This is a genomic window from Caballeronia sp. LZ003 (assembly GCF_031451465.1).
Classification (GTDB): domain Bacteria; phylum Pseudomonadota; class Gammaproteobacteria; order Burkholderiales; family Burkholderiaceae; genus Caballeronia.
Genome location: NZ_JARUXJ010000002.1, coordinates 1 through 56,849, shown reverse-complemented (window position 1 = coordinate 56,849; position 56,849 = coordinate 1). Strand labels below are relative to the sequence as shown.

Annotated in this window: 51 protein-coding genes; 22 read left to right on the top strand and 29 right to left on the bottom strand. The window is 60.1% G+C overall.

Annotated elements, in window-relative coordinates; all coding sequences use genetic code 11:
* Nucleotides 1-155 precede the first annotated feature (155 nt).
* On the bottom strand, nt 156-884 hold the full coding sequence (locus tag QCE79_RS14920) for a Crp/Fnr family transcriptional regulator (RefSeq protein ID WP_309845475.1): 729 nt from the start codon (nt 882-884) through the stop codon (nt 156-158).
* 622 nt (nt 885-1,506) lie between these two features.
* On the opposite strand from QCE79_RS14920, the gene QCE79_RS14915 reads away from it, so the two are divergent.
* Nucleotides 1,507-3,465, top strand: a complete 1,959-nt coding sequence (locus tag QCE79_RS14915) for an alkaline phosphatase PhoX (RefSeq protein ID WP_309845473.1) — start codon at nt 1,507-1,509, stop codon at nt 3,463-3,465.
* Nucleotides 3,466-3,599: 134 nt separating this feature from the next.
* Here QCE79_RS14915 and QCE79_RS14910 read toward each other — a convergent pair whose 3' ends face one another.
* Nucleotides 3,600-3,884 carry a hypothetical protein gene (locus tag QCE79_RS14910; RefSeq protein ID WP_309845472.1) on the bottom strand — a complete coding sequence of 95 codons (285 nt, stop codon included), beginning with the start codon at nt 3,882-3,884 and terminating at the stop codon, nt 3,600-3,602.
* 277 nt (nt 3,885-4,161) lie between these two features.
* Between QCE79_RS14910 and QCE79_RS14905 the strand changes: the two genes are divergently transcribed.
* Nucleotides 4,162-4,911, top strand: coding sequence for an alpha/beta fold hydrolase (locus tag QCE79_RS14905; RefSeq protein ID WP_250468255.1), 750 nt, complete (start codon nt 4,162-4,164; stop codon nt 4,909-4,911).
* 47 nt (nt 4,912-4,958) lie between these two features.
* The gene (locus QCE79_RS14900) at nt 4,959-5,756 is read left to right on the top strand and encodes an SDR family oxidoreductase (protein ID WP_309845470.1); all 798 of its coding nucleotides are present in this window, start codon (nt 4,959-4,961) and stop codon (nt 5,754-5,756) included.
* 40 nt (nt 5,757-5,796) lie between these two features.
* On the opposite strand, the gene QCE79_RS14895 is transcribed toward QCE79_RS14900, so the two are convergent.
* The gene (locus QCE79_RS14895) at nt 5,797-7,278 is read right to left on the bottom strand and encodes an HD domain-containing phosphohydrolase (RefSeq protein WP_309845468.1); all 1,482 of its coding nucleotides are present in this window, start codon (nt 7,276-7,278) and stop codon (nt 5,797-5,799) included.
* Nucleotides 7,279-7,432: 154 nt separating this feature from the next.
* On the opposite strand from QCE79_RS14895, the gene QCE79_RS14890 reads away from it, so the two are divergent.
* Nucleotides 7,433-8,020, top strand: coding sequence for a DUF308 domain-containing protein (locus QCE79_RS14890; protein WP_309845467.1), 588 nt, complete (start codon nt 7,433-7,435; stop codon nt 8,018-8,020).
* A 69-nt stretch (nt 8,021-8,089) separates the two neighbouring features.
* Here QCE79_RS14890 and QCE79_RS14885 read toward each other — a convergent pair whose 3' ends face one another.
* Nucleotides 8,090-9,892, bottom strand: a complete 1,803-nt coding sequence (locus QCE79_RS14885) for an ABC transporter ATP-binding protein (protein ID WP_309845466.1) — start codon at nt 9,890-9,892, stop codon at nt 8,090-8,092.
* 354 nt (nt 9,893-10,246) lie between these two features.
* On the opposite strand from QCE79_RS14885, the gene QCE79_RS14880 reads away from it, so the two are divergent.
* The 5 genes from QCE79_RS14880 to QCE79_RS14860 all read left to right on the top strand — a co-directional run bounded on the left by QCE79_RS14880 (nt 10,247) and on the right by QCE79_RS14860 (nt 15,793).
* A complete protein-coding gene (locus QCE79_RS14880; protein ID WP_250468250.1) occupies nt 10,247-11,479 on the top strand; it encodes an FAD-binding oxidoreductase in 1,233 nt (410 codons plus the stop codon).
* A gap of 163 nt (nt 11,480-11,642) precedes the next feature.
* Nucleotides 11,643-12,848 (top strand): sugar transporter, encoded by a 1,206-nt coding sequence (locus QCE79_RS14875; protein ID WP_309845462.1) that lies wholly within the window; start codon nt 11,643-11,645, stop codon nt 12,846-12,848.
* Nucleotides 12,849-13,101: 253 nt separating this feature from the next.
* The gene (locus QCE79_RS14870; RefSeq protein WP_309845459.1) at nt 13,102-13,602 is read left to right on the top strand and encodes a hypothetical protein; all 501 of its coding nucleotides are present in this window, start codon (nt 13,102-13,104) and stop codon (nt 13,600-13,602) included.
* Nucleotides 13,603-13,874: 272 nt separating this feature from the next.
* On the top strand, nt 13,875-14,759 hold the full coding sequence (locus tag QCE79_RS14865; RefSeq protein WP_309845456.1) for an alpha/beta hydrolase: 885 nt from the start codon (nt 13,875-13,877) through the stop codon (nt 14,757-14,759).
* Between the two features lie 500 nt (nt 14,760-15,259).
* The gene (locus tag QCE79_RS14860; protein WP_309845454.1) at nt 15,260-15,793 is read left to right on the top strand and encodes a 2OG-Fe(II) oxygenase; all 534 of its coding nucleotides are present in this window, start codon (nt 15,260-15,262) and stop codon (nt 15,791-15,793) included.
* Nucleotides 15,794-15,901: 108 nt separating this feature from the next.
* On the opposite strand, the gene QCE79_RS14855 is transcribed toward QCE79_RS14860, so the two are convergent.
* A complete protein-coding gene (locus QCE79_RS14855; protein WP_309845451.1) occupies nt 15,902-17,254 on the bottom strand; it encodes an MFS transporter in 1,353 nt (450 codons plus the stop codon).
* Between the two features lie 298 nt (nt 17,255-17,552).
* On the opposite strand from QCE79_RS14855, the gene QCE79_RS14850 reads away from it, so the two are divergent.
* Both QCE79_RS14850 and QCE79_RS14845 read left to right on the top strand, forming a co-directional pair.
* Complete coding sequence (locus QCE79_RS14850) at nt 17,553-17,837, top strand: type II toxin-antitoxin system Phd/YefM family antitoxin (protein WP_244830477.1); 285 nt, start codon at nt 17,553-17,555, stop codon at nt 17,835-17,837.
* Nucleotides 17,837-18,172 (top strand): type II toxin-antitoxin system RelE/ParE family toxin, encoded by a 336-nt coding sequence (locus QCE79_RS14845; RefSeq protein WP_309845446.1) that lies wholly within the window; start codon nt 17,837-17,839, stop codon nt 18,170-18,172. The genes QCE79_RS14850 and QCE79_RS14845 overlap by 1 nt, the downstream gene beginning before the upstream one ends.
* A gap of 40 nt (nt 18,173-18,212) precedes the next feature.
* Here QCE79_RS14845 and QCE79_RS14840 read toward each other — a convergent pair whose 3' ends face one another.
* The 5 genes from QCE79_RS14840 to QCE79_RS14820 form a co-directional block, all read right to left on the bottom strand.
* A complete protein-coding gene (locus QCE79_RS14840; protein ID WP_244830479.1) occupies nt 18,213-18,386 on the bottom strand; it encodes a hypothetical protein in 174 nt (57 codons plus the stop codon).
* A gap of 215 nt (nt 18,387-18,601) precedes the next feature.
* A complete protein-coding gene (locus tag QCE79_RS14835) occupies nt 18,602-19,972 on the bottom strand; it encodes an MFS transporter (RefSeq protein ID WP_309845443.1) in 1,371 nt (456 codons plus the stop codon).
* Nucleotides 19,973-19,996: 24 nt separating this feature from the next.
* Nucleotides 19,997-20,833, bottom strand: coding sequence for an enoyl-CoA hydratase-related protein (locus QCE79_RS14830; RefSeq protein ID WP_250468243.1), 837 nt, complete (start codon nt 20,831-20,833; stop codon nt 19,997-19,999).
* Between the two features lie 45 nt (nt 20,834-20,878).
* Complete coding sequence (locus tag QCE79_RS14825; protein ID WP_309845440.1) at nt 20,879-22,096, bottom strand: CoA transferase; 1,218 nt, start codon at nt 22,094-22,096, stop codon at nt 20,879-20,881.
* 109 nt (nt 22,097-22,205) lie between these two features.
* Nucleotides 22,206-23,102: a LysR substrate-binding domain-containing protein gene (locus QCE79_RS14820; RefSeq protein WP_309845437.1), complete on the bottom strand. Its 897-nt coding sequence runs from the start codon at nt 23,100-23,102 to the stop codon at nt 22,206-22,208.
* A 376-nt stretch (nt 23,103-23,478) separates the two neighbouring features.
* On the opposite strand from QCE79_RS14820, the gene QCE79_RS14815 reads away from it, so the two are divergent.
* Nucleotides 23,479-23,997, top strand: coding sequence for a DNA starvation/stationary phase protection protein (locus QCE79_RS14815; RefSeq protein ID WP_309846542.1), 519 nt, complete (start codon nt 23,479-23,481; stop codon nt 23,995-23,997).
* An 89-nt stretch (nt 23,998-24,086) separates the two neighbouring features.
* Here QCE79_RS14815 and QCE79_RS14810 read toward each other — a convergent pair whose 3' ends face one another.
* Nucleotides 24,087-24,761: an HAD family hydrolase gene (locus QCE79_RS14810; protein ID WP_250494711.1), complete on the bottom strand. Its 675-nt coding sequence runs from the start codon at nt 24,759-24,761 to the stop codon at nt 24,087-24,089.
* 526 nt (nt 24,762-25,287) lie between these two features.
* Here QCE79_RS14810 and QCE79_RS14805 point away from each other — a divergent pair.
* The 3 genes from QCE79_RS14805 to QCE79_RS14795 all read left to right on the top strand — a co-directional run bounded on the left by QCE79_RS14805 (nt 25,288) and on the right by QCE79_RS14795 (nt 29,733).
* A complete protein-coding gene (locus QCE79_RS14805; protein ID WP_309845435.1) occupies nt 25,288-26,841 on the top strand; it encodes a histidine kinase dimerization/phosphoacceptor domain -containing protein in 1,554 nt (517 codons plus the stop codon).
* Nucleotides 26,842-27,610: 769 nt separating this feature from the next.
* Entirely contained in the window at nt 27,611-28,393 is a 783-nt protein-coding gene (locus QCE79_RS14800) for a GNAT family N-acetyltransferase (RefSeq protein WP_309845432.1), read from the top strand.
* Nucleotides 28,394-28,725: 332 nt separating this feature from the next.
* Nucleotides 28,726-29,733: a GNAT family N-acetyltransferase gene (locus tag QCE79_RS14795; protein WP_309845429.1), complete on the top strand. Its 1,008-nt coding sequence runs from the start codon at nt 28,726-28,728 to the stop codon at nt 29,731-29,733.
* Nucleotides 29,734-29,783: 50 nt separating this feature from the next.
* Here QCE79_RS14795 and QCE79_RS14790 read toward each other — a convergent pair whose 3' ends face one another.
* The 3 genes from QCE79_RS14790 to QCE79_RS14780 form a co-directional block, all read right to left on the bottom strand.
* Complete coding sequence (locus QCE79_RS14790; protein WP_309845427.1) at nt 29,784-30,542, bottom strand: alpha/beta hydrolase; 759 nt, start codon at nt 30,540-30,542, stop codon at nt 29,784-29,786.
* Between the two features lie 179 nt (nt 30,543-30,721).
* Nucleotides 30,722-31,477, bottom strand: coding sequence for an alpha/beta fold hydrolase (locus QCE79_RS14785; protein WP_309845425.1), 756 nt, complete (start codon nt 31,475-31,477; stop codon nt 30,722-30,724).
* Nucleotides 31,478-31,530: 53 nt separating this feature from the next.
* Nucleotides 31,531-32,304: a 3-ketoacyl-ACP reductase gene (locus QCE79_RS14780; RefSeq protein WP_250468234.1), complete on the bottom strand. Its 774-nt coding sequence runs from the start codon at nt 32,302-32,304 to the stop codon at nt 31,531-31,533.
* Nucleotides 32,305-32,398: 94 nt separating this feature from the next.
* Between QCE79_RS14780 and QCE79_RS14775 the strand changes: the two genes are divergently transcribed.
* Complete coding sequence (locus QCE79_RS14775) at nt 32,399-33,307, top strand: LysR family transcriptional regulator (RefSeq protein WP_250468233.1); 909 nt, start codon at nt 32,399-32,401, stop codon at nt 33,305-33,307.
* A 97-nt stretch (nt 33,308-33,404) separates the two neighbouring features.
* Here the strand turns inward: QCE79_RS14775 and QCE79_RS14770 are convergent, their stop codons facing one another.
* Nucleotides 33,405-34,274, bottom strand: coding sequence for an alpha/beta hydrolase (locus tag QCE79_RS14770; protein ID WP_309845418.1), 870 nt, complete (start codon nt 34,272-34,274; stop codon nt 33,405-33,407).
* Nucleotides 34,264-35,097: a sugar phosphate isomerase/epimerase family protein gene (locus QCE79_RS14765; RefSeq protein ID WP_309845416.1), complete on the bottom strand. Its 834-nt coding sequence runs from the start codon at nt 35,095-35,097 to the stop codon at nt 34,264-34,266. Before QCE79_RS14765 ends, QCE79_RS14770 begins: the two co-directional genes overlap by 11 nt.
* A 376-nt stretch (nt 35,098-35,473) precedes the next feature.
* Between QCE79_RS14765 and QCE79_RS14760 the strand changes: the two genes are divergently transcribed.
* Nucleotides 35,474-36,829, top strand: a complete 1,356-nt coding sequence (locus QCE79_RS14760) for an aromatic acid/H+ symport family MFS transporter (RefSeq protein ID WP_309845415.1) — start codon at nt 35,474-35,476, stop codon at nt 36,827-36,829.
* 36 nt (nt 36,830-36,865) lie between these two features.
* Here the strand turns inward: QCE79_RS14760 and QCE79_RS14755 are convergent, their stop codons facing one another.
* A complete protein-coding gene (locus QCE79_RS14755; protein WP_309846540.1) occupies nt 36,866-37,459 on the bottom strand; it encodes a LysE family translocator in 594 nt (197 codons plus the stop codon).
* A gap of 100 nt (nt 37,460-37,559) precedes the next feature.
* Here QCE79_RS14755 and QCE79_RS14750 point away from each other — a divergent pair, with 100 nt between their 5' ends.
* Together QCE79_RS14750 and QCE79_RS14745 are read left to right on the top strand one after the other, a co-directional pair.
* The gene (locus QCE79_RS14750; RefSeq protein WP_250511188.1) at nt 37,560-38,438 is read left to right on the top strand and encodes a LysR substrate-binding domain-containing protein; all 879 of its coding nucleotides are present in this window, start codon (nt 37,560-37,562) and stop codon (nt 38,436-38,438) included.
* Entirely contained in the window at nt 38,432-39,136 is a 705-nt protein-coding gene (locus QCE79_RS14745; protein ID WP_250468228.1) for a hypothetical protein, read from the top strand. Before QCE79_RS14750 ends, QCE79_RS14745 begins: the two co-directional genes overlap by 7 nt.
* Nucleotides 39,137-39,148: 12 nt before the next feature.
* Here QCE79_RS14745 and QCE79_RS14740 read toward each other — a convergent pair whose 3' ends face one another.
* On the bottom strand, nt 39,149-40,132 hold the full coding sequence (locus QCE79_RS14740; protein WP_250511259.1) for an aldo/keto reductase: 984 nt from the start codon (nt 40,130-40,132) through the stop codon (nt 39,149-39,151).
* Nucleotides 40,132-40,557: a cupin domain-containing protein gene (locus QCE79_RS14735; protein WP_309845410.1), complete on the bottom strand. Its 426-nt coding sequence runs from the start codon at nt 40,555-40,557 to the stop codon at nt 40,132-40,134. The genes QCE79_RS14740 and QCE79_RS14735 overlap by 1 nt, the downstream gene beginning before the upstream one ends.
* Before the next feature lie 106 nt (nt 40,558-40,663).
* Here QCE79_RS14735 and QCE79_RS14730 point away from each other — a divergent pair, with 106 nt between their 5' ends.
* A complete protein-coding gene (locus tag QCE79_RS14730) occupies nt 40,664-41,557 on the top strand; it encodes a LysR family transcriptional regulator (RefSeq protein WP_309845405.1) in 894 nt (297 codons plus the stop codon).
* Nucleotides 41,558-41,666: 109 nt separating this feature from the next.
* Here QCE79_RS14730 and QCE79_RS14725 read toward each other — a convergent pair whose 3' ends face one another.
* The 6 genes from QCE79_RS14725 to QCE79_RS14700 form a co-directional block, all read right to left on the bottom strand.
* Nucleotides 41,667-42,920 carry an arsenic transporter gene (locus QCE79_RS14725; RefSeq protein ID WP_309845401.1) on the bottom strand — a complete coding sequence of 418 codons (1,254 nt, stop codon included), beginning with the start codon at nt 42,918-42,920 and terminating at the stop codon, nt 41,667-41,669.
* Nucleotides 42,917-44,149 (bottom strand): MFS transporter, encoded by a 1,233-nt coding sequence (locus QCE79_RS14720; protein WP_309845398.1) that lies wholly within the window; start codon nt 44,147-44,149, stop codon nt 42,917-42,919. Before QCE79_RS14720 ends, QCE79_RS14725 begins: the two co-directional genes overlap by 4 nt.
* 112 nt (nt 44,150-44,261) lie before the next feature.
* On the bottom strand, nt 44,262-44,810 hold the full coding sequence (locus QCE79_RS14715; RefSeq protein ID WP_250494695.1) for a hypothetical protein: 549 nt from the start codon (nt 44,808-44,810) through the stop codon (nt 44,262-44,264).
* Nucleotides 44,811-44,862: 52 nt separating this feature from the next.
* The gene (locus QCE79_RS14710) at nt 44,863-45,666 is read right to left on the bottom strand and encodes a hypothetical protein (protein ID WP_309845393.1); all 804 of its coding nucleotides are present in this window, start codon (nt 45,664-45,666) and stop codon (nt 44,863-44,865) included.
* Nucleotides 45,667-45,816: 150 nt separating this feature from the next.
* On the bottom strand, nt 45,817-47,196 hold the full coding sequence (locus QCE79_RS14705; RefSeq protein WP_309845390.1) for a sigma-54 dependent transcriptional regulator: 1,380 nt from the start codon (nt 47,194-47,196) through the stop codon (nt 45,817-45,819).
* On the bottom strand, nt 47,181-48,665 hold the full coding sequence (locus QCE79_RS14700) for a HAMP domain-containing sensor histidine kinase (protein WP_309846536.1): 1,485 nt from the start codon (nt 48,663-48,665) through the stop codon (nt 47,181-47,183). Before QCE79_RS14700 ends, QCE79_RS14705 begins: the two co-directional genes overlap by 16 nt.
* Before the next feature lie 428 nt (nt 48,666-49,093).
* On the opposite strand from QCE79_RS14700, the gene QCE79_RS14695 reads away from it, so the two are divergent.
* A complete protein-coding gene (locus QCE79_RS14695; RefSeq protein WP_250494692.1) occupies nt 49,094-50,218 on the top strand; it encodes a VIT1/CCC1 transporter family protein in 1,125 nt (374 codons plus the stop codon).
* A 30-nt stretch (nt 50,219-50,248) separates the two neighbouring features.
* On the opposite strand, the gene QCE79_RS14690 is transcribed toward QCE79_RS14695, so the two are convergent.
* The 4 genes from QCE79_RS14690 to QCE79_RS14675 form a co-directional block, all read right to left on the bottom strand.
* Nucleotides 50,249-51,154, bottom strand: a complete 906-nt coding sequence (locus QCE79_RS14690; protein ID WP_309845385.1) for an alpha/beta fold hydrolase — start codon at nt 51,152-51,154, stop codon at nt 50,249-50,251.
* Nucleotides 51,155-51,171: 17 nt separating this feature from the next.
* Entirely contained in the window at nt 51,172-51,912 is a 741-nt protein-coding gene (locus QCE79_RS14685; RefSeq protein WP_309845384.1) for a DUF4118 domain-containing protein, read from the bottom strand.
* Between the two features lie 400 nt (nt 51,913-52,312).
* Nucleotides 52,313-54,112, bottom strand: coding sequence for a serine hydrolase domain-containing protein (locus QCE79_RS14680; protein ID WP_309846532.1), 1,800 nt, complete (start codon nt 54,110-54,112; stop codon nt 52,313-52,315).
* Nucleotides 54,113-54,388: 276 nt separating this feature from the next.
* Nucleotides 54,389-55,624, bottom strand: coding sequence for an MFS transporter (locus tag QCE79_RS14675; RefSeq protein ID WP_309845382.1), 1,236 nt, complete (start codon nt 55,622-55,624; stop codon nt 54,389-54,391).
* A 139-nt stretch (nt 55,625-55,763) separates the two neighbouring features.
* Here QCE79_RS14675 and QCE79_RS14670 point away from each other — a divergent pair, with 139 nt between their 5' ends.
* A complete protein-coding gene (locus QCE79_RS14670) occupies nt 55,764-56,213 on the top strand; it encodes a helix-turn-helix domain-containing protein (protein ID WP_244830522.1) in 450 nt (149 codons plus the stop codon).
* The last annotated feature ends 636 nt before the right edge of the window (nt 56,214-56,849 follow it).

The window sequence follows — 56,849 nt, the reverse complement described above, 5'->3', positions numbered from 1 at the left end:
GTCACGAGCAATCTTTGCGTCTAATTTAGCTAGACCATAGCGTGGCTTCGGACAGCGCCTGCGCGGCTATCAGCCTTCGCCAGAGCGCTCGAAAAAATTGCAAGCCACGCGCTTCTTGCCAGCAACCGTCAATGCAGCCACTAAACCCAATTCGCTCAGGCGAGATCGACTTGTCGCGGTCGCAGAATCTTTTCGAATTCTTTTCTTAAGATGCAATAGCAAGCGCACGCCTGCTTCTCCAAACCAGCGCGATCGAGAATTTCAATGCTGCCTCGGCCGTGCCGAATCAAGCCTGCATCGTGAAGTTTGCCCGTCGCCTCGGTGACGCCTTCTCTTCGCACGCCAAGGCTGTCCGCGACGCCTTGTTGGGTGACGCGCAAAACCATTGACGGCGCCCGGTCCGCTTGCGTCAATAACCATCGGCAAAATTGCTGGCGCAGCGAATGATGTCGGTTGCACGCGGCTGTTTGTGCAACCTGGGTCAGCAACGCCTGCGTGTATAGAAGCATTAAACGGCGCAAGAACGCCGAACGGCCAATGAGTTCACGCAACGCATGAGCCTTGATGCGGTACGCAGATCCGGGAAACTGGACCTGAACACGCGTTGGCATGAACTTGCCGCCCGTTAGCACCGGCAAACCTGTCATGCCCTCGCGCCCGACGGCGGCAATCTCGGTCGATGCACCGTCCTCCACCATGTGAAGAAGCGAGATGATCGACGTAGTCGGAAAATAGACATACTGCATTTGTTGGCCGGGATCATACAGGCGTTGTTCGCTACGCAGTTCGATCAACTCCAGATGGCGTGCGATCTCTTTCCACTCCGGCGCGGGAAGCGAACATAGCAAGGCATTACCATGCAGATCCGATGTCAAATTCAGCATGCTCTTCGCTCGTTTAAGCTATTGCATAACCTTAGCATTTTTTCGTTTGCAGGTTGCTTTTAGCCTTAAGCGGTTGTTGGTCTGGCAGCTGTCCTGTCAAGCGAAAGCTATAAGCGCTTAGCGTCTTAGCAGTCGTCTTGTTAAGGCGCCATCAAGGTCTGATCTTAAGCCTTGAACGGCTTTTGTCGAAGTGGTGACAGCCAGCTAAGAAACTGCTTCTTTAGACGTTAAGGCATTAATGGCTGAATTTCGCTCAAGCGTCTTTGAAGATCGCCACCGCTGACTCTTCTTCTTAGAATCGAACGAATCGCTCTGTCGCCAGCCATCGTCGTGAGTCAAAAATCTGGGCACGACTATCTGTTGTTTTAGGCAAAGTCAGCCACCCGACCTCTGCCGCGCGCCGACTGCATCCTTGCTATCTTGCTGCCGATAGTGACTCTCGCATTTTCCACTAATGCTCGCCAACACGTGCATGAGCACAACCCAATTCTTTCTAAATAATTCTATTTTCCTGTCATATACATTTCATCATCCGGCCTTACATTCCTCTTTCGACGCTGCACGCGGGCCGAGTGCCTAAGCAGCCTGATCCCCCGATCATCGATAAAAACAGGAACTCCCCATGTCCGACCGGACGAATCTTTCCCGCCGCCGCACGCTTAAACTTCTTGCGGGGGCGCCGATGTTACCGCTCGGCGGATTCGCCGCCGCCACGACGCTCGCCGGCTGCGGCGGCAGTGATTCCAATGCGGCCCCGGCTGCCACCGCGACGTTCGCAAGCGCGGCATTCACGTCGATGGCCGCACCCACGCTCAACGACCCCGCGTCGATGGCGACGACCACGGTAAAGTCGTCGCTCAACGTCACGTTCGCGGACGGCACCACGCAAGCGTACAAGCTCGCCTATCAACCGTTCTTCGTCACCGGCGACATGGTGCCGAACGGCAGTGGCGGCAACATCCTTGCAGGCGGTTATTACGATATCAACGGCCAGCCGATCGTCGATACCTCGGTGCCGGGCAAGGAGCGTCAGTTCTATTCCGACTGCCCCGACGGCAGTTCGTTGCTCACGCTTGCCAATGCAACGGTGCCGGGCATCAAGGGCAAGACCGTATTCGCCGTGGTGCAGTTCGAATACACCACGCGGGATCAGAGCCTCGCGTCGCAGTACGGCCAGTTACCCTCGCCTATCGCGGTATTGACGCTCGATCAGAACCCGACGACGGGCCACCTCACGCTGGTGAAATATCACAACGTAGACACCTCGAAAGCGAACGGTCTATGGATCACGTGCGGCGCGAGCCTTTCGCCCTGGAATACGCACTTGTCGAGCGAGGAGTACGAGCCGGACGCGTCGAGCATCGCGAAAAACGCGCAGTTCAAGGCCTTCAGCCTAGCGCTATATGGCGACGCGACGCGCGCCAATCCCTACCACTACGGGCACTTGCCGGAAGTCACGGTGAATCCGGACGGGACGGCATCGATCAAAAAGCATTACTGCCTCGGACGCATTTCACACGAATTGATCCAGGTGATGCCGGACCAACGCACTGTCATGATGGGCGACGACGCGACCAACGGCGGCTTGTTCATGTTCATCGCGGACAAAGCGGCGGACCTCTCGTCAGGCACGCTGTACGTCGCCAAGTGGACGCAGACCTCGTCGGCGGGAGCGGGATCGGCGAACCTCTCGTGGATTCGCATCGGCAATGCCACGAGCGCTGAAATCGAAGCACTCGCCGGATCACTCAAGGCAGCCGACATCATGGACATCGCCACCGCGGACCCGGCGGACGCCAGCTACACGAAGATCAATTTCAACGGCACGTTCAACTGGGTCCGCGTCAAGCCGGGCATGGACAAAGCGGCGGCGTATCTGGAAACGCACCGCTATGCGGCGCTTATTGGCGGCAGCATGGGATTCACGAAGCTCGAAGGCACGACGGTCAACGCGAAGGACAAGATCGTGTACACGGCGATGTCCCGAGTCGAGAAATCGATGGTCAAGGGAAACGCGGCCTCGCGCGATGTCGCGGTCGACAAGACCATCGTCGCAGGCGCCGTGTACGCGCTCAATCTCAAGGCCGGTCAGAAAGACGTGACGGGCGCGGCGATAGACAGCGAATGGGTGCCGGTCGACATGGCCGCGCCCGCCGCGCTCGTCGGCGAGGACCTGGCTGCGCCCGACGCGCTCGGCAACCTCGCGAACCCCGACAAGATCGAAAATCCGGACAACCTGAAGTTCTCGGAGAAGCTGCGCACGTTGTTCATCGGCGAAGATTCCAGCACACACGTGAACAACTTCCTTTGGGCCTATAACGTCGATACCCAAACGCTTGCACGCGTGCTTTCGTGCCCGTCGGCTGCGGAATCCACCGGATTGCACGCGGTCGACGAGATCAACGGCTGGAGCTACATCATGAGCAACTTCCAGCATGCGGGCGACTGGGAGAGTCCGCTGCATGACAAGGTCAAGGCGACCGTCGATCCTTTACTGCGCGCGAATTATAAGGATCGATTCGGCGCGACTGTCGGTTATCTCACTGGCGACGCGAGCAGCATCAGGCTGGCGAAAGCTTGAGAAGCGGCATGCCGGCACTTCGCCGCATCTGCGATAGATGAATCGAACTTGAATCTGCAGCCAGGCCCGCAGTGTCGCTCACGACCGTCGGGCCTGACGATAAAAACCGCTACGACGCGTTCGCCTCAAGCAAACTACTTGACGGCACCCGACGACATGTCCGAACTCTGCGGCATGGCTTGCGACGAGGCTTTGTTGCCCGGCTCATAGGTTCGGTTCACATCTCCCGGATCTCTGTTCCACGGACTCGACACTGGCTCGCTGTGGTAGGTCCTTTCGGACGTAGCCGCGCCATGAGCACCACCGCTGCCGCTCCCGCCGTTACCGTTTCCGCCCGCCAGCGCGGGCATGGACACCAGCGCGGAAACGAGTGAAGCCAACACGCACGAAACCTGGACATACGACGCAGTCTTTGCCATTTCGGAACTCCTTAAGGACCACAAGCCTCGACACCCGTGTTCGATTCGTCGGTCTGATTTTGATAGAGCCGCGACGGGTCAAACATGCCGCTGCAAAATCAAATACGTAGAAGCCTGGGTGTTGGATGCAGCATTTCTTTTATTCGTCAGAGTATGCAGTTGCTTTTCCGCCAACGAACAAAGACGATCCACGGGTACAAATCTGGCTAAAGCGCTCACTTGGAGCGCTGATCGAGGAACGAATTCAGCGCTCGGTCCCGACCATCCAGAGAAACTCATGCTCCCTTACAGCAGACAGGGCCAAGGCGACGTCACCTTCGTGCTCATGCATTTTTTAGGCGGCTCACACCGTACTTGGTTTCCTACCTTGCCTTTTCTCGACCATGAACACCTTTGCGTCGCGCTCGATACCCCCGGCTTCGGCGATGCCGCGCATATCGAAGGCTACAGCGTGAGCGAGATGGCCGATCACATCGACGCTACCATCCGTGCATTGCAACTCGAACGTTGCGTGCTCGTCGGTCATTCGATGACGGGCAAAGTCGCGGTTGTGCTCGCGGCCCGCAAGCCGGACTATCTGGCAGGCTTGATCCTCGTCGCGCCCTCGCCTCCCGGACCGCAACCCATGAGCGAGCAGGACCGGGAACAGCAACGAGCGTATGGCAAGACTCGGCCGGAAGCGGAAGCGTTCGTGGATGAATCGAGCGCACACCGCTTGCCGGATGATGTTCGCGAAGTCGCAATCCACGATGCCCAACGCGTCGATCTCGTTGCCTGGCGCGCATGGGTGGATGGCGGCAGCAAGGAGGATTGGAGCGATCGCATCGGTACGCTCGATTATCCGGCGTTGCTCGTTTGCGGCGCGGACGATAAGCAAGTGCCCGGTCCGGACGAGCAACGCATGACAACATTGAAGCATTTTCCGAATGGCAACGTGAGCGTGATCGATGGCGCAGGCCACCTCATGCCCTTGCAGACGCCGCGGATCTTGGCACAGGAGATGCTGAATTTTGCAGAGACGCTTTAGCCACGACGACTTGCGTGGTTGCGGAATCAATCAACTAAGGGGAATCCATGGACTTGGGAATCAGGGGGCGCGTGGCGCTCATCACCGGCGCGAGCGGCGGCATTGGTCTCGCGGTTGCAAAACAATTGAGTGAGGAAGGCGTGCATCTGGTGCTGTCTGACGTGGATCAGCAAAAGCTCGAAAAGGAAGCCGGCGTGCTCGCGCAATCCAGCTTGTTGATTGCGGCCGATATGACCAGGCAACAAGAGGTAGACGATCTCGTCAAGCGAGGCACGGAACGGTTCGGGCAGATCGACATCGTGGTTCATACGGCTGGCGTTACCGGCGCAAAAGGCGATCCGCTCGCACTGGCGGATGCAGACTACGAGGAAGCTTGGGCGACCGACTTTTTTTCGGCTGTACGTGTGGCTCGTGCGGCCATTCCGCCCATGCGTGCGAAAGGCTGGGGGCGCTTCGTTTGCATCACGTCCGAGAACGCGGTGCAGCCTTACTGGGAAGAGGCGGTGTACAACGTTGCCAAGGCCGCGCTTGCTGCATTCATCAAAAATCTGTCCTACAAAGAGGCTGCACAAGGCGTGCTGTGCAATACCGTCTCGCCTGCATTCATCGAAACCGGCATGACGAACGGCATGATGGAAAAACGCGCCAAGCAAATGGGCGTGTCCTTCGACGAGGCGGTCAAGAGTTTTCTCGACGAGGAACGGCCGGGAATCGTTCAAAAGAGACGGGGTCAGCCCGAGGAAGTCGCAGCGGCCATCGCTTTGCTGGTTTCGGATCGTGCGTCGTTCATCAACGGCAGCAACGTTCGGGTGGATGGCGGCTCGGTTCAGGCAATCCAGAACTGATTTCGATTCGAAGCGCGCACGCTCGCCAGACATGCGCGCTTCAAAGCCAGCCCATTGCCGATGCCTTGAGCGTTGCCGCCGCGCGTGTCGAGCATTCGAGTTTGCGAAAAATATTCTCTACGTGTGTGCGCACCGTGCTTGGACTCAAGACGAGTTCGCGTGCGGCTTCCTTGTTACTCGCGCCGCGTGAGATCGCTTTCAAGACGTCGATCTCTCGCACGGAGAGCAGCTCACGCGACGGAGCATCGCTTACCTGACGTCTTACGGGAGCATCGGCGTCGGTGAGCAGCGCATCGACCGCATTGGCATCGAAGCGGCCTTTAGCGACTTCGTCGAGCATTCTCTGTGCGGCCTCATTGGGTGAAAGCGCCGCTCGCCACGGACGCAGGGAACGAAGCGCCACCCACGCAACAGACGCGGCCAGCACGCGCGCTTCCAACCCAAGCGCCTGATCGCGCACGCCGCGAAAATAGCCCGAGCCGTCGAGGCGTTCATAGGCATACGATGCGACCTCCGCCGCTTCACCTATCGCGCCCGCCAGACGTCCCGCACGCGACGTCCAGTACGGCACCAGACGCACCTTTTCCCACGCGCTTTCGCTCAAACGCTCCGGTTGATTCCACACCGCGTTAGGCACCGACGCGCGGCCAATGCCGTGGATCAACCCGGCGTGATAGACCCGGGCGCGCGCTTCATCGCTCGAGGTGAGCCGGGCGCACGCCGCCAGTGCCGTCGATGCAACCGCGCGCGAGAAGCCCGTCATCCACGGAAGTTTGAGGTCGATGACGTCTGCAATCAACTCCGGCGAAGTGGTCTGCCGCATGTGCGCGGTTGAAAGAACCGCATCGACTTCGGCGGGCGTCAAGCAATTTAACTCCTTCAGCCAGTGCACCGCATGGCGCTTCGCATATCCTACAAGCACTGCCGGATAGCGCATGTCAGCGCGCTTCGCGATTTTAGCGAGCGCCCCGTCCACGCCATACACGCGGCTGTAGATTTCCAGATCGCCCGCTAGCGAGACGATGGACACAGGCACGGGAACCGCTTCGTGCGTGAGATGCGAAGGCAAGCCGCGACCGTCCCACGTCTCGAAGATGTGCCGCAACGCCGTTTCGGTCGCGCGCGCGAGTCCGAGCATGCGCGCCACTTCTCCCGCGACCTCGCAATGGGTCACGGCAAGCGGCGTGAGCGCCGCGCCAGCGTCGCCGAGCGCTTCGAGCGGTTCCGCCCAATCCGGATGATCCTCGAGCATGGCCTGGCGAAACGCTACATCGTCACCGAAAACCTGCGCGAAGCCCGACGCATTTGCCGTGCAACCGGACCAGCGCAGCAACGCCGCCTCGCGCACTACGTCGGCATTCGCGATCGCGAGACCGGCCGCACTCGCCAGACGCGAGGCGAGCCACGCCGTACGAGGCGAGTGGTCGGTTGGCTGCCCCATGCTCAAGTCACCGATGAAGGCGAGCGCCTTCACACAATCGAACACGAGCAAGGGAGACTGGCCGGCTTCCTGATCAGTCATGGGATGACCACGGGAGTTTTGCACGGAAATGCGCCCACTATACGCGACATCAATTTCCCATAGCCTCGGTCATTTGACCGATGCACAGTGCACGCGCGAGGTGCAAAGATCTCGGTCATCGTGAAGCGCCAACCAGTCATTGCAAGGAGTCACCATGTCCGACTACTCACTGCCAGAAAAAACGCTCGCCAACGCAGAGCGCTGGCTCAAGAACTACTATTTCACCCGCGCGGCGGTTTCGATCGTATGGGTGGCGCTGGCCTTCGTGGTCGGATTGCACTCCGTGGCCGGCGCGGCGTTTTTGCTGGTCATCTACCCGGCATGGGATGCGCTCGCGAACTATATCGACATGTCGCGAAGCGGCGGGAAGACCGGCAATCGCACGCAGGCGATCAACGTTGCGATCAGCGCGGCCACGACCGCCGCCGTGATCATTGCGCTCAAAACGAATACGGCATGGGTCCTCGGCGTCGTCGGCGTCTGGGCCATCTTGTCCGGGCTTCTTCAACTCGCCACCGCGTTACGTCGATGGAAGCGCTTCGGCGCGCAATGGGCCATGGTCCTTAGCGGCGCGCAATCGGCACTTGCAGGATGCTTCTTTCTGGCGCTTACACCCGCACCTCTTACGCTTGCAATTTCGAAGATAGCCGGTTACGCGGGCGTCGGTGCGGCCTACTTCCTTATCTCGGCCTTGTGGTTATCGGCTGCGCAATATCGGCGCCATCGCGCGAGCACGGTCTGAGCAATCGAGCGCGCCGAGATGGGTTGCAGCGAAGAACGCCCGTACAACGACCGCGATGTATGGGCACCTTTATTTGTACCCCTGCGCCTGTAGGCCGAACAGGTGCGCATAACGTCCATTCAGCGCGAGTAGTTGTCGATGGCTTCCGCCTTCCAGTATCCGCCCCTGGTCCAGCACGATGATTTGGTCGGCTCCTCGCACGCTCGAAAAACGATGTGAAATCAGAATGGACATCCGCTGCCCTGACTGCGCCTGAAACTGCTCGAACACCCCAGCCTCGGCTTCGGGGTCGAGGGCGGCGGTCGGCTCGTCGAGAATCAGGATATCCGCGCTTTCCCGCATATAGGCCCTTGACAGTGCAATCTTCTGCCACTGCCCGCCCGAGAGTTCTCGACCACCCGCAAACCAGCGTCCGAGTTGAGTCTCGTATCCGTTCTCCATCTGCTCGATGAACGCGGCAGCCATGCCCTTCTGTGCCGCTTCGCTCCATCGGGTCCTGTCCGAGAAGGCTTCGATATCGCCGACGCCCAAGTTCTCGCCAGCCTTGAACTGGTATCGAATGAAGTCCTGGAAAATGACACCGATCCGGCGGCGCAGTGTGTATTCGTCCCACTCCTGGAGGTCCGAACCATCGAGAAAAATACGACCGGCGGACGGCGTGTAAAGGCGCGTGAGAAGCTTGATGAGCGTGGTCTTGCCCGAGCCGTTCTCGCCTACCAAAGCAAGTGTCTGTCCGGGCTTCAAATCGAAGCTGATGTCGGTCAGTGCCGGGCGCTCGGCACCCGGATAAGCGAACGACACACGCTCGAACTGCAGACCTTGTCCCGGATGCGTTCCTTGAGTCAGATGACCGGAGCTCACGTTTTCGGGCTGCGCGAGGAACTCGAACAAGTCGCTCAGGTAGAGACCATCCTCGTAGAGCCCGCCAATCGAGGACAGGCTGCTGCTCACCGCACTCTGACCTTGCCTGAACAGCACGAGGTACATCGTCATCTGCCCCAGCGAGATGGCTCCGCTCACCGTCTCAAGGACAATCCATCCATAAGCCGCATAGAACGCGATGGTGCCGACCACGCCGAGCAGAAAACCCCAACCGTCTCGTCGCAACGTGAGTGCGCGGTCTTCGGCATAGAGCTTCTCGAAGGTGTCGCGATAGCGCTGCAGAAGAAGCGGGGCAAAGCCAAACAGCTTGACTTCCTTGATGTTCGCTTCACTCGAGAGCAGAGACTCGATGTAATTCTGCTGTCTGCTTTCGGGCGTCCTTCGCCCAAAGAGCCGGAAGGCGCTACCCGAGAATCGCGCTTCGGAAATAAAGCTCGGAATGGCACCGACGACCAGAATGACAAGCGCCCATGGCGAAAACCTCACGAGCAACACCGCGAAAGTCGTGACGGAGATAAGGTTTTGTACCAGACCGAGCGACTTCATCACGAGCGACAACGGCCGTGAAGACGCGTCTCGCCGTACTCTTACAAGGCGGTCGTAGAACTCTGAATCCTCGAATTGAACGAGACTCAATTTTTGAGCCTTCTCCAATATAAGCAGGTTGACCTTCTGCCCGAGTTGCGCGCGGAGTAGCGCCTGCAGCAAGGACAACGACCGCTGACTCGCCGCAAGCGCGATGAGCACCAATGCTTCGAGGAGGAGATAGCGAACGACCGGCCAATGTAAGCGATGCGCTGGTTCATGAGAGGCCGTGACGACCGCGTCGACGATACGCTGCCCAATGACCGCGGCCGCCGCGGGAAGCACGCCGGCAACGATGGTCGCGACGAGAAGCCCACTGAGAAATAGCGGTGACGTGCTCCAGACGAGCATGAACGCTTGCGTAGCTCGCTTGAGAAACTCGCCGACCTGACGCAGCATTTTCATGGTTCTGCTAGGCGACATTGGAATGAGAGATGATCCGGAATATGCAGTGGACGCCTGGTCGCACGTGGCGAGCCTGCCAACGTAGACGGTCCCGTTGTCCGCGAGACGAGCTTACCTCACAACGAATGGCAAGACTGCATGAACAAACTTGCGAGGACCGTATGAGCAGTCGGTAAGAAAACACGCTTCTCCGGGGGGTTCCCACCAACGGCATCCGCTGCTTCGCTTCCGGACGTGCAGAAATCTGGAGCTGCAATTTCTGGGAGCCTTGGAAATAGAATACAGTCCGGCAGTTCAGCACGCGGTTATGGCCGGCGTCCGGACGGCAAGATGGATTGACCACAAGGAAGACGCATGGACTTCGATGCAGTCGTATTGGGCGGGGGTATTGTCGGAACGTCGATAGCGATTCATTTGCAGCGCCGTGGACTCGCCGTTGCACTGATCGATCGCAAGCCTCCAGGCAATGAAACCTCACTCGGCAATGCAGGGATAATTCAGCGCGAGGGCGTTTATCCCTATGCTTTTCCTCGTGACCTCGCCAAGATTGCCAGGTATGCGAGCAATCGCGCCACGGATGTTCGATTTCATGCGGCAGCAATGCCTAAGCTAGTGCCGTTTCTTTACCGTTATTGGTATCATTCGCGCGCCGACCGTCACGCAAAGATTGCGAAGGCTTACTCGACCCTCATCGAGCACAGCGTCTCGGAACATCGCGAGTTGATCGAAGCGGCCGGAGCGCAATCTTTAGTGCGAACGCAAGGCTGGATAAACGCTTTCCGAACTTCAAAAGCGTTCGAAGCGGCCATGGCGGAGGCGTCGCATTGGCAGGACGCCTATGGCATCCCGTTCGACGTTCTCGCCGATGGCGCTTTACAGGCAGCGGAACCCTCTCTTGGTCCCGCGCTCAGATATGCAATCCGGTACTCGTCGGCGGAGTCCGTGAGCGATCCATCAGGGCTCGTCGGCGCTTACGCAAACTTATTCGAAAAGCTCGGCGGCACGTTCTTCATTGGCGACGCGTCGACACTCGAGTCCGGGTGGCGGGTCACCACCGAGTCGGGTGTGGTCACCGCGGACCAGGTCGTCGTTGCCTTGGGACCGTGGGCCAATGACGTCACGACGAAGCTGGGTTACGCGTTGCCGCTCGAAGTAAAGCGCGGCTACCACATGCACTATGCGGCGAAGGCTGGAGCAACGTTGAATCAGCCCGTTCTCGATGCGGAAATCGGTTACGTCATCACGCCGATGGTTCGTGGCATCAGATTGACGACCGGCGTCGAGCTAGGCTTTCGTGACTCACCGAAAACGCCTGTGCAACTCGAGGCCGTGGAGCCCTTCGCCCGTCAGACGTTTCCAATCGGCGAACGTCTCGACGAGGTGCCCTGGCTCGGACGCCGGCCTTGCACGCCCGACATGATGCCTGTCATCGGCCGCGCACCGAATCATGAGAAGCTTTGGTTCGCCTTCGGGCACGCTCATCACGGGTTGACACTCGGCCCCGTTACCGGACGGCTCATCGCCGAGTTGATGACGGGCGAAGATCCGTTCGTGGACCCGCATCCGTTCCGGGCGGAGCGGTTTTAGGCCGCTTAGCGTTTGCAAGGCAAGTGCAGCAACGCGAGCACATCGAGGGAACATTCCCGCATGGCACGGCACGTCGTGTCATACCGCGAGCAACGGTGTTGTTATGATTGCGTCGTCGCGAGGCAACGTTACGCGACGACGCCCCTCGTCCTCGAGTTCCCTGATGCTCACGCACCATCTATCGTTTTTCAAGCGCCCTTGGTGGGGTGTCATGGCGCTGACTTTCGCGGCGTTCATCTTCAATACCACCGAATTCGTGCCCGTCGGTTTGCTTACCGCAATTGGTAACAGCCTCGACATGCGTCCGACCGACGTCGGCGTGGTGATGACCATTTACGCATGGACGGTGTCCGTCGCGTCATTACCGTTGACCTTGTTCGTCCGCGAAGTAGAACGCCGCACCCTGCTAATGCGCGTCTTTATCGTGTTCATACTCAGTCATATCGTGACTGGAGTCGCGCCGAACTTCGAGATATTCGTACTGGGTAGAATCGGCATTGCGTTTGCGCATGCCGTCTTTTGGTCGATCTCCATCCCGCTCGTCGTGCGCCTGGTTCCACCGGACGGAGAGCGCCGTGCACTCGCGATGATATCGATCGGAACATCGGTCGCCATGGTGGCCGGTGTCCCCATCGGACGAGCGATAGGCGATACCTTCGGATGGCGCGCGACCTTCCAGATCATCGCAGGCGCAGCGGTGCTCGGCATGGGCGCGTTATGGTTGACGTTGCCAAAACTCGATAGCCAGGGTTCAGGTTCGTTGAACAGTCTGCCAAAGCTCCTCAAGACACCCGTGCTTGTCGCGCTCTTTGCTGTGACGGTTCTTACGGTCTGCGCGCACTTCACTTCCTACACTTATCTCGAACCGTTTGCTCGCGCCGTGACAGGCGCGAGCAATATCGAAGTGACATTTCTGCTGGTGCTGTTCGGTGCCGCGGGCGTTCCGGCCGCGGTCTGCTTCAGCCGCTTTTACGCCAACCGCCCGCGCCGGTTCCTGTTGTGGACCTTGTGTGCCCTTGCCGCATGCTTGCTGTTGCTTTGGCCTTGCGGACAGTACGTCGGCACGCTGTCGATGCTCTTGCTGTTCTGGGGCGTGGCGATCATCTGCTTCGGGCTTGCCATGCAGGCACACGTGCTGCGACTGGCTCCGGATGCGGCGGACATAGCCATCTCGATGTTTTCCGCTCTGTACAATATAGGCATCGGAGCCGGCGCGCTGGTCGGAAAGTTCGTCGCTCGCGATGTCGGGCTAGCCTGGATCGGAATGTTCGGCGCAGCGGTCGCCGTGCTTGGCGCGGTAGTGTGTTGGCTCGCGTTCATGGCGGCACGTCGTGGCACGCGGCGCGCTGCGCCCTTGTTGACTCACTAGCGAGCCGCGTGGTCGGGCGTGGTTGGTCGGATGTCACCCGACCCGTGTCGACTTTCGTGAACCGCACGTCTTGCAAGAGCATCGAATACTCGAGGCCGGTGAGTGTTCCTTGGACAAAGAAATCGAATAGGCGCGCTCCCGCGCGTGCATCTGAGTAACTGGCTTCGATCGTCGTTCTTGCGCGCCTGCGTCGCACGAATCGTCGGGACGAAACAGCATTGGAAGTCGCAAACAAAGAGGCTATTAGCAGCACATGGATATCTTTTATCACGCGCCAAGTTTCGAGCAGAACGTCAAGAACGGGCTGGTTGGTTCGATTGGCTCCAGCAGCGCCAAACTGGTCACGCTCTCCCAGCGGCTGCCCAAGCGGATCTGGGTCTTCAAGACGCCGAGAGGTTTGAAGGGCTCTATTCAGTTGCTCGCGTCACTGCTCGTTTGCGATGAACCCAGCGTCGCCGTGCAATCCGACCAACCGCACATGGTCTTCTACGACGTGTTTTCGCCTGAATCCGTGATTTTTACGGAGTCAGGGACGCCCGAGCGCATCGAAGAAGTCTCGGGGTACTTCCAATACCGGTGGCATGCCGCCTTTAGCGCCAGTTTTAGAGGCGACGTGGGACTGCAGGCCATGGAAGCCGATGTCGTGCGAGGGCTAGAGGCACTGGTTTCCGGTTGGGAAAAAGTACAGATGCTCGAACGTGTGAAGAACGTCGATAGCGTTCGGCCTATCAATCCCTTCGCGCCGCCGCGCTGAACAGTCGGAAGCCAGCCGTTACGCTTGGTGTAACCGAATACGCCGTGCGACAAAGCACACGGCACATCCGTGATGGTGGTCGTGGCACGGCGGCCGCCTTCAGCCGCCCCGTTTATTCTTCTCCTAACCCGAACAGTGCATTCTGCGCCGGGGTGATTCCGCAAGAAGCGCAAACGCTGCAGTATGGCTCCAGGCCGCTGCAGACCGGTTCCGAGCGAAACAAGTGCTCGCCGGGACGCGGCGCCATAACCACTCCTTGTTCGGGATACACCATGACCGCGATTCCTGTCATTCGATACCAGTCCGAGAATATCGATGGGCTCAACGTGTTCTACAGAGAAGCGGGGCCTTCGGAAGCCCCCGTGGTGCTGCTGTTGCACGGCTTTCCCACGTCCTCGCATATGTTCCGCAATCTCATTCCCATCCTGGCCGAAAAGTATCACGTAGTCGCGCCCGATTACCCGGGCTTCGGTCAGAGCGATGCGCCCGATCACACCGTCTTCAAGTACGGCTTTCAACATTACGCTGAAATCGTCGATGCGTTGCTCAAGCGTCTTGGCATCGACCGCTTTGCAATGTACGTGATGGACTACGGCGCGCCGGTGGGATACCGCCTCGCGCTCATGGACCCGGCGCGGGTGACGGGGCTCATCGTTCAGAACGGCAACGCGTATGTCGAAGGGCTGCGCGAATTCTGGAACCCGATCAAAGCGTATTGGGCAGACAATTCGGTCAAGAATCGCGAAGCGCTGCACAGTCTCGTGACGCTGGACACGACCATCTTTCAATACACGGACGGCGTTTCGGATGTATCGAGAATCAGCCCGGATAACTGGATTCACGATCAGGCGCTGCTCGACCGGCCCGGCAACCGCGAAATCCAGATGGACCTCTTTCTGGACTATGGGACGAACGTGCCGCTCTATCCTGAGTTTCAGGCGTTCTTCCGTGAGCATCGGCCGCCGACCATCATCGTGTGGGGCAAGAACGACAAGATCTTTCCGGAAGAAGGCGCGCATCCTTATCTGCGGGATCTTCCGGATGCGCAAATACACATTCTCGACACGGGACACTTCGCGCTGGAAGACAAGCTCGACGAGATGGCGCCACTCTTGATCGATTTTCTCGATCGCTCGCTCGTGCTATCGAAGACGTAGTAAGCGGGCAGATACCGCAAAGCGCGACGTGACCGCCGCAACCATCGTCCGTCGCGCGCTTGGTACCGAATGTGTCCGATTCAAAGTGTCGACGCTGCGTATAGGACGTCCGCCAAGAACTTCGCTCGCGCAGCAACGGTCGGAATCGGTCTCACTCGTGTAGACTGCGCCGTGATCTCAACAGATCGGCTGCCTCGACGCGGCTTGTTCCGCTGGGTCCGGCGTGTGTCGATGTCCGCGTTCGACGCGACCATCGACGCTAGATGGTCTCGAACAACCGGTAGCAAGCCAGAGCGATTGCTCTTTCGAGCCGCCAGCGCAAGAACAAATAAAAAAGGGCATCTCTGGAACACCCCCTGACTGAAGCGCAAGTCCAATCTTCGGATAATGATTGGATATGCGAAGCCGCATGTGACAACGTAACCGACGTCTCGACGAATTCCCGATCCGGCGAATTCGATACTGCGACCAGCGCACTCGCCGTCAATGGCTGGTGTGTCGTGCCAGATTTTCTGACACAACGTCAGACACAGGCGTTGGCGACCGAATGCATGGCGATGTATGCAGCCCAGTTGCTGACACCCGCCCGTGTGGGTGCCAAACGCGCGGCCACGCTCTTGCGCGGCGACAGTACGCGCTGGTTCCAGCCCGATGCGTTGAGTCCGCGGCAGCAGACGTTCGCCGATCGCATCGAAGCGCTGCAGATGGCGCTCAACCGCGAACTGTTTCTAGGCCTGGTCGATAGCGAATCACACTATGCGGTGTATCGGCCAGGTACAGGCTACACACGCCATCTCGATTGCCTGCGCAATAACGATAGCCGCGTGATTTCCGCCGTGTTCTATCTCAACGAAGCGTGGCAGGACGTCGAAGGCGGCGCACTGCGGCTCTACCTTGCCGATCAGACACATCACGACGTCTTTCCACGCGCCGGGACGCTGCTGTTGTTTCTCTCGGCACAATTCGAACACGAGGTGCTGCCCGCGACGCGCGATCGCATGAGCATCGCGTGCTGGATGAGGCAACGAGTGTGACGCTGGCGGCACGCAAGCCACGTTGATACGTTGGCTGCCGGCCGCATGACTGAACGCACGATAGCGAGCGTCCCGGACCCTCGCTATCGTTGTCTCGCTTCTACGCTTTTACGCTTCGTGACTGAGCGCGGCAGGCGGAATCGGGCCGCGTACGAGCAACCAATAGCCGATCACCGCAACAGCGGCAACGCCCGCTCCCACGAACAGCGCGGGCTGGAACGAATGCGTCTTTTGCACGATGAAGCCCGTGACCACCGGCGCCAGCGCCCCGCCGAAGTAGCCGCCGAAGTTCTGCATCGCGCCGATCGACGCGGTGCAGTTGGCGGGCGCGGCAACGGACGCCGTCGCCCAGGCTGCACTGCTCGATACATACAGAAGCAACATCGAGATGGAGATGAACACGACTGCCAGCGTCGCGCTGTGCGTGAGGCCCGTCAGAATCGTGAAGACGCAGACACCGAAAAGCGATGCGGCCATCGGGTATTTCCGGCTGTTTACCGCCGATACGCCGCGCCGCGCGAGCACGTCGCAGATCTTTCCGCCGGACAAACTACCCACCACGCCGAAGAGATAAGGAACGGCCGCCACCCATCCCGACTTCGAGATGGTGAGATGAAATTCCATATGCAGGTACGTCGGCAGCCATGCGTTGTAAAGCCACAAGACGTAGATCGTGCCGAAGAAACCCAGCAGCATGCCCCACGTCGTTCCGAACTCCAACAGACGGCGCCACTCGCGCCACGTCGGACGGGTCTGTACTTCGCCATCGACGTCGGTCAGATAGGCGCGCTCCCGATGCGTCAGGTCGACCTGACGCGGGTCGCGATGCACGAGGTAGAAACACAGCGCCACGACGAGGCCCGCGATACCCATGATGCCGAACATCCATCGCCATCCGACAGTCAACATGACGACCGTGAGCAAGGGCGCCGATATGGCGGTGCCGAGCGTCGACGAGCTGTTCCAGATGCCCGTGGCGGCACCGCGCTCTTTCTTGCCGAACCAGTCACGAACGACTTTGGCGCTCGTCGGAAATTGCGGCGCCTCGCCTATGCCGAGCACCATGCGCGCCGCGAAGAACTGAGCGAAACTGGTCACGACGCCGCCGAACGCTTGCGCTATCGACCACATCGCAAGGCTTACAGAAAGCATGACACGCGCACCGAAGCGATCGACCAGCGCACCCGCCGGGAGTTGCGCAAAGGCATAAGCCCATAGAAACGCCGACAGCAACAAACCCATTTCCCCGACCGAAAGGCCGAGATCCTGCCGGATAAGCGGATTCGCAATGGACAGCGTCGCGCGGTCGATGTAATTGATGACTCCGCTCAGGAGCAGCAAAGCAAGTGCGGTACGCTGAATTCGCCGCACTCTCGGTGAAGCCTGGTCATTCGATGCCATGCTCTCAGCATCGCCAAGGTCGGATTCCGGGACATGCGGCGCCGTGGTGGATTGCTCCATGTATCTGTCTCCTGGATGTTTGGTTTTATCAGCGAAGCCGTTTTTTAGATCCGAACGCGAGCAATACTGCATTGGACTGACGCACGATAGCTCCGCCTTAATTAGAAATCCAATCAATTTGCGCGTGATGTGGCCCGGGGAAAACCCGCGTTCTGCCTTGGATCGAGGCGTGCATGTAACGGCAGCCGCCACATGGTTACCGCGCGCGCGCGCCGTAGTTGTAGTAGCAACGGCCGTTGCCACCAGACTGAAATTGGTCTATATTTAGTCTCGTTCAACCTGTAGAACGGAGTATCCGATGCACATTGCCGATCATGTGAAGCCGATCAGCTATTTAAAGAGCGAAGCGGCACAAATCGTCAAGGACCTTGCCGAGTCGGGCGAGCCGCTAATCATCACGCAGAACGGCGAAGCAAAGCTCGTGGTGCAGGATGTGCGAACTTACGAAGCCGCCCAGCAGACACTCGCCATGTTGAAGATTCTAGCAATCGGTCAAAAGCAAATCGAACGCGAGGATTATGTCGAAGGCGATGCATTCTTTTCGGAACTCGACGGATTGGACCGCGAGGAAAGGCTTCGTTGATGCCGGCGCTGTTGAAGTACCGGGTGTTGCCGACAGCCCGAATCGGCATCGAGGAACTGAGAAGTTATATCGTCCGTACTTTCGGCTGGGAAACGTGGCGCCAGACCTCTGCGCACTTGCAGGAGACGATCACGCAAATCCGCAAGTTCCCCGAGAGCGGCCATATTCCGGTTGAACTCGAAGGTTTCGTCGACGACACTTTCCGGCAAGTCATTTCCGGCAAGAACCGAATTGTCTATCAGGTGCGCGAAGGCGTTCTGTACATCCATCTCGTCTGCGACACGCGACGCGATCTGCAAGCGCTCCTTCAGCGAATCGTGCTGCGGCTGATCTAAACCTAGTGGTACCGCACGTCCAAGGACGTGCGCGCGCCACTTAATTGCCGGCATCGTCCGTGGATGAGGCCTCGTCCTTCGTTTCCTCGTGCTTTATATGCGGCTTCTTTCCGGGCTGCGGCGCGTGTTCCGCGTCCGGCGCGATGTCTTCGCCGTGATGTTTCTTTTCCTGCTGCACTTTTTTGTCGTGCGCGACGTTACGGGGATCGGTCATGGATCGTCTCAACGGTTGGTTCGACTTGGCCGCTCAAGTTCGCGACACCGAAAAGGCAGCGCAGATTCCGGGCCAGCTACCGGCGCGAAGCTTGGCGACGCGTTCCGTTGAGCTGCCAGTTCGCATCGAGAAATTTGCCCGCGGTTGGCGAATCGAGCGCACAGGCGCCGAAGCACTTCGAATCCGCGCCGATGTGAGCCACGGCCGTGTCCGGCTCAGCGCGTGGTCAGCGTCTCCGCATTGGCATGCGCTGGCATGTCGTTGCCGCGCACGGCTCTCATCCGCGCATCCTGCCTCAGGCCCCAGATCCATGTCACAGCGAGACAGGGCAGGAGCGAAGCGATCGAATAGCCGACGCCCGCAAGCGGGTTGCCGGTCAGATTGACGAGCGCGAGGCTGATCAAAGGCAGAAACCCGCCGAACACCACGTTGCCGAGTTGTTGTGCAAGGCCGAACCCGGTCGTGCGGCTCTGCGGAGGAAAACACTCGGCGACGAACGCAGGCAGTGGCGCCATGATCATCGCGGTCAGCACGGCGAGTACGGCGATCAGCAGCGAGACGGAGATCCACTGCGACGACGCCGCGCTGGCCCTGATGCCCGCAAACGCCGGATAGACAGCCGCGATCCACATGACGATGCCGATCAGCATCACGCGCGCGCGCCCGACGAGATCCGACAATCGGCCGAACACCGGATAGAGCGGCGCGGCGATCAAGATGCCGGCGCCGAGACACACGTTGGCCTGTGTCGGTTCGACTTTGAGGACGTTCTGCAAGAAATAAAGCATGTAGACGATCGAGGTGTACAGCGACACCGAGGTGCCGCCTTGCGCGCCGAACATCGCCACCAGAATGGCTTTCCAGGACGTTCTGCTCGACAGTGTCTCCTGCAAGGGCCGCTTCGACAGCCGGCCTGCGTCGCGCATCTCCGTGAATACCGGCGTCTCCGTCATGCCGAGCCGTATCCACGTGGCGACGGCCACGATCGGCGCGGAGATCAAAAACGGCGCCCTCCATCCCCACGATTCGAAGCTGGCCGTATCGAGCGAAAGCTTCAGGGCCGAGACGACGACGAGCGCAAGTAGCAAACCGATGCTCGCCGTGCTCTGCAACACGCTGGTCGCCATGCCCTTGCGGCCTTCCGGGGCATGCTCCATGACGTACACGACAGCCGAACCATACTCGCCGCCGAGCGCGACGCCCTGCACGATGCGCAATGTGAGCAGCGCGATGGGCGCGGCAATGCCAGCAGATGCATAGGTAGGCAAACAACCGATGCCGACGGTGGCAATTCCCATGATCGCGAGCGTGATGACGAAGGTCTTCTTGCGGCCAATGCGGTCGGCCATCGGACTGAAGATCACGGTGCCCAGCGGGCGGGCCACATACGCGATGCCGAACGTGGCAACGCCGGCCAGCGCCGCGACGGACTTGTCCGTGGAAGGAAGGAACAGATGCGTGAGCGTCGCCGTCAGCGCGACGTAGACGAAGAAGTCGTAATACTCGAGCATCGTTCCGAGACTGGACGTCACGATTATGCGCAACATGCCGGGCCGACCATGCACCTTGCCTGATTCTTTGTTCATGTGTGTCTCCTCCAGTTGGTCATGTCAGGCGGCGCCGCCTTCGCCGCGCGGCGCCTTTCGTCGGGCCTGCTGCTCGATGAATGCCGACACCGCCTGCTTGTGCTCGTTCCCGCACAGCAAGATGGCCTGCATGTTCGCCGCCAATTCGAGCGCGGCGGGCAACGTACAGTGCGACGACTCGCGCACCAGCTTCTTCGACATACGCAGCGCGAGCGGCGGACTGCCGGCAATGCGCCGCGCAAGCGCGAGCGCTTCGCTATCCAGCATGTCGTCGGGATAGACGTTCGCGACGATACCGAGCCGCCTGGCCTCGTCGGCATCGATGAATTCGCTGGTCAGCGTCAGTTCGAGCGCCTTCGCAGGTCCCACGATGCGTGACAGAAACCACGCGCCGCCGATACCGGAAACCAGGCCGAGTCGAAGGAAGCTCTCGGCGAAGACCGCGCGCGCGCCGGCGACCCGGATATCGCACATCAGCGCCAGGTCGCAGCCTGCGCCGACCGCCGCGCCGTTCACCGCGCAGATCGACGGCACCTCCATTTCGCCGAGCGCGCGCGTGATCCGGTGCAGACTCGTACGCAGGCGTTCACGCACTTGCTCGACGCCGCCGTCCATTAGATCCTTGCCGCTCTGCATGTCCTTGACGTTTCCGCCCGTGCAGAAATGCCTCGACGACGATCGCAGCAGCAGGCAGTGCACATCGGCCCTGCGATCGACGGTTTCGAGCACGTCCGATAACGCTTCGGTCATTGCCACCGTGAGGGCGTTGCCATTCGCGGCGCCATCGAGCGTGACGGTCATCACGCCTTCGTCGACTGTGTAGCGCACGAGCGGCGCATCGCCGCGTTCCATGTCCTGCATGGTCTGTCTCCTGAGGTAAAAGCGTTCTTGTCCGACGCCGCGCGCCTACGTCGTACCGGCATGCGCCGCGCTCGCGCGTATCACGCCGGCGTTCAGCAACGCGGCGATTTCCTCTTCCTCGATGCCGTAAAACCCCAGCATGTCGAGCGTGTGCTGACCCGTCGTCGGGGCGGGCGTCTCGTCGGACGGGGCTGAATCGGATGGCCCGAGCGCGAAGCCGTGGGTCTGCATACGGCCCGCGACCGGATGCTCGACCGTGCGGGCAATGCAGCTCTCGCGATACTCCGTCGTCTCGATGACCTCGCGATACGTGGTGACGGGCGCGCAGAGAATATCTCTAGCCGAAAGCAGGTCGATCCACTCGCCCGTGCTCCGCCGGGCGAAATGCGCGTCCAGAATCGTGTGAAGTTCGGCACGGTGACGCACGCGGGCGTCGTTGGTGGCGAAACGCGTATCCGCTTCGAGGCCGGGCGCATCGAGCAACTCGCACAACGCACTCCAGCGGCCGGGATGGTAGGCCACGACCATCATCCATCCGTCGCGGGTGCGGAAGGCTTCGTTTGGGCACGCATACGGCGCCGCGCTGCCGACTTTCTCCGGGTCCGCTCCCGATGCAAAGAACGCCGCGAAGCTGATCTGCTGCAGCATCAGCGTTGCGTTGTAGAGGCTCACGTCCAGGTGTTGCCCCGTTCCGTTCAAGCGCGCCGTATGCAACGCGCCCAGCACGGCGATCGTGGCGAGATAGCCGCCCATCATGTCGGCTACCGGCACCGGCACTTTCAGCGGATCGCCGTGCGCCGTCCCGAGCGTGCTCATGAGTCCGCTCACGGCCTGTATCACGCCATCGACGCCGGGCCGCTTCGTGTTCTCGCCGCGTTGACCGAATGCCGAGATCGAGCAATAGACGAGTTTCGGATTGGCGGGGCGCAGCGCCTCGTAGTCGAGGCCCAGCGACGCCATGACGCCCGGCCGAAAATTCTCGACGAGCACGTCCGCGCGGCGCGCCATGGTCGCGACGGTCCGCCGCCCGGCGTCGGTCTTGAGATCGATGGCAAGGCTGAACTTGCCGCGATTGACGCTCATGAACGTCGGGCTCACGCCGTTCTGCCACGGCGGCCCTATCTGCCTGCCGATTTCACCGCCAGGCGGCTCGATCTTGACGACGTGCGCGCCGAGGTCGGCGAGCGTCATCGAACAGACCGGTCCCGCCAGCACATGCGAAAAGTCGAGGACGCGCACACCTTTCAAGCTATCTCGAATCATTGTCGTGGTCCTGTCTCCGGGTCCGACGTTGCGTCGAACCATGGCGCAGATTAGAGCCGCGCCATCACCGGAACAATCGACTTTTTCGAAACGAGGCTTTGAGTTTTTGTTAAGAGGTGCCGCTAGTCTGGACGAGCGAGATCAACCAGTCGCGGAAGGTCGTCAAGGCTGCGGAAGGACGGCGGGTGGCGGCCCACGCGAAGTAATAGGTGTATGCGCCACGGTCGAGCTCGAAGCGAAATGGCGCGACCAACTGGCCGCTGTCGAGTTCGGCCCGGACGAGCGCTTTTTGCGCGATTGCCACGCCATGACCTTCGATTGCGGCCTGATACGCCAGCAGTGAGGTTTCATAGCGCATTTCGCGACGGCGCCCATCGAGCGGGAAGCCCGCCGCCTTCATCCACAGCGCCCAGTCGTCGGCGCGCGCGAGCGAATGCAGGAGCGTCTCGCCCTGCAACCTGCCGCGCGCGCGGGTCTTGCGCGATGGCGCGGCGACGGGCACGAGTTCATTGGGAATGAGCCTTTGTGCGGAAAGACCGGGCCACTTGCCGGCGCCGAGCTGGATGCCGCCGTCTATATCCTCACGCTCGAAATTGAGCGGTGCCGACGACGTAGTGAGTTGGACATCGACGTCCTCATGCTGGCGATGAAAACTGGCGAGCCGCGGTATGAGCCAGCGCACCGCGAACGTCGCGGGGCATCGAATCTTGAGCACCTGCGAGCGCCGCCCTGCCCCGCGGATACTGTCGGTTGCCTGGCGCAGTCCTTCGAAAAACGGCATGAGTTCGGCGAGATAGCGCGCGCCCGCCGAAGTCAGTTCGAGCCTGCCCCTGACGCGCTCGAACATTTCCACGCCAAGAAACCCTTCCAGCGCTTTTACTTGCCGGCTGACGGCCGCCGGTGTCACGGCGAGTTCGTTCGCCGCTTTCGAGACGCTCAGAAGACGTCCGGTAGCTTCGAAAGCGCGTATCGAATTCAGAGAAGGCAGCAGCGCGGGACGGTCCATGAACTTCTGCGTGATTTACGGAGGTTCTAATACTGACGTAAAAGCGCGGCTAATGCACTCCGTCTGCGGCGGTACTTCAAGTGGCTAATGCAACCTCGTTTTAACTTCTTGATGATGTAATCGGAATATTCGTCGCGCCGGATGAACACGGTATCAATAACTCGTCGTCTTCTTTGGATTGAACGCCTCAAGCAGCGGCGACAATGGCCCGCTCTGATTTTGGTGATTAACCGTCTCACGGCATACGCGTTCCATGCCGACTCCTCGAAATCGAGTCGCCACGCTTCTTATGTTCGGGAGATTGGCAGCCGGTTGGGTACGTCGTTTGCGCCATGGCTCCTGCAAGACGACACTAAACACTTCCCTGGAGTTAAAGATGGCAACGACGGACTCGAATCGCGCTGGCGAAAAGAACCTGACCACCCCGACCGACCTCGGCAACGACGCCCGCACGGAGGTATCCGCAGGATTGACCCAACTTCTCGCGGACGTCTTCTCCTTGTTCGTCAAAACGAAGAACTTCCATTGGCATGTGAGCGGCCCGCACTTTCGCGATTATCACCTTTTGCTCGACGATCAAGCCGCCTTGGTCTTCGCAATGATCGATCCGGTCGGAGAACGCGCTCGTAAGCTGGGCGGAACGACCTTGCGCTCGATTGGGCAAATCGCCTCGCTCAAACGACTAGGTGACAACGATGAGACGTTCGTCGCGCCCGAAGCGATGCTGGATGAATTGCGCCAAGATAACGAACTGCTGATCAAATTCATGCGTGAACTCCACGAACTTTGCGACGACAAGGATGACGTGGCAACGGCGAGCCTGCTCGAGAACTGGATCGATCAGACCGAAGAACGGGTGTGGTTTCTCTTCGAAACGACTCGTCATACGCGCTGAGTCCTCGGGGAAAAGCACGGTCGCACGTGCCGGCGCATGGTGCGACAGGGCATGGACGCGACCGTTAGCCTGTTTCCGCCTGGCTTCGTTCACTTATCTGGATGGGTTGCAAGCTCGCTCATGTGAGCCAGCATATCGGCGGGGTCGACGAATACGTGCAAGGCCCCTGCCCGCTGCAGTTCGGCCTCGCCCACACCGCCCGACTGCAGCCCTATTCCGTAGGCATGGCAACGGCGCGCGCCAAGCAAGTCCCAAGTGCTGTCTCCGACGACATAGCTGTATTCGATTGCAACACCTAGCTGCTTGGCTGCGGCCATGAACACGTCCGGCTCCGGCTTGCCATGCTCGACTTCGCTGCTGGTTGCAACTACGGCCGTTTTGGCATCGATGCCCAGCTTTTCGAGGTTTGCCGCAGTTGCTTCCGGGCTTCCGCTGGTTGCGATGGCCCACGGTATATCGGCCTTGGTCAAGGCTGCAAGCAACGCCTGCGCACCCGGCAGAGGCAAGATCTGCGGTGACAGTTCCTTCAACAGTTCGCCCTGCCGACGCTTTACGCGATCAATGCAGTCCGCCGACGTTTCGCCAGCGATCTCCCGAAAAATCTGCGCTGCGAACAGTTCGCTACTCATCCCGATTTTTCGATGGATTCTCGATCCAGGCAGCGCAAGGCCCTCGCTCGCAAGCGCTTCGGTCCAGGCGGAGACGTGTTGGTAGACGCTGTCGACGAGCGTTCCATCGAGATCGAAGATAAAGGCCGTTTTCATCGTTTATTCCTGAAGCATGCCGGTTGACTGAAAAGCTACTTGGAGATGCGAACGCGCGACGGGCTGCGCCTCTCTTTCCTCCCTGTCGAGATCCGACATGACCCGCGCACGCGGGCGGGCGCTTGCAGTTTGCCGATGTTGACTAGCGTCGAAGTGTGAGTTAAGCCGTTTTCCCGGATGCTAGATGTTCGGCATCCTTAGGTCCAACCCCAAAGGCTCACGCTTGCCAGGGGTCTTCCCTAACGCTGCGCACGATGGATGCCTGAGCATGCGTCACAACTGCTATCCACTCCGATTTGCTTGGTGCGCCGCTAAAAAAGCGGCATTCATTCGCCTTGAGGTTGCGCATGACGGTCGCTTTCACTGACAATCACCAAGCCACTCGTTCGGGACGCGTCCGGGCCGTCGATCGAAAAGTTATTCAGGAGATCGAGGTTTGACCCCAGAATACACACTGCCGCGATAGCGTCCGGTATACCGCCTTCAATAAGACTGTTCGAGCAGACTGATCTCGTCGAGGAATGACATGGCCCCGAATTCGCAGCGAACGCCGGCGTCGGTATCGTCGAAGCTGGTTGCACAACGTCTGCGCAAGCAACAGGAGCTGGCAGTTGCGTTTGGCGCCACGGCTTTCGGGTTGCTTCACTTCCCTAAGGTTCTCGACGAGGCATGCCGGGTCCTGTCCGAGGGAATGAATGCGAAGCATACAAAAGTGCTGCGCTACGTCGCCTCAAATCACACGCTCATCATGACGGCGGGTATTGGATGGGACGACGAGGATTGGCTCATTCCAGTGGAAGCGGAAGCGAGTAATCCTGCTGGGGCGGCGTTCCTCACGCGCCGCATCGTCGTAAGCGGCGACATCGACGTGGACAAGCGATTCAACGTTCCTCCAATCATGGCCCGGCATGGACTCAAAAGCGCGATCAATGTCCCGATTCAAGGTATGGGAGAGCCGTTCGGCATTCTCGAGGTGGATAGCACGCATAGCCATGCTTTTGCCGATGTCGACGCGGTGTTCATTTCGGCTATCGCCAACATCATTTCCTTCTGCCGGGAACAGAGCCTGGCCGAGGACGGACTCGGCGCGGCACAACGCTTTTCACCTCAACTCGTGGGTGCGAGTTCCGACTGCGTGTTGCTGGTGACGACGGACGGAAAAATCGAATTTGCCAACGAAGCCTGCCAATCCGCATTTGCATTCGAGGAAGGCTCCAACCTCGTCGGGGCTGCTCACACCGCGTTATGGCACGACGACGATCAAGCACGCATTGCACAGGCCGTTCGCGCAGCCATTGCAGGGAAGTCCACGCGCGTCGATGGGCGCAGCGCGTCTGCCATCATCGGCGACGAGCAGTCGTGGGATGTATCCATTTCCCCCGTGCTCAATGAGCACGGCGCCATTACCGGCGCGTTGATGGTGCTGCGGAACATCACGGAATGGCGCTCGCATGAAGACGCGCTCGTCAAGATGGTCTCATCGCAGGAAGCCAGGCTGGAAGACTCGGCTCTGGCAATCAAGGAAGTGCATCATCGCGTCCGCAATAGTCTCCAGTTGGTGCAGACTCTTCTCTCGCTGCAGGCAAGTTTGGCAGCAGACGCAACCGTCAAGCATCAGCTCCAGGCAGCGGCCACGCGAGTGGATTGCATTGGATCGGTACATGAGCGTTTGTATTCGACGGATAACGCCTTGAAAACCGATGCGCAGGATTATTTAAGCGGCGTGGTCGATCACATAGCCGAATTAGACCCAGGCAGATCGATCTCGGTCGATGCGAGAGGCGTCTCGTTGAGCGAGACGCAGATGACCACATTGGGACTCGTCGTGGCTGAAATGACGATGAACGCGTTGAAGTACGGTCGTGGGCATATTCATGTGGGCCTGACGGACGAGACGGGTAATCTGACGTTAGTGGTCGAGGATGAAGGCAACGGCTTTCCGGAGAATTTTCCTACGCCTAGCGGGACCGGTCTCGGAATGCGCTTGATTCAGCGGTTCAGTGGCGCGTCTGGAGGCAGCGTCCGGGTCGACAGGTCGGTTTCGTTTAGTCGACTGGTTGTAACGTTCACCAAGAGGTGATGGGCGACAGGCCAGCGATGGATCGAGAGCGCAACGCTGCTCTTAGCGATGGTGTGAAACTCCTCATCGGCCGTCGATTGTCGCAGCGAACGCGGCATGCCAAACCAGCGCACCGCCAACGACGCTCGCAGCAGCGCCGTGGTCCCTGACCTGCTAGCTTGCATGCCATGACAACGCAATTGTCCGAGCTTTCCTGACGTGCATTGTTTGGTCGCGCACAGAGTCCTGAACCCGCACGCGTAATATTCCGTAAGCATCTATTTAGCGCGGAGCCGATTGGACGAATGCCGTATTGCGGATTCGGTCCACTACGCGCGTCGAGATTCAATAAAACAAAGCGAGCATTCCCGCGGTCCACCGACTGTGAGTGTACGTGCGCGTATAAAGATTTCACCGGGGGTGTCGCTGTTTCATGACACGTCACTAAACTAAAAGAACTCATTCTGACCAAATGCAATCGTCAATTCTTGCCAAGCCTCCCAACGCGGACGAGACAAGACTTTCTGCGCCAGATAAGTCCATTAACGAATCGACACTCCGTGGATTGGCAGGTAAAGATCGACAAAGCTCCAAGCCGTCCGCTTTGCCAGAAAGAAAAGCGAAATCAGAAAGCGCCGCCATCGCTCCTCGATCAGTCTTTCATGAACCGTGGTGGCTCGATATTGCAACCGATGGCAATTGGCGGTCAGCCAAAGTTCGGCGCGGCGACGAAATTGTCGGCGAGATGCCGTACTCGCTAAGCCGCAAAGGACTCTGGCGCACCTCGCAAATGCCACCGCTCACACGGACGCTCGGACCGGCTTTCAAGATCAATGAAGCCGATAAGACGCGCGCGATGCTGGATCGCATCAGCATCACGGAAGAACTGATCGGGCAGATTCCCGACGTCCACAGCTTCTATCAGATCTTCGACCCGCGCGTGGAAGATGCCCTTGCGTTCGGCCTGAATGGCTTTACCGTGTCGACGCGATACACGCTGCAGTTCTCCGCCGATCGCTCCATCGAGGAACTCTGGAAAGGTCTGCATTACAAGACTCGCAATATGATTCGTACCGGTCAGAAGTTCGTGACCGTGAAGCCACTCGAACCTGCGCAATTCAACCGGTTCTACGAAAGCAACCTCGAAGCACGCAGTCGTTCGAATGTCTATGGATCGAGCGTGATGCAACGGCTCGTCGATGCATTCGTCGAGCGCGGCGCGGGATATCTGCTTGGCGCCTTCGACGCGACCGGCGCGCTCGTCGCCGCGATAGGCGTCACCTTCGACAATCATGCCGCGTATTACATGCTGTCTTCGCGCACGCGGGATGCTCATGGCGGTGCGATCAGCGTGCTCGTCTGGCAGGCTATCGAAGACGCCATGAAACGACAGTTGACCTTCGACTTCGACGGCATTCCCAACGCAAGCACGTTCCGCTTTCTTAGCGGGTTCAAACCCGTGCTCAAGCCGCGCATCGTGATCGAGCGGCATAGTCCCGTCTGGTCGATGGCCAAGGCAGGCCGCCGTCTGATTCGCCCGAGAAAATCGGACTGGTTCGTCTCGACGGTTTGACTGAACGCCAGGGGTGCGCTCGAGCATTTCATAGAGAACGGGGTCTGTGTTTTCCGCAAGGAAGCACATGGCAGCGGTAAATCCAAAATAACAAATCGGCCAACGTTATGCAGCGACTGAACGGCAATGCAACACGCCAGCAGACTGGCATCAGCATCATCAGCGATCCGGAAAACTTTCTTGCACTCCGCGACGAATGGAGCTCGCTATGGTCCCGTATAGGCGGACATCATTACCAGTCATTCGACGTTTGCTGGCTCTGCTGGACGCGAGTAGCCAAGCCGCGTGGCGGTAGCTTGCATTGCATCGTATATCGGGAGCGCGGAGAACTCATGCTCGTCTGGCCTCTGGTGCGCCGCCGACGCTCGCTCTGGACGATCCTCGAGCCGCTGGCATCGGGAACGGCCGACCATACGAGCATCCTCGCATCGACCGGATCGGAAGCGGCTATCGAAGCTGCGTGGCAGGCCGCCAGCAAGGGAAGCCGCATCGATCTGTTCTCGATTCCCTACGTAAGCAAAGCCACGCGGCTCGACCGTCTTGCGTCGGGGCACGGCGGTCTCGTCGTAGCCAGACAGGACATCTCGGCCCTGGCGCTCCTGCGCCAGGAACCCGACTGGACGGCGTATTGCAAAACGCTTTCTACGTTGTCGAAGAAAAAGCCCGGCGCGCTGGAGCGCCGCTTCATGAAAGAGGGTGCGCTCGAAATCAAGGTGCTCGACGCTCGGGATGTGAGCGAGCATCGCAAATGGGTCGATTGGATGCTCGCGCAAAAGCGGCAATGGGCCGAACGAAACGGCAAGGACGGCCCGTGGCTGCATTCGGAGGGATACCGCGACTATCTGGTCGATCTGCTCGATGGAAGCCGTGGGAAGTCGCTGGCATTGATGTTCGTGATGACCCTCGACAATGCACCGGTGTGCGCCAACATGGTCGGACTGGCGCTGACTTGCGCAAGTGGTCTGATCGCGGGTTTCGATCCGAGCTTCGCCAAGTTCTCGCCCGGCGCCATCATGATGGAGCGCTGCGTCAAGTGGACATGGGAAAACCAGTTGGATCTCGATTTCGGCGTCGGATCGGAACCCTTCAAGGCTTACTGGAGTCGCGGCAACGTTCTTCACAACACGAGTTTCGAACTCGCGCTCTCCCCGTGGGGACGAGTCGCTTTCCTTGCGAAAGATTGCTTGAAGAAGCTGGCCGAGTGGAAGGCGTCGCGAGCGAATGGCAGCGAGGCGCAAGGATCGGTTCAGCCAGCCGATGCCGACATGGCAAAGTTTCCGTCCTCGCTGCCGGGGAAAAGCGTTGCAGGTCTCACGCGCTCGGGAATGAGTGCGCAATGAGCTAGCGCGATGGCGCTACTCGCTCAGCGGCTGCGAGCGCGCAGCGCTCGTCAGTGCTCGCAAAATTCTCTCAGCGCCGCGACGAGCAATTCGGGTTGTTCCTCGGCGAGAAAATGTCCGCACTTGGGCAGCGAACCGCCGCGCACGTTGTCGGCGACGGCGCTCATTCGGCTGACCATGTGCGGGCCCCAACGCTTCTCGCCGCCCAACGCGAGAACCGGGACGCTTGCCGGCAACCGCGCCGCCGCGCGGTTATCTATGACATCCTGAGGGAATTGCCGATACATCTCCATCGCCGCCCGGAACGCGCCGGGATGCATATAGGCACGCACATATTCGTCCATGTCGCGTGCCGATATGGCAGCGGGGTTATCGGTTCGATCGTTAATGAATGCGCTGATATAAACACGCTCACGGCCACCGCAAATCAGGGCTTCCGGCAGGAACGGCTTCTGATGAAACGAGAAGTGAAAGAGCAAAGGGCTCGATGCGATCTCATCCCAATCGCCGATGCCCGGAATGGACGCGTCGAGCACGGTGAGCGAACGCACGGGAAACTGCCATGCGAAGGCGTAAGCGACCATCGCGCCGATATCGTGACCGACGACATGGGGCGGCTCGTCGCCGAACTTCCTCACCAGACCGAAGAGGTCTGCCGCGAGTTGCTTTTTCGTGTAGCCCGCTTCCGTCTTGTCCGAGAAGCCCACGCCTCGAAGATCAGGGACGATCAAAGTAAAGTCTTCGCCGAGCGGCAGGAGCACGCGGCTCCATTCCCACCAGTTCTGCGGGAAGCCATGGATCAGAAGCATGATTGGCGCTGTACCAACGGGCCTTCCGCCGGTCACGTAATGCAGTTTCACGTCTCCGACAATGTCTGCGTCATGCCGGAATCCGTCGGGGAGAACGTCTGGGGAGAATTGTCCTTCTGAAAACATCTGCATACTCCGGATCGAGTGATTGCATCAATTGAGAAGCGAACGCTTAAGCCTTAGCCAATCGCCGCGCCGATGATTTCCGCAAGCTGCGCGGGTTGCGAGAAGAATGGTGAGTGGCTCGTCTCGATGGTCACGACCTCGGCGCCCGGCACGTCGGCTTGCATCAGCCGTTGTTGCGCGATTGGAAGAGCGAGGTCATTCGTACATTCGATGAAGACTCGCGGAATCGATCCATAACGCTCCTTCGTCGTGTCGATCCGCGCAGCGTAAGGCGCCGTGGCATTGATGCGGGCAACGTTGGCCGCGGCCACGGCCACGTCCCGATCGCTGCAATCACCATAGAACGACGACCGCACTCTACGGACGTCATCGACGTTCAACGCGACGCCCTTGCCATCAGGCGTTGCATTCACAATCTCGAAGAGCGCTTCGACCGAAGGATCGTTCGTATAGCCTTCAGATAGAAGGTAATCGTTCGCCGATTTACCCGGCGGCGTCATGAACGCGGCAAGGTAAATGAGCTTGCTGATCTTCTCCGGATATTTCTCGGCAAGATAAGTGAGCGACACGCCCCCCATGCTATGTCCGAGCAACACGAAAGGCTCGTGCGCGCTTTCGAGCAACGCGGCAACGGACGCCGTGTAGTCGGCCATGTCTTCGACTTGATCGTACGTTGCGGGATCGAATCCGTGCGATTTCAAGTCCGGGTGGATGACGCAGTGTCCGCGCGCTGCAAGCAACGTGGCCAGCTTCTGAAAACAACCGCCCCAATGCCATGCGCCGTGTATCAACACGATGGTTTGCTTCATCTGCGCGCTCCTGGGAATGTGTTTAATCGCGAGTGATGTCGATGCACGCTGGTCTACAAGCGATTCATATGCATCCCGGCGTCGAGCTCGAAGGCACTTCCCGTCGAGAAGGCGAACGTTCCGATGGCAAGCGTCGCGACCGCGCGTCCGATGTCGTCGGGCGTGCCCCATCGGCGAATCGGCGTAAGTCCATCACGTATGCGTTCGTCGAAACTGGCCGCCGAAACCGACGTCATGTCGGTGCGAATGATGCCGGGACGAATCTCGTGAACCGCGATGCCATGCTCGGCAAGACGCGTGGCGAAGAGCTTGACCATCATCGAGACGCCCGCCTTGGAGATGCAATATTCGCCACGGTTGATGCTGACGGTTTCCGCGCTCGTTGATGAAATGCACACGATGGATCGATACAAACTCGAATCAGGCTCATTCAGCATTCGACGCGCAATCCGCTGCGTCAGAAAGAAGGGACCGCGCAGGTTGATGTCGAGATTGCGATCGTAGCTTTCGACCGAGACATCGAGCAGGTCACCGCGCGAAAGCACGGACACGCCAGCATTATTGACGAGCGTGTCGATGCGTCCGAACGCGGACCACGCGCGCTCAGCGAGGTCGTCCTGCTCGTTCAGCTCGGCGATATCGCCTAGCGCCATCGCCCATTTGCGGCCTCTTGCTTCGACTCCCGCGATGGTTTCCCGCATGGCGTCGTCATCGCACAGATCGTTGATGACGATGTCGAATCCGGCATCCGCGAGATGCCAGACAATGCCTCGGCCGATGCCTCTTCGACCGCCTGTGACCATCGCGACTGGCGCGTTACGCTTCATGCAATCTCCCTGGCTGGTTCATGTTGTTCGTCGACCATCGGCTTCGAATGCTAATCTCGTCCGGTGCTTCGAACCTATCGATCGGATAAAGACAATGTCAGACATCGACGTCAAACTGCTCACCGTCTTCGCGGAGACCTACAAGACGGGCAGCGTCTCGCAGACGGCAGTCAACCTCGGTCTCTCGCAACCGACCATCTCGTTCAATCTTTCAAAGCTGCGCGAGCACTATCGCGATCCACTCTTCGTGCGTTTCCCTCATGGGATGGAACCCACGCCATTTGCCACCGACCTCTACGGACGAGTGCTCGACCTGCTTGCGTCGTTCGAGGTCGTCTCGAAGTACCAGACCCAATTCGACCCCGCACTGGCCAATCGCGACTTTCATGTGGCATTGACCGACGTTGCACAGAACGTGTTGCTGCCTCGCTGGCTCAACCGGCTGCGTTCGATTGCGCCCGAGGTCAAACTGACGATAAGTCATATCGCCGACGAAACGGCTGGCTTGATGCAGACTGGCGAAGTCGAACTTGCTATCGGCTACATGCCTCAACTCAACGAAGGCTTCTATCAACAGAGGCTGATGGAAGAAACGTATATCGGCATCATCGCCGCGGATCATCCAAGACTTAGCAGCCGGCCGAGTGTCGCCGAGTTCCTGGCGGAAGGACACATCGCGGTTACGCCATCGGGCACGGGTCACTCTATTCTCAACCGTGTCTTGCGCGAGATGCGTCTCACGCGAAGGGTCATGCTCGAAGTACCCAGTTACCTCGGCGTTGCTGAAATTGCGGCTCGCACCGATCTCGTCGCGATGATCCCATCACGACTTGCCGTACTCATGCTCAAGGAAAAATCGATTCGATCGTTCGCGTTGCCGTTCGATCTTTCGGCTTATGTGGTGAAACAGCATTGGCATTCGCGTAACCATCACGACGCGGGGCATCGATGGCTGCGTTCCGTCGTGGCAGATCTCTTTCTCGAAGATTCGACGTCATCGTAACCTTGAGTCGAGTATCGGCAGATAATGAAGTGGTGTCCATAAAGCCCGCTTGATAAGCCTTATCCAATCCATCGATAGGCGCGCAACGGACAGTGCGCTATCTTTGAAGAACGAACTGCCGCACGGCATCGGCGAATTCCGCAGGTCTTTCTTCCGGCACGTAATGACCGCAATCGTCGATAAGCCTCTCCGTCACGTTCGATGCCACGCGACGCAACGTATTGGCCGATGCCGGTCCGTATCCCCATTGCGCGCCGATGGCGAGGCACGGCGTCTGAAGCGGCGAGCGTCCGAAGACCGCGTTGTCCTTTCTATCGAGCGGTAGCGTGCGGTAATAGCTGAAGGAACAGCGCAAAGCGCCGGGTCGCGCCAATGCGCGCGCATAGACTTCAATGTCGTCGCGGCTGATCGAGTCGGCATCGAACACGCCGACCGTCTCCCGATGCACGAAGTGATCGACGAACAGGAACTCGCGGCCGCTCACGAGCGACTCTGAAATATCCCCGGCCATGTTGAAGCCAAAATGCCAGCTACCGCCGCGCGAAACGTCCATGGCCTCTTCTTGCCCGAATGCCGGAAGACTGCTCTCGACGAAGACGAAGTGACTGACCGCATCCGGCCACTGGGCGGCATATGCATAGGCCACATGCCCGCCGAGATCGTGCCCGACGATAGCCACTTGCCTCACGCCGAGCGCTTCGACCAGATCATGCAATCTGCGAGCGATGGTCTTTTTGTCGAAACCGGACTCGGGCTTCGAGGAATCGCCGAAGCCCGGAAGATCCGGCGCGATGACATCGAAGTCACGGCTCAACAGCGGCATGACGCGCCGCCATGCCCATGAGGTTTGCGGCCATCCGTGCAGCAAGAGCAGCGTCGGCCTGCCGTCGGGTGTTCCGCTACGCCGGTAGGCCAGCCGAGCATCATGCAGGCGATGGGAGCGCAGCGACGTGTTGTCATCGGTCATGGTGAGGCTCCTGCCTACCGCTCAGGCTCTGCGCGGACGCACGCAGATCGTCCAGTGGCGTCGAAGAGATGATCTCCAGAACCGGGACACCGGAGAAGTCCACGTCGTTCAGAGCCTTGAGGATCTCGTCGAAGCGCACCGAGCCCAAACCCACGCGGTCGTGGCGCCATTGACTGCGTGTGCCGTCGGACAAGTGCAACTGGCCAAGGCGTGCCGCGCATTGCCTGACTGCATCGGCCTGATCTTCTCCGACGAACTCGGCGTTGGACACGTCATAGGCGATCAGCAGCCTCTCGTGCGGCAGAGCATCGAAAAAGGCGAGCATCGCGGCGGTCGTGGGAATAGGCGTTTGCGGATGAAGCTCGACGTAAAGCTTTTGATCGAGACGTTCCGCCACGCGCAGAAGCTGCTCCAGGCTATCGCGCAGCAGAAGCTCGGTGTCCTTTTTCGGCGGAGGAAAGAGCGAAGACACCCTGCCCGGCACGACGACGATTGCCCCGCAGCCCAAGTCCGAAGCGAGTTGCATCGTGTCGATGTAGAGATCGACGGAGTATTGCCTGAACGGCTCGACCCGGCTTACCAGATTCAGATCGAGCGCAGGCAGGTTCAAAGATTCGATCCGAAGGCCTTCGCTTCGAAGCGTACCGGCAAGACTCGATCTATCGGCAGCGGATAGTTCATCCGGCCAAAGATGACCGGGTACGACCAACGCATCGAAGTCGTTCAGGCCGATCTCCTGCATCTTTCGCATGGCGCCAAGCGCCGTCTCTTCCCACATGAATGAGAAGGTGCTGCCTCCAAAGGATCGTGCGAGTTTTCTCATGCCTTCCTCAAGCCGAAGTTGGAATGAACTCAATTGTGAACGCGTTTCCTTAAAGGAACAAGCAGTCTAACTTGCTTCCCATGAGATTTGGTGTCTTTTCTTCGGAAAAAAAGCACGTGAAGCGCGAACCAATTAGACAGCAGGCACTTCGGGAAAAACCCTCGTTTGTTTCCATACAAGAACTCATGGATAAAAATCGTTGACTTCCAATTGCTGAAACTTTAAACAGAGAGGATCGCTTCGATAAAGACGCAGCCTCGACATGCGCTCATTCGCGTTTCATGAGGACGATGAGAAGGCCATCGTCGACTGCATCGAATACATGCGTCGTCTGCTTGAGGCAGCGTCGCAACAATCACGACACTAGGAGACAGCGATGAGCAGTGCGGTAAAGCAATTGAACGTCCAGCAGTTCCTGGATACGAGGCCATTCAGCGGCTTTCATTGGAAGATCCTTTTGCTGGGCCTCGTCGTCCTGATTCTCGATGGCTTCGATGTGGTCGCGATGGGATTCATCGCACCCGCGCTCATCGCCGACTGGAAGATCAGCCGGGCCGCGCTCGGGCCAGTGTTGAGCATGGGACTATTCGGCCTCGCGATCGGCGCGCTGACGGGAGGTCCGTTGGCCGACCGCTTCGGCCGTCGCAAGGTCATCATCGCCGCGGTCATCTTCTTCGGCGTGATGAGTCTCGCCTCGGCCTGGTCGCCGAACATCGAAGTGCTTTCGGTGATGCGTTTTCTGACTGGACTCGGCCTCGGCGCATCGCAGCCGAACGCCGCGACGCTTGCTTCCGAATATGCGCCGGAGAAGCATCGTTCGGTCATGGTGACGGTCATCTATTGCGGCTTCACGCTTGGCGCGGCGGGCGGCGGCTTCCTCTCGAGCTATCTCGTGCCGACTCACGGCTGGCATTCCATACTGGTCGTCGGCGGCATCGTGCCGCTTCTCTTCGCGGTTCTGCTGTTCTTCGTTTTGCCGGAATCCGCGAAGTTTTTAGCTCTGAAGCACGAGGGACGCACGGCGCTTGCGAAGATCATCAACGAAATTCAGCCCGGCACGGTAAACGGTTCGACCGGCTTCGTGACGCCCGAACGCGAACACGCCGGCAAGGGCGTGATTCGCCTCATCGTGTCGAAACCGCATACCACGGTCACGCTCGCGCTCTGGGTCGGGCTCTTCATGAACTTGATGACGGTCTACTTCCTGAACAGCTGGCTGCCGATTATCGTCAAGGACAACAACTTCTCGCTGGCTGACGCGGCGCTCGTCGGCGCGATGATGCAAGTGGGCGGCACGCTCGGGAACATCGTCATCGGCTGGGAGATGGATCGCTTCAATTCGCGCAAGGTCATGATCGCGACCCTATCCGGGGCGCTCGTCTTCACGGTGGCGGTGTCGCAGATGAACGTCGGGCTAGCCGGTCTCATCACGCTCGTGTTTCTGCTCGGTTATTGCACGAACTCCACGAACACCGGCTGGACGGCGATGGCCGCGAGCTACTACCCAACGGAGATTCGAGCGACAGGCACGAGCTGGATGACGGGCATCGGCCGCTTCGGTGCCATCTCCGGTGCGTCGGTCGGTGCGGTGCTTCTGAGCTTCAAGTGGAACTTCGGGCAGTTGTTCCTCTTTTTGACGGTGCCGATTGCAATCGCCATCGTCGCTGCGTATGTCCAAGGCCGCGGCCGGGGGAACGCAGCGCCGGTGCTGCGCGACGCCACCATGCATTGATGATGGGCTCTGCTGCTGGCCGAAGGCGCTGCGTCGTCATCTCCAGATCGACAAGACGGATGCGGCCAGCAGCAAACCCATCGCAAGATTGACAACGCGCCAATGACGCGGCGTTCGAAGCAACCGTGCAAGCATTGCACCGAGCGCGCACCACAATACGAGCGACCCGCATGCCGCAACGCCGAAGGCCGCGCCGAGGAGAATCGCAAGCCGGTGGGGACTGTCCGCCGCTAGCGCGAAGGACGCCGCGGCGCCGACGGTCATCGCCCAGCTTTTCGGGTTGAGCCACAAGAGCAGGATGCCGTTGATCAACGTGACCGGCCGCGCGGGACCACTGTTCTCATTCGGCGGTCCGCTTCGGGCGACGCGCCATGCCAGCCACAACAAGTACGCGGAACCAAGCGCTTTCACGGCGGTTTGCAGCGCGGGCATCGCCAGCAAGATACCGGCAAGCCCGAGTGCGGCGAACGCGCCGAGCACGGCAAGACCGATGGCGATGCCGAGCATCAACGGGATCGAGCGCATGAAGCCGAAGCGCGCTCCAGACGCGGTGGCAAGCGTGGTGGCGCCGCCGGGCGTGATGGTCGCGACGACTGCGAAGAGAAAAAGCGGGAGGTTGAGCGAGGCCATGAACATGCGTGCGAGTATCGAGACTTGCACTCTACTGATCGCCCACGCATCAGCAAAACCAAAAATCTTGATGGCACGCATTACGATGCATAATGCGTCGATGCCTCGAAACTTCGATCTCGATCTCATCCGCACCTTCGTTACCGTGGCCGACAGCGGCAGCATGACGGTTGCCGCGAATCGGCTGCACATGACGCAAGGCGCCATCAGCCAGCAAGTCAAACGGCTTGAAGACTTGCTCGACTGCCTCTTGTTCGTGCGCAAGACGCGCAAGCTCGAACTCTCACGCAAGGGTGAACAGTTCCTCGTGAAGGCGCGCCAGTTGATGCGGCTCAACGACGATATTTGGTCCGACATGACCGGGCAGTCGTTAAGCGGCAGCCTTCGCGTTGGCGTGCCCTACGACCTCGTCACCGCGCTCGCGCCCGCGATGAAATCGTTCGCCGATGCTCATCCGCACGTGGAAATTTCGCTGGTATGCGGCGCATCACGCGAACTGCGCAACGCGTTGAACAGCGGTCTGGTGGATGTGTCGCTCGTCGAATACGTTGCGAGCGAGGCCGAAGGCGAAGTGATCCGCATCGAGCCGCTCGTGTGGGTGACGGGCCGCGGCAGTGATGCGTGGCGCAAGCGCCCATTGCCGCTTTCGATGGTCGACGAACGCTGCGCCTTCCGTCCGATGGTGCTGCGCGCGCTTGCGGACGAAGGCATCGCCTGGCGCACGGTGTTCGAGAGCGGCAACATCGAGGCGACCGCAGCCACCGTGCGGGCGGGCCTTGCGATCACCGCATGGCTTGCCTTTACCGTACCCACCGACCTCGAAAGGCTTGCGCTTCATGAGTCCGGCTTGCCTGCCCTTCCGCCATTCGCCATCTGTCTGCAATTGCCGCAATCGATCCAGCCTGCCGCGCTGGCGTTTGCAACGTGCGTGCGCGAGTCGATGCGCGAGGATGTCGCCTTCCCGTTCGAGACATGCTGACTTCCTTTTTTCATAGCGGCGATGCCATCCGCAGCCGACGCGTGAGCGACATCGTTTTGTCGACCACACTCGACTTGCCCGAGCCGCCTGCAAGTCTCATCGCCGACTGGCAAAGAGAAGCGATGTCGCGGCTCGTTCTCGAACCCGGCGATGTCGAGGTCATGCCATTGGCGCGAACTCGCGCGCGCTGGACGGACTACAAGCACTGCGTGCGAGCTATCGTCGACTGGACGAACGCGCTCGGACTACCCGGCGTGCTCGCCGCCAGCGACATAGCGCTCATGGCCTGTCGTGGCGCGAGATACCATCATGACGGAGCGCAATATGGCGGCGCGGCTTTTTGCAATCTCTTTCTGAGCGAAGACAAGGGTCTGGACGTGCATTTCCCCGCTGCGAGTCATCGCATTCCGTTGACCCGTGGAACCGCCATGATCTTCGATACGGGCCAGCCTCATGGCGTCATTCAACGCGATAGCGAAAGCTTCAACGTGTCCGACTTCGCGCCCGACGAGGACTACGTTCAAGTGTTCCTGAGCTGGGAACTTCCGATCGAAAACGCCTGCGTGGCACAAGCACTGCAAGTGGAGTTCGATGTGGATGGCGCGAGCTCATCGCAACTGGATGACGAGCAAGTGTGGTTCGAAGGCGCGCCAGCCGATGTGTGCCCGGAGACGGGTCGATGGCATCGGCTTGGCTAATCGGCAGGCGATTCATTTGCCGACACGCGCCTGCAAATGTGCGGGATAGCGTTCACCCTGTACGATGATATTCGCGAGCCGCGTATCGATATCGCGCAGATTGTCCGCCGTCAACTCAATGGAAGCACCACCGATGTTTTCCTTCAGTCGATGCAGCTTCGTCGTGCCGGGGATCGGCACGATCCACGGCTTTTGCGCGAGCAGCCACGCGAGCGCGACTTGCGCGGGCGTCGCGTTCAGACTCGTGGCGATCTGCTTGAGCACATCGACCAGCGCCTGATTTGCCTTGCGATTTTCTTCCGAGAAACGCGGCACGACATTGCGAAAATCGGTTTGATCGAAACCAGTGCTCGCGTCGATTGCGCCCGTCAAAAAACCCTTGCCGAGCGGACTGAACGGCACGAAGCCAATTCCGAGTTCTTCGAGCAGCGGCAGGATTTCTTTCTCGGGCTCACGCCACCATAGCGAATATTCGCTTTGCAACGCCGCAACCGGTTGCACGGCGTGCGCACGGCGAATGGACTCGACGCCCGCTTCCGACATGCCGAAATGTCTGACCTTGCCTTCCTGAATCAGGTCCTTCACGGCGCCGGCGACGTCTTCCATTGGCACCTCGGGGTCGACGCGATGCTGATAAAGCAAGTCGATGCGATCCGTGCGCAACCGCTTGAGCGCCGCGTCCGTCACCGCGCGAATGTTGTCCGGCTTGCTGTTGACGCCCTTCTGCACGTCGCCGCCCTCGAAACCGAACTTCGTTGCGATCACGACTTGATCGCGGAACGGCGCAAGTGCCTCGCCGAGCAGTGTTTCGTTCGCGCCTTGCGCATAGGCTTCGGCTGTATCGAAGAAAGTCACGCCTTGCTCGAAGGCAGAGCGGATGAGTTCGATCGCATCGGCCTTCTCCGCTGCAGGGCCGTAGGCAAAGCTCAGTCCCATGCAGCCAAGGCCGATTGCCGATACTTCGAGACCACTCTTCCCGAGAATACGTCGGTTCATCATGCGACTCCTTCGTCGTTTGCCGGCACGCCGCCGCGATACTGCTTGTCCGTGACCTTTTCCATCCAGTCGACGGGACTGCCGTCGAGCTTCTCGGCAATGGCGATATGCGTCATTGCCGTGGTGGCGGTCGCGCCGTGCCAGTGCTTCTCTCCGGGCGCAATCCAGACGATGTCGCCCGCTCTGATGTCCTCGATTGGTCCGCCATCGCGCTGCACCCATCCGCGGCCCGCGATCACGATGAGCGTCTGACCCAGCGGATGCGTGTGCCACGCGGTGCGCGCGCCTGGTTCGAACGTCACCGTTGCGCCGCCGATGCGCGCGGGTTCGTCGCCCGCAAACGGCGCGTCGATCCTCACCGTTCCGGTGAAATATTCAGCCAGGCCCGTCGACGAGTGCTGCGAGCCGCATTCGATGATCCGCATGTGCGTTCCTTGCAATAGTTGTCTCGACGTTCAATGTAGCAACACGACTTCCTGCGATAAAGAGCTAAAATCGGCATGAAGTTAGAAGCCAGGCTTATAAATCATCATGGCACGTTCCGATCTGTCCGATATCACCGCGTTTCTCGCTGTCGCCCGCGAGGGCAGCTTCACGAAGGCGGCCGCGAAGCTTGGCGTTTCGCAGTCTGCGCTGAGTCAGACGGTGCGCAATCTCGAAGCACGGCTGGGCCTTCGCCTCCTGACCAGAACGACACGCAATATATCGCCGACTCAAGCTGGCGAACGGCTGATCCAGTCGGTCGGCCCCAGGCTCGATGAGATCGAGGCCGAACTAAGCGCGCTCACCGCATTGCGGGATACGCCGGCGGGCACCGTGCGCATCGCTGCTGGAGAACACGCGGCGGAAATGCTGCTATGGCCGGTGATAGAACGGCTTTTGCCCGACTATCCGGACATCACGATCGAGCTCTTCATCGACAACGGACTCACGGATGTCGTCGAACAGAGGCTCGATGCGGGCGTGCGGCTCGGCGAGCAAGTGGCCAAGGACATGGTTGCGGTGCGCATCGGTCCCGACGTGCGCATGGCCGTGGTCGGCACGCGCGACTATTTCGCCGCGCATCCGAAGCCGAAGACGCCGCGAGACCTGACGGCGCATAACTGCATCAACATCCGGCTGCCGACGGCCGGCGGCATTTATGCGTGGGAGTTCAAGAAAGGCGGACGCGAGCTGAACGTGCGCGTGGAGGGACAACTCGTCTTCAATAGCGCGACGATGGCCGTGAAAGCCGCGCTTGCGGGAGTGGGCCTCGCCTTCGTGCCCGAACAGCGGGTCTTATCGCAGATCGAAAGCGGTGCGCTCTTGCGGGTGCTGCCTGACTGGTGCCCGTCGTTTTCAGGCTTTCATCTTTACTATCCCAGCCGACGTCAGCCGACTCCTGCGTTCGTCGTCGTTGCCGATGCGCTGCGTCGCGGCGTGTAGGTTCGCGGCGACCCGTGTGCCCGAACTCGGTCAGTCGAGGTTGAGCGGCTGCTCGTGCGGAGCGTGACTAGCCACGCGCTGCTCATTGTTTGTCTTCGAATGCCTGAGCTCAATTTCCGACTAAGAGCCGCGCGCCGAGGCTCAATAAGAGCGTGGGCAGCATGACAATCGCACCGACCTTCAGGAACTGCATGAAGCTCACTTCCTCGCCTTCGCGCCGGATGGACGAAAGCCAGAGAATGGTCGCCAGCGAACCGGTGATCGAGAGATTGGGACCGAGGTCCACGCCGATCAGCAACGCATCGATCACGCGTTCGGGGCTATGTGCTTGCAGCACGGTCGCGCTTGCAATGAGACCCGCTGGCAAGTTGTTGATGGCGTTGCTGCCGAGCGCGATGACCACGCCCGACACCGCCGGCGTCACGGTCTGATTCTGCTGCGACGCGAGCGCCAGCAAATGCGAAAGCGCCGCGACGACGCCCGTATGCGCCAGCATCTCCACGAGCACGAAGAGGCCAGCCACGAGCGGCAGCACGCTCCACGATATCTCGCTCATCAGCTCGACCGGAGATTGACGTTCTTTCACGAGCACCACCAAAGCGGTGCCGACGCCGAGGATCGCGGTGGGCAGGCCGAGTTGCATGTCGAACGCGGAGACGGTGAGCAGAGCCACCGCCGTGACGCCGATGCCCGCGAGCGTCACTTTGCCGTTCGCGCTGAGCGGTTCGACGTTCAGATCGCGAGCGCACGAGCCAGCGAGTTTGTCGCGCTGCGTCCAGCGCAGCATGAAATACGTCGCAACGATCGACAACACCGAAGGCAAGGCAAATCGCGCAATCCACGAGCCCAGCGCGGGCGTGTGATTCGCGTAAAGCACGAGATTCGCCGGGTTCGAAATCGGCAACACGAAGCTCGCCGCGTTGGCGATGAACGCGCACACGTACAAGAGCGGCAACGGCTTCGTATGCGCCTTCCTCGCCGCAGCGAAAACAGCGGGCGTGAGCACGACGGCGGCGGCATCGTTCGAAAGGAACGTCGTCACCACGACACCGACGAGATACACGAGCAAAAGGAGCTTTCGGGGCGAGCCCTTGGCATGGTTCACGGCAAGCACCGCGATCCAGTCGAACAGGCCTTCGCGCCTGCCGAGTTCCGACAGCAGCATCATGCCGATGAGAAACAGGTAGACGTCGCTTCCCTTGCCTATCGCCTGCCACGCGAGATTCAGCGGAAGCAACCCGAGCGCGACGAGCAACACGGCGCCCGTGACCGCCCAGATCGCCTCGGGCCATTTGAAGGGACGCAGGATGACGCCGGCAGTCGCGGCAAGCCCGATGCCCCAGGAGAGAAAAATCGGATTCATGTAGCGAGAGAGGGTTCGTTGGCAGAATCGCGATGGATGCCGCATGCCTTCTTGAGCGCGCTGCCAAAGAATAGCCACAACAAGAGCGAGCCGATGGACACGGCTCCGAGTACGAGAAACGCAACCTTATAACCGAAGTGCTGGGCGAGCATGCCGCCGAGCGCCGGACTGAGCGCCGCGCCGATTCCCTGCACGGTCATCACCACGCCCTGCCCGACATTCACGCGCCCCGTGCCTTGTAGCAAGCGCACGACGAGCGCGGGAACGGCCACGCTTTGCAGCCCCGCGCCGATGCCGTCCAGCGCCTGCACGGGCCACACGCCCCAGGCGTTGATGAACATCGCCGCGACCAGACCGCGCAGCGGCAGTGCAAGAAAGGTGATGAGAATCACGCCCCAGTAACCTAAACGTTGAATGATCCGGCTTGCGAAAAACGCGGCGGCCACCATCACGAGTTGCGCGATGACGATGGTTTGCGCGGTAAAGGCGCTTGGATCGCCCTTGTGTGCCGCGACGACGGCAAGGCCATAGAGCGGCAACATCGCCGCATTGCCGAGGTGGAACATCGCGAGTGAAGCGGCAAGCAGCAGCAACGGCTTGCACGTGAGCAGCATGCGAAAGCCGCTCGCGTGCTCGCGCTCCTTCGAGGACGAAGCGCCGAGCCCGCGCGCACTATCGTGATCGATCGAATCACGCCGGATCAGGAGCGTGGAAATCACGGTCATCGCGCCGAACAAGCCGGCGAGCACGAACACCGCGCCGAAGCCGAAACGCCAGCCGAGCCACCCCGAAAGCGCTGCGGCCACGACATTGCCTGCGTGATTGGCCACCTGATTGCGCCCGAACTGGCGGTCGAAACCGCGTTCGCGCACCATGCCGAGCGTGACGCCAGCCACCGCCGGACCCAGCGCCGCGCCCGTCACCGCCGTGAGAATCTGCGAGGCGGCGACCATCCAATAATCGTGCGATACCCATAGCACGAGCGAGGCGAGCGTCGTCATCACGCCTGCCACGACGATCAGGCCGCGCTTGTAACGCGTGGCATCGACGAGTGCGCCCGCTGGCGAGGTCGCGAGCATCCCCGCAATGCCGCCGAGCGTCATCACGGTTCCGATAGCATCCGTATGCCAGCCCTGAGCCTGCAAAAAGACCCCGAGAAATGGTCCGATGCCGGCTTGCACATCGGCCATGAAGAAGTTCAGGCCTTCCAGCGCGTAGAGAGGATTCATTGGGCGATCACCTCTTCAAGTGGTTCAGGCTTTGATAACCATCGTCGAATGAAGCGTGCAGATCCCCGAAATGCACCCAACTCAGCATGTCGCTCTCCTCGTCGTGCTTGCTTTACGCGTCGATCAGTTCGGCGATCTCGTCCACTTCGATCGTGCAGCCATGACGATTTTTGACGCCATGCCCCCACGCCTGGACATGCGCGCCCGGAGTCAGATACGCGACCAGTTCGGCGGCGGCATGCGGCGGCATGCGCAACGACGTGCCATCGTCGAGCAATGCGCCGCGCAACTCGCCTTTCGGACCGAAGAGCGAGAGCACCACTTCACCGCTCGCGTCGATCGGCTCGCGCTCGACGTGCGGCTTCTCATGCGGCTTGCCATCGTGATGCGGGCCTTCGTCGAGAATGACCTTGCCCGTCTTCGTCACGAGCGCGACCGCCGCGATCATGTCCGCGCCGCGCGGCTTCACGCCACGCACGCCGACTTCATCGCCCACGGCGATTTGCCGCGCGATCTGGCGCGACAGATGAGGCGGAAAATGAACCTGCCGCGCATGACGGGCGCCGAGCACGAAGCCATCCAGTTCGCCGTGCGGATTCAGAAGGAAGCGCGTCACGGTGCCACGCGTTTCGGGAAGGCTGTCAGGGTCGATCCAATGCATGTTTTGATTCCTCGTTCAGATGTCGATGAAAGTTCGCTTGTAACCGGCAGCTTCAAGGGTTGGCCGGAGCGCGGTCATAAAGCCGCGTGAGTTTTCCCGGTGCGCCGAATGCCGTTGCCTGAAGCGCGGTGCCGTACTGATTGCGCGTGCCGTAGCCTTGCGCGGATACCTTCGCGCCCGTGTGGACAAGACTCGGAAACTGCTGCGCGACCGGAGGCGTGAGCTTGATGACGGTGCCATCCGCGAGAATCACGCCGTCCGGTTCGCCGCGCGGAGCGGTGGTGACATGGGCCACTTGCCCCTGTGCGCTCAGATGCGCGAGCCCCGCGCCACGCAATTCACGCGGCATGGGTTGCGCGCCCGGAAGCGGCGGCGTATCGACGAGTTGCTGGCCGCTTCTCGAATCCGCGATGCGTTGTGCCTTGAGATTGCCGCCCGCATCGCGCAAGCCGCTGATTTGCACGCTGTCGCCGGGACGCATCGCGGAGACAAGCTGCGCGCTCAAATGCGGCGGAAAGCGCACGAGCGCGCCGTCGTCGGTGAGAAAGCCGTCGACGTCGCCATCCGGGTTGGTGAGGAAGCGGGCCACCGTGGCCCGTGTGTCCACTGCCGTGCCGGCGTCGGCTGATTCGAGCGGAGCCTGACCAGGCGGCGGCGCGGGCATGGCAGTCGGTGCGGGCGCGGCGGCAACCGGCGGAGGTACGACGGGCGCCGCTGCCGGTGGCGCAACGGGTGTCGCCGCGGCTTGCGTCTGAGCGACGCAGCCCGTGCTGGTCACGAGCAAAGCGGCACAAGCCGCCGCGCCGAACACGCGAACAGCGTTGAGTTGAATGGGATACTTCGAGGTCGATTGCATGACTCACTCCTCCACTAGGTGCGCAGTCTTTTGCAAGCCCTATGCCATGAGCCTCGACCCCTTGCAGCCTATGGGCGACGCCATGTCACGCGACCACGGTGTCAAGGAATCGGACACACGCAGTCCGGTTGCTTGACACTCGCCGTTTGCTCAGTCGCCGGAATTGGAAGAGTCGACGTTCGCCAGACGCGTATAGAGCGACTGGCGGCTGATGCCGAGCCTGCGCGCGGCTTCTGCGCGATTGCCATCGGCGAGTGCGAGTGCACGGACGATCAGCGCCCGTTCGAGTTGCGCGAGCGCGTCGTTGAGCGGCAGTTCGGCGAGACTGGCGGGAATGGCGTCGTTGACGCTGGCGGCGGTATCGAAGAGAAAGGCGAAGTCATCGCGCGTGAGCAGCGCGCCGGGCGCAAGCGCGCTCGCCCTTTCCATGGCGTTGGCGAGTTCACGGACGTTGCCGCGCCAGCCGAAGGTGACGAGCAGACGTTGTGCATCGGATGACAGATGCTTGCGCGTTTCCGGCGATGCCGCGAGCGTCGAGAGGAAGTGCTCCGCGAGCGGCAAGATGTCCGCGACGCGTTCACGCAAAGGCGGCATATGCAGCGGAATCACGTCGAGCCGGTACAGCAAATCCTGACGGAACGTACCTGCCGCGACCATGGCCGGCAGGTCGCGATGCGTCGCGGCCACGATGCGCACATCGACGGCTATGGTTTGATTCGCGCCGAGCGGCGTGACCTGGCGCTCCTGAAGCACGCGCAAGAGCTTCGCCTGCATGGCAAGTGGCATGTCGCCCACTTCATCGAGGAACAGCGTGCCGCCGTGCGCCTCTTCGAAGCGCCCGCGCCGTTGTGCATGCGCGCCAGTGAACGCGCCCTTGCCATGCCCGAAGAGCTCGCTCTCGAGCAAATCCGCTGGAATCGCCGCACAGTTCACGGCGACGAACGGTCCCCCGGCGCGCGCCGACGCGCGATGCAGCACGTGCGCCGCCACCTCCTTGCCCGTGCCCGTTTCTCCGGTGATGAGCACGGTCGAACTCGTGCCCGCCGCGCGGCCAAGACGCTTTTGCACGTCGCGCATGGTTTCGCTGATGCCGAGCAATTGCGGCTCGCGCGACGGCGCTTCGTCGGCGAAGGCTGGCGGCGCGGCGGCAGGCGCATCGGCGTGCGCGGCGAGCATGCGTTCGAGCAACGCGGCGATCTCGTCGCGGCCGACGGGCTTGGTTAAATGCTCGAACGCGCCGAGCCGCATTGCGCCGATGGTGTTGTCGCTCGTCGCGTGCGCGGTGAGCATTGCCACAGGCACGCGTCGAAGGTCTGCGTTCTCGCGCAGCGATTCCAGAACCGAGAGACCGTCCGCACCGGGCAGCCGGAAGTCGAGAAAGATGCAGTCGGGGGTGTCGTGCTCGCGCAGCCGCTCGAACGCCGCCTCGCCGGAGCGCGCTTCGAGCGGCGTATGACCCAAGTCCTGAACGGTTTCGGCGAGGCCTTCGCGGAAGGCATCGTCGTCGTCGATGATCAGTATGGTCGCCATGGCAAATCGATCACAAAGCGCGTCACGTTGGAATCTTCCGCAAGATAGGCGCGCCCGCCATGCGCCGATGCAATCTCACGAACCACGGCAAGACCGAGCCCCGAGCCGTCGGGGCGCCCCGTCACGAACGGCTCGAAAATGCGCTCTCGTTCGGCCACGTTCACGCCGGAACCATCGTCGATGACTTCGATTCGCAGACGTTTGCCCTGCGCACATTGTGCGCCATGCACGCGCACCGTTACGTGTCCGCCCGGCGGCGCATGCCGCAACGCGTTGACCACCAGGTTGTCGAGCGCGCGCGCCAGTTGCGCGGGATCGAAGACGGGCTGGGTCGAGCCTGTCTCGACCTCCGCGTGCAGGGAGACGTCCCGGCATTGCGCGCGCGACTCATGCGACTGCACGATCTCCGCGAGCCAGACGTGCGGGTCGACCGCGCGCGCGTCGATGGTCACGGGCTGCGTCAGGGCAAGCAGGCTCGTCACCTGTGATTCGATGCGGCCCACCTGCTCGATGATCGTCTTCAACGCGGCTTCGCGGCGCGTGGCGTCACCAGCAAGCGCGTTTTCCGCTTTCAGACGCATGGCGCCTGCGGGGTTGCGTATTTCGTGCGCGATCTGCGCGGCCATCTTGCCTAGCGTGCTGAACCGCTCCGCCTGCGCGAGTTGTGTGCTCAGTGCGTTCGCTTCGCGCTGCAGGCGCTCGGCGCGTTCGACGTATCGATTGAGCGCCGCGACGATCTGATCCAGATCCTGCTCGCCGAGCCGTTCCAGCCGCTTGCCTTGCTCGAACGCGCCCGCTGGCGCAAGCGCCTGTTCGAGCCGCGTGAGGTTGCGCTTCCAGCGTCTGAGGGCCAGCGCAAGAAAGAGCGCAAGCACAACGATGATGGTAAGCACGCCCGCGAGAATGCTCGCAGCGCGCTCTCCATACGGCCCGAGCGGTGGATGCGCGCGCGTCAGCATCCACGCAAAGAGGCCGGTATGGCGCGGCACGGGACACGCGACGGCGACCACGGCATCGCCGCCGCTCGACACGACATCCTCTTGCATCTGGCTCGCGCTCGCCGCGTTTTTTAGCGTTCGCAGAATGAGCGGCGTTTCGGCCTCGGGGACATCGCGCTTCACGCCGCTGCCTTCGTACGTGGGAAAGGCGTACGCGAGAAAGCCGTTCGGTGCGCCCTTTGCAGGAGCCGCGGTCCAGAAGCCGCCTTCGATGCCATCGGTGCGGATCAGCACGAGGTCGAGGACCGCGTGCATGAGATCGAAATTGGTTTCGCCGGGACGTTGCATCGACAAGTCATAGCGCGATGCGACCGCCGCGCAGGCTGCGGTTGCCTGGCTTTTCGCGGCGGTGACGCGCTCGCCGAGCGCCGAGGAAAGCATGAGCCACACGGCGGCCGTGAGCAGCCCGCAGAGGACCGCCACGAGTATCCAGAGCGCAAAGAGCTGAGCGGAGAACGACGGTCGCGGCATCAAGATAGGGAGGCTGAATGGGTTGGCGCTCTTGTAAGCAAGTATCTCGCCTAGCTTGGATCGGGAAGCGATTGTTCAAGCATTGCATGACGATGTCGAATGCTTTCGTTTTCGCGGCATATTTGTGTGGTGCAGTGAATCGCTCCTCCCAACTTCGTGATACGGTAGCGCAGCACGTGTTTCGTCGAAGCATGACGCAGCGTTGTACGTAACAGGCTTACCGCATCTTTGTTCCATCGATCATGCGGTTCGATTTCCCATTCGGGCGACCATCCTTCAAAGGCTGGTCGCCCGTTTGTGCATTTGGGCTCGCAAAACCGTGAGCAGAGTTAGAAGTGTTTTTATTCTCATCTGAGATGAGAGTCGCTTGAATATTTTTCGCGCGCCTGCGATGCGAAAGGCAAGAAGTGCGCGCGATGGGAAACGACATGGCTTCCGCACAAGAACTCAGAAAATTTCGGGCAAACCTCGCCGATGAACTTCACAGCGCCGCGATCTACGAGACGCTGTCACGCGTGGAACAAGACCGCTCTCGGAGCGAAGTCTTCAGCGAACTCGCCGCATCCGAACGAATGCATGCACGCGTGTGGGCCGATAAACTCAGGGCAAACGGAAAAAAGGCGCCTTCCGGTTTCAATGCCAAGACTTATCTCATGCAAGCGCTCGTCCATTTGCTCGGACCGCGCTTCGTGCTTCCGTCGATTGCGGCTGCGGAGTTTGCCGACCGCAACAAGTACGCGGGCAATCCGGACACCGCACGCATGTCGGAAGACGAGCAACGACATGCGAGCGTCGTGCAGGCAATGGCAAACTCGGGCATGCCCGCGGCGTCGCAAGGCGCGGACATCGCGCAAGGCGAGTCGTGGCATCGCGGCGTTTCATCCGGCAACGACTTGCGCGCCGCCGTGCTCGGCGCCAACGACGGCCTCGTCTCGAACTTCTGCCTGATCATGGGCGTGGCGGGCGCTGGCACGGGCAACAAGGCCATCCTGCTGACCGCGCTTGCCGGATTGATTGCCGGCGCCTGTTCGATGGCACTGGGCGAATGGCTTTCGGTGACCAATGCACGCGAGCTTGCGCAGGCGCAGGTATCGAAGGAAGAGAACGAACTCGAGCACAGCCCGGAATCGGAAGAACACGAGTTGACGCTCATCTACAAGGCGAAAGGACTGAGCGCGGAAGAAGCGAGGCGCGTGGCCGCGCAGATCATGCAAGACAAGGACAAGGCGCTAGATGTGCTCGTGCGCGAGGAACTGGGTCTGGACCCGGCTGAACTCGGTGGCAACCCTTGGTCTGCGGCGGCCGTGTCGTTTTGTCTGTTCGCCGCCGGCGCTATTTTTCCCACGATGCCGTTTCTGTGGACATCCGGCACGACCGCCATTGTTCAGTGCATCGGCTTCAGTGTGCTGGCGCTGGTGGCTATCGGCATGTTCACGTCGCTCTTCAATGGCCGCAGCGCAAGCTTCTCGGCGATGCGCCAGGTTGTCGTGGGACTGGCTACTGCCGCGTTCACGTTCGGCATCGGGCACGCGCTGGGAGTGGCGGTGTCGTGATGGAAGCAAAAGCTGGACATTACCGTCACGTCAAAGGTCGCGGCGAAACCACTTCGCGAAGACGCCAGATTCCGCGAGCGAGTGGGTAGTCTGACGCCGCGTTCCTTGCGCTCGCGCGACAGAGACTGCATTCAAGCCATCGTTCTTCAGCTTGGCCGCCTCTTCAAAAAAATAATGCGTTTCGCGAGCAACCAGATCGCGTTCATTGTCCATCGTGATGATGTGATAGCAGTCGTCGAGGAAAATCTTGCGTCGACGTGTCGAACCGATACCGCGATACACGACATCGGCGTTCGCGGTGGTGGAGATGTCGTCGTCTATTGCATGAATCAGCAGGCAATCTGCTTTGATCTTTGCGATGTTTTTGGTTACGTATTTCGCCAGGGCTTTGGCTTCGAAGATATGGTGCATCGATAAAGTGGCGGCGCCGATTTCGGAATCCCCTCGACGCAGCATGCTCTTTGCCACTTTTGCCCTTAGCGCCTCGTTCTTCAAACCGAAGGGCGAGCGCTCACGCAAGCTGTAGAAGTTCCGGATCGGTGTTTTATAGGCGAGACCTAGCATCCAGTGATACCAGGGAATGGTCCAGCCGTCGGAGTCGAGCGTGACGGAGAGTAACGACAGCGCAAGAATTTCAGGCTCCTCTATGGCGAGCGCAAGCGCCAATGTGGCGCCAATGCAAAGACCGCCTACCGACACGCTGCCATACGCGCCCGCGAGTTTTCGATAATGCGCTCTGACCTGCTCGCGCCACTCGACGGACGTGCCGCATTCGGTTCCAAGTCCATACCCGGGCAGGTATGGGACATGCACGGCAAAGCCTTGTTTGACGAGCGCCCGGGCCACATAACCCATTTCCTGCGGCGTGCTTCTCAAGCCATGAAGCAATAAGACAGCATGATTTCGGCTGCTTGCGGCGTGGACGATATCCTGCATCAATACGTTTTGAGCGCTCATTCAACAGACTCGGGCGGAACTTTCAAAATCAGATACGCGCCGTGCGAGGTAGGAAAGCGCTCCAAGCGACATGTCAAATCGGAACCAACGACATCACGGCGAGGCAATTTGACAACCCAGCTTCTTGTGACCTCGTCGCTCGATTGTTCGAAGGCCGAGGCAAATGTAGACGCGTCGCTTTCGGAAAATGTCGCCATTAGGCGCGATGAAGCCGATTCTCCTTCCAACGGCGCAAGTTCTTTTTCGAACGATTCGTTGACGTACTCATAGGACGACCCAACCTTCCCTATGTATAGGATATCGGCGCTTTCGTCCGTGAACTGACGAAGCAATCGGTCTGAAATCAAATGCGACGCCTCCGCGCTTCTTCTACGCTTGTCGGACCGTAAAAGCATTTGATGTCGGGACCGCGCGACTTCAGCAAAAAGTCTGGCTTCGTGTTGAGTGCGTCTAAGCCACTCGATCATGCAGAGGAAAAGAAGCGTAGCCGTTGGGAAAGCAACGAAAAGAATCACGTCCTCTTTGTCGAAGTATCCGAAGTTGGCATACGGTGGTACGAAAAAATAGTCGGCGATAGGCACGCCAATGGCCACCACGAGTATGGCTGGACCAATACCGAGAAAGAACCCCACGAGGACCGCCGCGACCGTGAAGAAAAGTGCAGGCATGTGCGCTTCCAGCACGGGGTGCATCAACTCTCGCGCACCGAAGGCAGCGAGCGCGGCGACCAGTGCCACTCCATAGCGCCAGGCGCCTCTGGGCGCCCAGCTCCTTGCGTTGTTCAACACTCGTACTCCACGGAGTTTTCGATGGTGCGTCTCGGCGTCTGAATACGCCATTCATGCGCACCCGTTGCGCGCTTCGCCGTCCGACAAACCACACCACATGCCAGCCGCGACGCGCACCATCTTTCGCTTCGATGAGCCTTGACTGAGATCGCGATGATTAAGGCCATACTAAGCTTTGGATACTTAGGCGACCCTTAGCAAGCCGTTTCGCGTGATCGATTACATTAAGCATACGCATGGCGACAAGGCACCAGACGTGTGGTTCTTTTGACGTGAACGTGAGGGTTTGCTAGACGTGCCGATGCGTGTCGACGCGCCAGGCGTCGACACGGCTTTCGTCGTGAGGGCGTTACACCTGCGCGTAAATCGAACTGCCCAAGGTCAGCGTGGTGGCGTTGCTCGCCGATGCAAAGCGAATCTCGTAGAGATCGCGGCCGAAGTTGCCCGGCACCTTAACCGACATGCCGCCGCGGTCATCTGCAAGCGGCACGAAGAGTTGATAGCGAAGGTCGCTATTGCCGTACAGCACGTAGCCCGGCAATTCGGGCAGGCTGGTGAGATACGCGGGCTCGTTGCCGTCGACCACTATTGGCACCGCTGTCGTCGAGTCGTTCGTCACGCGCCATTGCGTGCCGAGGCGTTGCTGCCACGCGGCGTCGAGTGGTGCGAGCGCGGCAAGTTGCTGGCCGATGGGTAACGTAAGGAAGGCATAGCCCGCGCCAGGGACGACGCGTTTCATCAGATAACGATAGCTGAATGGGGTGCCGTCCTCGTCGGTTCCGGTGACGACCGCGAAACGGTACGAGGCCGTATCGCTATTGCTCCAGTACCATCCGTCGCTGCGGTACTGATAGGCGCCCGCGCCAAGCTGCCCCCACGTGCGCGTCGCACCATTCCACTGGTTGAGTTGCACACTGCCGTCGCCGTTGGCGATCACCTGAAGCGGCGAGTCCGAGTTGCCGTAGATGCCGGCCGTGTCCGCGATAACCGGACCCGTCGCCGCTGAAGGCGCCGTGCCGCCGACCGTGGGCGGCAGGGCGGCGATGGTGCCGTCCTCTTTCAATGCCGAAAGCACGATGCTCTCCGCAAGCTTGCGCGCGTCGTAGCCCGTATTGCCGGTCACCATCAACGCCAGTTGCGCCTTCGGCACGATGAAGAACTCGCTAGTGAAGAAGGCCGTGCCGCCGTCCTTTTCCCATCCGAGAACGCCGGCAGCGGCTAGCCCCGGTTGCACGACTGAATCCCATGCGAGACCCCAACGCCATTCCGGCGATGGATTGATCAGGAGCCCCGCTGTCTGGTCCGTACCCATCTGCGCAATGCCCGCCGCGGACACGATCTGCTTGCCCTCGAACGCGCCGCCGCCGAGGAACATCCGCGCGAGATTCATCATGTCGCCGGGCGTCGAACTTAGCCCGCCCGTCGCGTAAGCGTTGACGAACTCCTGATATTGCGTGCCGTTCACATAGGGATACGAGAACGAGCCATCGGTCGGCACACTCGTCAGATAACTCGAATTGGTCATCTTCAGCGGCGCGAGAATGTTCGTCTCGACGAAGCTCGCGAAGCTTTGCCCGGTCATTGCCAGGACGAGTTGCTCCACCATCGTGAAGCCGTCGTTGCAATACACCGCAAGCTCGCCCGGCAAATGCTTCAGATGAGTGTTGGCGAGCTCGGCCTGCGTGTCGGCCGCATAGCCGGGAACCGGCGAGAACGTGAAGAGATTGCGCGAATTGGTACCGGGAAAACCCGACGAATGCGACAGCAGATGGCGTGTCGTGATTCGCGTGTACTCGGGGGAAAGCATCGAGAACGTGGGCAGATAGCGGACGATGGGGGTATCGAGCGTAATCAGTCCACGGTCCTGGAGGATCGTTGCGGCAAGCCCTGCAAAGAGCTTGCTGACCGATCCGATATTGAAGCGCGTCGCTGTCGTGGCCTGGGTCTGGCTCGGCACCGACGATGCGCCGAACGCCTGCTGCCACACGACGTCGTTGCCCTTGAGCATGGCAACCGAGATGGCGGCCACGGGCTGCGCCGTATTGCCGATGGCTTGCTGGATAGCCTGCTGGCCCATCGCAATGGTCTGCGGGTAGGAGGCGGCGTGGTTGTCGTCGCCGCCGCAACCGGGCAGCAGTGTCGCTAGCATGCCTGCGCCGGTGAAACCGAGGAACTGCCGGCGTCCCGAGCTGGAAGCTTTGTCGTTATTGCGGTCAGATGGAAGCACGGCGGTTCTCCTTGTTGATCCAGAGCCTACGTAGTGCGGTTTCTGCCTTGCGCGGCGAATTATAGCCTTCCTAACGGCTTCTTAGCATCGAAAATTTTGCTCTTCGGTGCGGTGTATTCGTCTCCCGTCGACATCGCCTGGACAAGCGTCATTTGCCGCTTCGCCTTTCTTGCGAAGCGGCTTTGCAAGAGTCGTCGCTTAGCGATTTTGCGAACGCAAGGTAACGGCCCAGAAAACGAGCGCAGCCACACTTACGGCGAACCCGAGGACGCAGACACCCATCCAACCTGCTTGCGCATACACGTAAGTGGACGCCGCCGCGCCGATACCGCTTCCCGCCGAATAGAAAAGCATGTAGCAGCCCACGAGACGCCCGTGCGACGCAGTCTGGCCGCTCAAAATCATGCTTTGATTGACCACGTGCACTGCCTGGCCGCCGATATCGAGCAACGCGATTCCCACCATCAACGCGATCATGCTCTGCGGCATGAGGCTTATGGGCATCCATGAAGTCACAAGACAGATCAGCGCGATGCCAGTGGTCCACTGCCCGAGACCTCGGTCGGCCAGATAGCCTGCTCTCGCAGCGGCCAGTGCCCCGATTGCGCCGACCAGCCCGAACGCGCCGATCTGTGTATGCGACAGCGAGTGCGGCGGCGCGCTGAGCGGCAAGACCAGCGCGCTCCAAAAAATACTGAACGCCGCGAACATGAGAAGGCCGATCACGCCACGAACCCGCAACACGCGCTCGGATGCAAGCAGCATGAACATCGACCTTAGCAGTTGAGCGTAGGTCAGCTTGAGCGGGCTCATGCGCGGCGTCGGCACCGCGTTCCAAAGCACGAGCAGCATGACGGCCGCCAATAGACCCGATATGAGATACACCGAGCGCCATCCTGCAAGGTCGGTGATGACGCCGGCGAAGCAACGCGCCATGAGCAACCCGACTACCACGCCGCTTTGCGCGGCGCCAACTACGCGACCGCGTTCCGATTGATGCGCAAGTGTCGCCGCGTACGCGATCAATCCTTGCGTCATCGCGGTGCCGAGCATCCCGACGCCGACCATGCCGATGAGCAATATCGCCGGCGAATGCGCGAAGCCGACCATGGCCAGAGCAGCCGTGAGAAAGACGAGCTGTATGCACATCAGGACCTTGCGGTTAAGCAGATCGCCAAGCGGTACGACCAGCAACAAAGCCAGCGCGCAGCCAACTTGCGTTGCCGTGATGACGCCACCAACGGCTGCCTGCGTAATGCGGAAGTCTTCGGCAATGGCGTCGAGCAGGGGCTGCGCGTAGTAGACGTTCGCGACACTCACCGCGCAGCACACTGCGAGCAGCAAAACGAGGACGGACGGCAGTGAGCGAGGCGCATCTTCTGCGGGATTGTCGTTTTGTTCTGTCGCGTCGCACGGTGTGCTTCCGGCATTCATGGATCGCCCTGCCCTTATATCTTTAACTAGTTTCACAATGCAACTAGAATCCAGTCTAGACAAACTTGTTTTAAAATGCAACTGGTTGAGGTGGGTCGCTAAGACAGATATCGGTTCGGATTTGACTGGAGAAATGCAAATGGCGCAGCGCAAAAGTCTTGCGGATTCATCGTGTCCCGTCGCACGGGCACTCGATATCGTGGGCGAGCGATGGGCGCTGCTTATCGTGCGCGATGCGTTCGACGGCGTGCGTCGCTTCGGCGAGTTTCAGGAAAGTCTCGGGATCGCGCGCAATATTCTCACCGACCGCTTGCGACTCCTCGTCGATGCGGCCGTGCTCGAAGTGGTCCCTGCGTCGGACGGCTCCGCTTATCAGGAATATGCGCTAACGCCGAAGGGCGAAGCGCTGTTCCCCGTGATTGTCACGTTGCGGCAATGGGGTGAAGCCAACCTTTTTGCACGCGGCGAAAAGCATTCGCAGCTAATCGATCGCGCGAGCGGTAAGCCGGTGGCTAAGCTGACGTTGCGTACGGCTAGCGGTATCGCGCCCGCGGCACGTGGAACATACGTTAAGAAAGTCACGGCGTGACGATCTTTTTCGGTGTGAAAGGCACTCAGAACAATTGATTTCAACGTTGAGTAAACCCGACTGCGCCGATGAATGGTCTGGGCCTACTCAAGGTCATCCGCCTTTGAGATCGTCAACTCGCCCGACTTAACGATCGCATGTTTCAGTCGCTGAACTTAATCGCACGGTCTCCGCTTGATTCGTTGCCTTCGGCGCGTCGACGGATTCGTCTGCGGTGCCGACACGAGTGCATTGTGGCTTAGCAAGTTCTAACCATCATTCGATTAACACCGTCGCGTGCGGGCTCTCCTTGCCATGTACTCTCGGCACTCGACAAAAGACCTTCAGAGCGCAGCCGCGTCTGCCTTGGAAATCGTGAGTCGGAGACAAGTCCCAAGGGTGTCTGTTTGTGACGTTCACTTTCCAGAACGCTGTCTGCCGCTTTAATACACCCCCAATTTCGAATGCGTATGGACGCTTGCCCTTAAAAGCCATTTTTAGCGTTTTTAACGTTTAAATTCATTCACTTAGGAAATAGTAACCGCCTTGGTGGCTTGCTTGGCATGCCTCTCGCATATGTAGCTGCGAGCGCAACAAATCAACGCTCGACCAACCAACCACTTAGGAGATTCACCATGCTGACGATCAAAGACCTCG

Bases quoted from the DNA above. Each gene is read 5' to 3' on its own strand.
- QCE79_RS14920 (WP_309845475.1), bottom strand. From the start codon at position 884: ATGCTGAATTTGACATCGGATCTGCATGGTAATGCCTTGCTATGTTCG.
- QCE79_RS14915 (WP_309845473.1), top strand. From the start codon at position 1,507: ATGTCCGACCGGACGAATCTTTCCCGCCGCCGCACGCTTAAACTTCTT.
- QCE79_RS14910 (WP_309845472.1), bottom strand. From the start codon at position 3,884: ATGGCAAAGACTGCGTCGTATGTCCAGGTTTCGTGCGTGTTGGCTTCA.
- QCE79_RS14905 (WP_250468255.1), top strand. From the start codon at position 4,162: ATGCTCCCTTACAGCAGACAGGGCCAAGGCGACGTCACCTTCGTGCTC.
- QCE79_RS14900 (WP_309845470.1), top strand. From the start codon at position 4,959: ATGGACTTGGGAATCAGGGGGCGCGTGGCGCTCATCACCGGCGCGAGC.
- QCE79_RS14895 (WP_309845468.1), bottom strand. From the start codon at position 7,278: ATGACTGATCAGGAAGCCGGCCAGTCTCCCTTGCTCGTGTTCGATTGT.
- QCE79_RS14890 (WP_309845467.1), top strand. From the start codon at position 7,433: ATGTCCGACTACTCACTGCCAGAAAAAACGCTCGCCAACGCAGAGCGC.
- QCE79_RS14885 (WP_309845466.1), bottom strand. From the start codon at position 9,892: ATGAAAATGCTGCGTCAGGTCGGCGAGTTTCTCAAGCGAGCTACGCAA.
- QCE79_RS14880 (WP_250468250.1), top strand. From the start codon at position 10,247: ATGGACTTCGATGCAGTCGTATTGGGCGGGGGTATTGTCGGAACGTCG.
- QCE79_RS14875 (WP_309845462.1), top strand. From the start codon at position 11,643: ATGCTCACGCACCATCTATCGTTTTTCAAGCGCCCTTGGTGGGGTGTC.
- QCE79_RS14870 (WP_309845459.1), top strand. From the start codon at position 13,102: ATGGATATCTTTTATCACGCGCCAAGTTTCGAGCAGAACGTCAAGAAC.
- QCE79_RS14865 (WP_309845456.1), top strand. From the start codon at position 13,875: ATGACCGCGATTCCTGTCATTCGATACCAGTCCGAGAATATCGATGGG.
- QCE79_RS14855 (WP_309845451.1), bottom strand. From the start codon at position 17,254: ATGGAGCAATCCACCACGGCGCCGCATGTCCCGGAATCCGACCTTGGC.
- QCE79_RS14850 (WP_244830477.1), top strand. From the start codon at position 17,553: ATGCACATTGCCGATCATGTGAAGCCGATCAGCTATTTAAAGAGCGAA.
- QCE79_RS14845 (WP_309845446.1), top strand. From the start codon at position 17,837: ATGCCGGCGCTGTTGAAGTACCGGGTGTTGCCGACAGCCCGAATCGGC.
- QCE79_RS14840 (WP_244830479.1), bottom strand. From the start codon at position 18,386: ATGACCGATCCCCGTAACGTCGCGCACGACAAAAAAGTGCAGCAGGAA.
- QCE79_RS14835 (WP_309845443.1), bottom strand. From the start codon at position 19,972: ATGAACAAAGAATCAGGCAAGGTGCATGGTCGGCCCGGCATGTTGCGC.
- QCE79_RS14830 (WP_250468243.1), bottom strand. From the start codon at position 20,833: ATGCAGGACATGGAACGCGGCGATGCGCCGCTCGTGCGCTACACAGTC.
- QCE79_RS14825 (WP_309845440.1), bottom strand. From the start codon at position 22,096: ATGATTCGAGATAGCTTGAAAGGTGTGCGCGTCCTCGACTTTTCGCAT.
- QCE79_RS14820 (WP_309845437.1), bottom strand. From the start codon at position 23,102: ATGGACCGTCCCGCGCTGCTGCCTTCTCTGAATTCGATACGCGCTTTC.
- QCE79_RS14815 (WP_309846542.1), top strand. From the start codon at position 23,479: ATGGCAACGACGGACTCGAATCGCGCTGGCGAAAAGAACCTGACCACC.
- QCE79_RS14810 (WP_250494711.1), bottom strand. From the start codon at position 24,761: ATGAAAACGGCCTTTATCTTCGATCTCGATGGAACGCTCGTCGACAGC.
- QCE79_RS14805 (WP_309845435.1), top strand. From the start codon at position 25,288: ATGGCCCCGAATTCGCAGCGAACGCCGGCGTCGGTATCGTCGAAGCTG.
- QCE79_RS14800 (WP_309845432.1), top strand. From the start codon at position 27,611: ATGCCACCGCTCACACGGACGCTCGGACCGGCTTTCAAGATCAATGAA.
- QCE79_RS14795 (WP_309845429.1), top strand. From the start codon at position 28,726: ATGCTCGTCTGGCCTCTGGTGCGCCGCCGACGCTCGCTCTGGACGATC.
- QCE79_RS14790 (WP_309845427.1), bottom strand. From the start codon at position 30,542: ATGCTTCTGATCCATGGCTTCCCGCAGAACTGGTGGGAATGGAGCCGC.
- QCE79_RS14785 (WP_309845425.1), bottom strand. From the start codon at position 31,477: ATGAAGCAAACCATCGTGTTGATACACGGCGCATGGCATTGGGGCGGT.
- QCE79_RS14780 (WP_250468234.1), bottom strand. From the start codon at position 32,304: ATGAAGCGTAACGCGCCAGTCGCGATGGTCACAGGCGGTCGAAGAGGC.
- QCE79_RS14775 (WP_250468233.1), top strand. From the start codon at position 32,399: ATGTCAGACATCGACGTCAAACTGCTCACCGTCTTCGCGGAGACCTAC.
- QCE79_RS14770 (WP_309845418.1), bottom strand. From the start codon at position 34,274: ATGACCGATGACAACACGTCGCTGCGCTCCCATCGCCTGCATGATGCT.
- QCE79_RS14765 (WP_309845416.1), bottom strand. From the start codon at position 35,097: ATGAGAAAACTCGCACGATCCTTTGGAGGCAGCACCTTCTCATTCATG.
- QCE79_RS14760 (WP_309845415.1), top strand. From the start codon at position 35,474: ATGAGCAGTGCGGTAAAGCAATTGAACGTCCAGCAGTTCCTGGATACG.
- QCE79_RS14755 (WP_309846540.1), bottom strand. From the start codon at position 37,459: ATGGCCTCGCTCAACCTCCCGCTTTTTCTCTTCGCAGTCGTCGCGACC.
- QCE79_RS14750 (WP_250511188.1), top strand. From the start codon at position 37,560: ATGCCTCGAAACTTCGATCTCGATCTCATCCGCACCTTCGTTACCGTG.
- QCE79_RS14745 (WP_250468228.1), top strand. From the start codon at position 38,432: ATGCTGACTTCCTTTTTTCATAGCGGCGATGCCATCCGCAGCCGACGC.
- QCE79_RS14740 (WP_250511259.1), bottom strand. From the start codon at position 40,132: ATGAACCGACGTATTCTCGGGAAGAGTGGTCTCGAAGTATCGGCAATC.
- QCE79_RS14735 (WP_309845410.1), bottom strand. From the start codon at position 40,557: ATGCGGATCATCGAATGCGGCTCGCAGCACTCGTCGACGGGCCTGGCT.
- QCE79_RS14730 (WP_309845405.1), top strand. From the start codon at position 40,664: ATGGCACGTTCCGATCTGTCCGATATCACCGCGTTTCTCGCTGTCGCC.
- QCE79_RS14725 (WP_309845401.1), bottom strand. From the start codon at position 42,920: ATGAATCCGATTTTTCTCTCCTGGGGCATCGGGCTTGCCGCGACTGCC.
- QCE79_RS14720 (WP_309845398.1), bottom strand. From the start codon at position 44,149: ATGAATCCTCTCTACGCGCTGGAAGGCCTGAACTTCTTCATGGCCGAT.
- QCE79_RS14715 (WP_250494695.1), bottom strand. From the start codon at position 44,810: ATGCATTGGATCGACCCTGACAGCCTTCCCGAAACGCGTGGCACCGTG.
- QCE79_RS14710 (WP_309845393.1), bottom strand. From the start codon at position 45,666: ATGCAATCGACCTCGAAGTATCCCATTCAACTCAACGCTGTTCGCGTG.
- QCE79_RS14705 (WP_309845390.1), bottom strand. From the start codon at position 47,196: ATGGCGACCATACTGATCATCGACGACGACGATGCCTTCCGCGAAGGC.
- QCE79_RS14700 (WP_309846536.1), bottom strand. From the start codon at position 48,665: ATGCCGCGACCGTCGTTCTCCGCTCAGCTCTTTGCGCTCTGGATACTC.
- QCE79_RS14695 (WP_250494692.1), top strand. From the start codon at position 49,094: ATGGCTTCCGCACAAGAACTCAGAAAATTTCGGGCAAACCTCGCCGAT.
- QCE79_RS14690 (WP_309845385.1), bottom strand. From the start codon at position 51,154: ATGCAGGATATCGTCCACGCCGCAAGCAGCCGAAATCATGCTGTCTTA.
- QCE79_RS14680 (WP_309846532.1), bottom strand. From the start codon at position 54,112: ATGCTAGCGACACTGCTGCCCGGTTGCGGCGGCGACGACAACCACGCC.
- QCE79_RS14675 (WP_309845382.1), bottom strand. From the start codon at position 55,624: ATGAATGCCGGAAGCACACCGTGCGACGCGACAGAACAAAACGACAAT.
- QCE79_RS14670 (WP_244830522.1), top strand. From the start codon at position 55,764: ATGGCGCAGCGCAAAAGTCTTGCGGATTCATCGTGTCCCGTCGCACGG.